The following is a 57,671-nucleotide window of genomic DNA, read 5'->3' on the forward strand; positions in this document are numbered from 1 at the left end:
CGCAAGAACAATCGCGTCAAAGACGAAGAAAATTTGCCCAATTGTAAAACGAGTTCGTTTACTTAATACAATTGTTAAAATATCGTCCCCGCCGGTTGCACCGCCAAATCGCAATATAAAACCGAGTCCAATACCAGCTAATGCACCGCCAACTACTGCAGCTATAAATAAATTGTTTGATAAATCGACCGTAAATGGAGAATAATTTTCCATAAGAGAATAAAATACTCCGAATGAAATCGAACCTAGGAATGAATAGCCAACCATTTTTCTACCTAAAAATGAAGCACATAGTAAAATAATTGGGATATCCATAATTACAGTTGAAATAGATGGTGAAATATCATAAAAATTTTGGATGAATAGTGCAATTCCTACAAAGCCACCTTCTGTTAAGTGGTTTTGGAAGTGAATGTGATATAGCGCTGCTGCTAAAATAAATGAACCGATTAAAACCATAAAAATTTCTTTAATAATTTGTCGACTTTGGATGTTCCTCATCGTTATTCCTTCTTTCCGTAGTTAGTAGTCCTGTTTGTGTTGTAAACTAACTACGAGCTCACATGTAGCTTTCAGTTAGTTTACGAAAAAACTAACTACGCTATATGTCGCTGAAGAAATAACGAATAATCCTCTCGTCCATCAATTCTCCCTACCTTCGTTTTAGTTTAAGTCTTAAAACGACTAAACAAAACGTGGAGTAGGACTCTTCATTTAGCAATCCTGCTCTTCTTTGTTTTGTTTAGCTAGTAACAATTAAGTCCTAAACAAAACGCTATGTGTAAGAAGAGTCTTTTTTTTGCCAAATTATCCTTCGGGCAATCATAATTTCCCCACTCTCGTATTTTTTTCGCTAGACTAAAGTATCTGAGCTGAAAAATACGCTACGTGTATGATTCGTCAATACGATGCCACATGCTCCTTCGAGCGATCATGATATCAAAATCCCTTCCTTCAAGATTTATATTATTATATCATACTTTCAAAAAATGTATGCGGATGGAAACCGACAATAAACGGAGGGAATCTACAAAAATTGTTATGTTTAAATATTTTTGTAGAAAAGCCTAAGTTATTTCGCTAAGTCGGACAGTTTTTTTAGTTTGTCCAATAAGTAAGAAAAAAAGAGTTTTTATTCAGTTGTATTCTTTTCATCACTTTTATCTTTAAAAAACGTATCCCAGCTAATCACACTTAAAAATGTTAAAGCGATAATAACGAAAGCGCGCATAAATTTTAGACCTCCTTTTGTACACAGTATATGAATCGTTTACTTTGGAATGTGTCATTTTTTTACAAGTCTTAACTATTATGAGAGTATATTAATATAGATAGATAAAGGGGAGAGTGGAGATATGCTAAAAGACATGTTCAAAAGAAAAGAATTAACATGCGTTTCATGTAAGAAAAAGATTCATTATGAAGAGGAGCTCGTTGCTTTTGTAAAGTTGCCGAAAGAAAAAAGTATATTAGTAGGTCCATTTGATGTATGTTTGGCAAAAACAGCAAAAGAAATATATTGTAAATCGTGTTACGACAAAAAAGCATGACCCAAAGTAATTGAGGGGCATGCTTTTTTCATTGGTGTGCCTTCCCCTCAGATACATTTTGAGTGAGTCGATACCAAAGCCAAAGGTCATTAATGATGGAAGCGAGATCGGCAATTTGTGAATTCAGTTTGCAAGAAATTTCGAAGTCTTCTTCGTTATTTAAATGATGCTGTTTCGCATTAATAGAGTGCTCGAGTTCTTTTATTCGATCAGGAATCTTTCCGCGAACTTGTTCCCATTTCAATAAAATAGCATGCTGCATTTTTTCGGGGATATCTTCCCAATCTTCTTGTAAATGAGGAATTTCAATTCCTAGATGATCATCGTATAAGAAATACTTTTCCATAAGTTCACCCCCGTTGTCCTGCTTATATTGTACATAAAAACAGAAGGAAGTTCGACGGAATTGTTTGAAAAAATTTGAAAATGACTCTTGATACATTTTGTAAAAAGTGTTAAAGTGTGAATTATTATAAAAGAAAATGAATATTTATTCTTTAGGGGGATGCAAAATGGAGAAGAAAAAAGTGGTATTAGCATATTCCGGAGGTCTTGATACTTCCGTTGCAATTAAATGGTTACAAGAGAAGAATTATGATATTATCGCGCTTTGTTTAGACTTAGGGGAAGGTAAAGACCTAGCATTTGTAAAAGAAAAGGCACTTTCAGTAGGTGCAATTAAATCATATATGATTGATGTTCAAGAAGAATTTGCAAATGAATATGCATTGATGGCAATGCAAGCGCACACGTTATACGAAGGGAAATACCCTCTCGTTTCAGCGTTATCACGTCCACTTATCGCGAAGAAATTAGTTGAAATTGCAGAACAAGAAGGAGCGACTGCAGTTGCACATGGATGTACAGGGAAAGGGAATGATCAAGTTCGTTTTGAAGTTTCTATTCAAGCATTAAATCCTTACTTAGAAGTGATTGCGCCTGTGCGTGAATGGAAATGGTCACGTGAAGAAGAAATTGCCTATGCAAAAGAAAACAATGTACCAATTCCGATTAATTTAGATAGCCCATTTTCAATCGATCAAAACTTATGGGGACGCAGTAACGAATGTGGTATTTTAGAAGATCCATGGGCAGCGCCGCCAGAAGATGCATATGAAATGACATTAGCTTTAGAAGATACACCGAATAAACCAGAATTTGTAGAAATCGGATTTGAAGCAGGCGTACCGACGACTTTAAATGGTACTGCATATTCACTTTCAGAATTAATTAAAACGTTAAATGCGCTTGCTGGAAAACATGGCGTTGGACGTATCGATCACGTAGAAAATCGCCTTGTTGGTATTAAATCGCGTGAAGTATACGAATGTCCAGCAGCAATGACGTTAATCACAGCACATAAAGAGCTGGAAGATTTAACGCACGTAAAAGAAGTAGCACATTTTAAACCGGTGATTGAGCAGAAAATAACAGAACTTATTTATAACGGTTTATGGTTCTCTCCTTTAAAACAAGCACTTCATGCATTCTTACAAGAAACGCAAAAGAATGTAACAGGTACAGTGCGTGTGAAATTATTTAAAGGTCATGCGATTGTAGAAGGACGTAAATCTGAGTACTCTTTATATGATGAAAAACTAGCAACGTATACTGCCCAGGACGAATTTAACCATGATGCAGCAGTTGGATTCATTTCATTATTCGGTTTACCGACGAAAGTATACAGCCAAGTGAATCAAAAGAAGGTGGAAGCGTGAGCAAACTTTGGGGCGGACGTTTTACAGAAGAAGCGGAAGCATGGGTTGAAGAGTTTGGAGCATCCATCTCCTTCGATCAACAATTAGTAAATCAAGATATTAACGGAAGTATTGCACACGTAACGATGCTAGCAAAGCAAGGCATTGTTACGGAAGAAGAAGCCGAAAAAATAAAGGTAGGTCTTCAATATTTATTAGAAGAAGCAAAACAAAATAAATTGCATTTTTCAGTTGAAGCGGAAGACATTCATTTAAATATTGAAAAGATGTTAATTGAACAAATTGGTGAAGTAGGAGGGAAACTTCATACTGGCCGAAGTCGAAACGATCAAGTAGCAACTGATATGCATTTATATTTAAAAGAAAAAGTAGAACATATTATAAAAGCTACAAAACAATTGCAAACTGTTCTTGTTCATCAAGCAGAAAATAATATTGAAACCATTATGCCTGGTTATACGCATTTGCAACGTGCCCAGCCAATTTCATTTGCGCATCATATTCTTGCTTACTTTTGGATGTTAGAGCGTGATGTGAATCGTTATGAAGATTCATTAAAGCGTATTAACATTTCGCCACTAGGAGCAGGAGCGTTAGCTGGGACAACATTCCCGATTGATCGAGAATATAGTGCAGAGCTTCTTGGATTTAATGGAATCTATGAAAATAGTTTAGATGCAGTGAGTGATCGTGATTTCATACTGGAGTTCTTAAGTAACTCATCTATGCTCATGATGCACTTATCACGCTTTTGCGAAGAACTTATTTTATGGAGTAGCCAAGAGTTTCAATTTATTGAAATGAGCGATCAATACGCAACTGGAAGCAGCATTATGCCGCAAAAGAAAAATCCGGATATGGCGGAACTTATTCGTGGTAAAACAGGCAGAGTGTACGGTAATTTATTTAGTTTGCTTACAGTCATGAAAGGATTACCGCTCGCTTACAATAAAGACTTGCAAGAAGATAAAGAAGGAATGTTTGATACAGTAAAAACAGTAGAAGGCTGCCTTCATATTATGGCAGGCATGCTAGAAACAATGACCGTCAAAAAAGAAAAAATGGGGCAAGCTGTGACCCAAGATTTCTCTAACGCAACAGAAATTGCTGACTACTTAGCAAGTAAAGGACTCCCATTCCGCCAAGCGCATGAAATTGTTGGGAAGCTAGTTCTACACTGCACACAAAAAGGAATTTATTTAGTAGATGTACCACTTGAAACGTATAAAGAAATGAGTTCGTTATTTGAAGAAGATTTGTATGAAGTTCTTTCACCATATGCAGCTGTGAAACGTCGTAACAGTGCTGGCGGGACAGGATTTGAGCAAATTGAAAAAGCTTTGGAGAAGGCGAAGGGGTTAGTTGGAGAGTTTGTAGGAAGTTGATTGGTAAGAAAGAAGGTACGCTAACCTTAGTAGAGGGAAGCGTACCTTTTTTGTGATTTTTATAGCTTAAAATCAATCATACTTATGTCGATCTTCCGTAATTCGAATATACTCAATATCCATCAAATCTCGTAGTAATGCACCATTACTTAGTTCCACACCATGTTTTTCTTTAAAATGTGTACGGATTGTATCTAACATTTCGAGCTCTTTCCCGTTCACATCTAAAATAATACGTTCAGAATCATCCATGTAGCATCCTCCTTTTTTAAACATCTATATTTTGTCCGGCTATTTCTAAAAAATGTATGTTAACCTAAAGTTAGGAAATAAGAAAGGAATGGAAAATGAGACGTATTTATTTTATAGGGATAATTTTGTACACATTAATTGTATTACACGCTGCATTCCCGAACATCTTTTCATTTAAGGATGTAGAAACAGTACACGTTGGGATATTTATCTTTATTCTATTTATAGTAGATTGCTGTATTTCAATATGACTTTCGAAAAGAAAACATGTACAAGATAAAAAAGAAATCGAACGGAAAAAGAGAAAACGTTCCTTTTGGATGATGACGTACTGTTTTTCTTTAGTGCTTACTGCCGTCTTTTTTAGTGAACATATTCCATTAGAAAGATTAAATATTGGATTTGGAGCGTTCGTATTTGCATACTATTTTTTCATGCACTTTCTTCCTTATATGAAAGAAAAGCGAGGAGAAGAGGAAGATCCGCTTGTAGAAGAAGCGAGAGAGCAAGAGCATAAGAGAATAGAAGAAGATATACAGAAGCTCGGAGAACAAAGATGGTATTTGAAATCTAAAATTATATATATTCTTTGCTTTATTACACCGCCAATCGGTTATTTGTATGTATTCTTCCTTCGTAAAAAGATGACAGAAGATGCAAAGCAATCTTATTTAACGGTGGCTACGATCATGATGGCACTGTGGTCCTTAAAATGTCTTCCGCCTTATGTATTAGCAATTACTGTTGTTATTGTGGCTTGTCTTGTATTTATAGTGAAATATGTAAAATAAAAAACACCAAGCCCATGTAGACTTGGTGTTTTATTTATAAATTAAAGATCACCTTGCTCCTCATCACCACGAACAACAAGGACATCGCATTTCGCATAGCGAATAATATGTTCAGAGACGCTACCAATTAGGAAACGTTCTACAGCATTTAAACCAGTTGCACCACACATAATTAAATCTACTTTATTGTTTGGAGCGATTTCTTTTGAAATTTTAGATTTAGGATTACCAAATTCTAATACAGTTTCAATTTTTTCAAGGCCAGCTTCAAGCGCAGTTTTTTTGTAGTCTTCTAATAAGTCTTCTGCAAATAGATTTGCACGTTCAGCAATTGCACGGCTATAAGCTTCTACTGCTGAGTATGCTTTTACATCAACGATATGAGCAATTGTTAATGTTGCATCGTTTCGTTTTGCGACTTGAATTGCTTTTTTAAAGGCTTTTTCTGCTTCTTTAGAACCATCCACCGCGATTAAAATATTTGTATATGTATTATTCATAGTAAATTCCTCCCAATCATTTTTATTACCGTTTACAACTTTATTATAAAACAAATTTTGGTAATGTGCTTGTCGGAAACGTTACAGAATTTTGAAAACTTTATTTCAATTCATTTTAGTTGTAATTAGTGCGAGAACTTGTTACATATGAAGTATAGCAATTTAAAAGGAGGCATGTTTGTGAGACACGCGCTCATTACAGCCGGCACGAAAGGTTTAGGAAAGCAAGTAACAGAAAAGTTATTAGCTAAAGGGTATTCAGTAACAGTAACATATCATAGCGATATAGCGGCTATGGAAACGATGAAAGAAACATATAAAAATATGGAAGAGCGTCTACAATTCGTGCAAGCGGATGTCACGAAAAAAGAAGATTTACATAAAATAGTAGAAGAAGCGATAAGCCGTTTTGGCAAAATTGACTTTTTAATTAATAATGCTGGTCCATATGTATTTGAACGAAAAAAGTTAGTCGATTATGAAGAAGACGAATGGAATGAGATGATTCAGGGTAATTTAACAGCGGTGTTTCATTTGTTGAAACTTGTCGTTCCTGTTATGAGAAAACAGAACTTTGGTCGTATTATTAATTACGGATTCCAAGGAGCAGATAGCGCACCGGGCTGGATTTATCGTTCAGCTTTCGCAGCAGCGAAAGTAGGACTTGTTTCATTAACGAAAACAGTTGCTTACGAAGAAGCAGAATATGGTATCACTGCAAACATGGTATGCCCTGGTGATATTATTGGTGAAATGAAAGAAGCGACAATTCAAGAAGCACGTCAGTTGAAAGAACAGAACACACCAATTGGTAGATCTGGAACAGGTGAAGATATCGCAAGAACGATTTCGTTTTTATGTGAGGACGATTCCGATATGATTACCGGTACAATTATTGAAGTAACTGGTGCAGTAGATGTTATTCATAGACATCGATAGAGTGAAATAAAGTGAAGTTTCGAATAATTGGACAGTTTATCCTGTACGCTGAGAGGTGCGGATAATACTGTCCTTTAATATAAAATTAAATCTATCGGAAAACTTGTATTGTTTTTTTGTCAAATATTGAGATATTATGTTAAAATATAAGAGCGTAGAAAGCGCTTTAAAAAATGATTCAGGGGTCATTTCATAACTCAAGGGGGAACTAATAATGCGTATCGGTATTCCAACAGAAATTAAAAACAACGAAAACCGCGTGGCAATGACGCCAGCGGGAGCGGTACATTTAGTACAAAATGGTCATGAAGTTTTTGTTCAAAAAGGAGCAGGTATAGGATCAGGCTTTACAGATGAAGAATACGTACAAGCTGGTGCGAAACTTGTTGAAAATGCTGAAGAAGCATGGAATCAAGATATGGTTATGAAGGTAAAAGAGCCAGTTGCAAGTGAATATGATTATTTCAACGAAGGTTTAATTTTATTCACATACTTACACTTAGCTCCAGAACCAGAATTAACGAAAGCATTAATTGATAACAAAGTTGTATCAATTGCATACGAAACAGTGCAATTAGACAATCGTTCTTTACCATTACTTGCACCTATGAGTGAAGTAGCTGGTCGTATGTCTGCACAAATCGGTGCACAATTCCTTGAGAAAAACAAAGGCGGTAAAGGTATTTTACTTGCAGGCGTTCCAGGGGTAAAACGCGGCAAAGTAACAATTATCGGTGGTGGTCAAGCTGGTACAAACGCAGCGAAGATTGCAGTAGGTTTAGGTGCAGATGTAACAATCATCGACTTAAGTGCAGAACGTCTTCGTCAACTAGATGACATTTTCGGTAACCAAGTAAAAACGTTAATGTCTAACCCATACAACATTGCAGAAGCTGTAAAAGAATCTGACCTTGTGATTGGTGCGGTATTAATTCCAGGTGCAAAAGCGCCAAAACTTGTAACAGAAGAAATGATTCAATCAATGGAACCAGGTTCTGTCGTTGTAGATATCGCGATTGACCAAGGTGGTATTTTCGAAACAACTGACCGTATTACAACTCACGACAACCCAACTTACGAAAAACATGGCGTTGTTCATTATGCAGTTGCTAATATGCCAGGTGCGGTTCCACGTACATCAACTCTTGCATTAACAAACGTAACAGTACCATATGCAGTGCAAATTGCGAACAAAGGCTACAAAGATGCTTGCTTAGGTAACACTGCATTACTAAAAGGTATTAACACATTAGACGGATATGTAACATTCGAAGCAGTTGCAGAAGCTCACGGCTTACAATACGCTGATGCGAAAGAGCTTCTTGAGAAAGCTCCTGCTTTATCATAATAGAAATATATGAAAGCCCCTCCTTATGTAAGGAGGGGCTTTTTGCTTGGATTAATTGTCTAGTTTCTTTACAATTTTCAATCCGAACATCATTGTAAAGAAAAGAATGCCGAATAAGTAATACAAGGCATACTCAACTCGTATCATCGAATTTTTGTCAGTGATATATAAAAAAAATAGTATCGCAGAACCGATTAAATGAGAGAGACCGAAAATTTGTGCCATAAGTTTTAAACTCATCTTCTCGATTCGTTCATCCATCTCAGGTAATGGATATTTTTCGGGATCTTTCTTTTTTTTATGAAAGAATATTTGTTTCACTACGAATAGTATCGAGTCTAAGAGTATAAATACGCCAGCGAATAGAAGGACGGAACTAATTTTTTCTTCATCATTACTAGTGAAATAAAGAAAAGTTGAACCTAACAATAAAAAGGTAAGATGCGAAATGAACTTTTGATTAAAAGGGTTTTTCATTCTTTTTCCTCCCCAGTTTTATCTAATTGAAATAAATCTTCTACTTTACAGTTAAAAAACTCACATAATTTCAATGCTAATTCTAAACTTGGGTTGTATTTATTCTTCTCGATAGCGATGAGGGATTGTCTAGTGATTTGAACAGAGGAAGCTAATTGTTCTTGGGTGATGTCTCTAACGACGCGGAATTGTTTCACCTTATTTTTAATCAAATATACAAAGTCTCCTTTTTGTAAATTTGTTACATTTATTATATCCATTTTTAGGGAATAAGTAAACAAAACTTTACAAAAAGTAAACAAAACTTTACGAAAAATATAGCTTGTTATGATGTTGTTTTTTGTGATAATTTGGAATTAAATGAAAAAAGAAATCAAAAGAGGAGATGCAATGGGGAGTAAAAAGAGGAAGATAAAGCAAGTTAAGAGACAAAAGTATATAAAGAAAAAACAGGAACAGAACATACCTCTTTCACAAAAAATAGTCATTATGATAGAGAAAACATTTCGTTATATTTGTATGGTTCTTTATGTAATTTTGTGTATGTATTCATTTGGAGTATTTTACAGTTTGGGGATAACTCCTAATATTATTGAGAGCATTCTAGAATTTACACTTGTCGTAATAGAATTAGCCTTATTCGTTATACTCTTTGCTACAGTATGGCCTAGCTATGAAAGTAAGAGAGATAGGAAAAGAAAAAAGAGAAAAAAATCTTCATCTGATTCAAGCTCATCAAGCGGATTAGGAGATTACAGTAGCGACGATTGTAGCAGCTCAAGTGATGGTGGAGGAGATTGCGGAGGTGGTGGAGACTAAGCTAGTTTTTCAGAAGAACGACTAATGAAAGGATGAGACGAAATATGGAGACTGTGAATTTATTAGAATTAACAAAGGACATTCAAGATCAACATAAAAACTTCGTCGTTTCAAATATAAATAATCATTGCTTACGAATTGCTGTATTTACTGGTGAATATGATTGGCACCATCATTCTAATTCGGATGAATTATTCATTGTGCTAGAGGGAGAATTACTTATTGATTTTGAAGATGGAGAAACAGCGGTTTTAAAGCCGAATGATTCTATCTTAATTCCGGCGTGCACGATTCATAGAACGAGAGCATTAAAGAGAACGGTAAATCTTTGTTTTGAAAATATAGAAGCTGATACGATTAAAGTGGAGCAATTATGAAGAAATTATCTGTAGCCGAGTATAGAAAAATCATTCCGGTTTTAGAAAGTAATACAAGAACGACGACGTTTGCTTATGCGGTATGTGACCAAATGATAGATGGTGAGATTTTTGCCAACGAGAAGTTAACAGCAGGATTAATTCGTACAGCTAACGGTATCTATTATTTATTTGGTGATACGGATGATCAAAATTATAACGAAAATTTATTTTCCTATTTAAAAATGGCTATTGAAAAAACAGAGAAGAGATTTACACTCTTCACTTCAATTGAAGAGTGGGAAATGATGATTGAAGGGCGTTTTAGTAATGCACTTCGGAATATGCCGCGAATGAAATTCCAAAAAGAAATTTCTGAAGAGAGAAAACGAGATGCAAACAAAAATACATATGAAGTGAAGCGTATTGATAAAAGTGATATAGAACGAAGCAATGAATTTACAGAGGAGTACTACAAAGAATATTGGGGATCAAAAGAAACGTTTTTGAACGGTGGTTTTGGATTTTGTATAGAACAAGATGGGATAATTGTAGCTGAATGTGTTTCGATATTTAACGGGAAAGGGTTTGCTGAAATTGATATTGCGACGCATAAAGCATATCAAGGGAAAGGATTAGCTCAAGCTGTTGCAACACGGTTCATTGAACATTGCATACAAAATGATATTACACCGTGCTGGGATTGTTATGTAGACAATATTCCGTCGCAACAATTAGCTAGTAAATTAAGTTTTCATAATCCAATAGAATATAGATTGTTTGTACGGAAGAAAACGGGGGAATAAAAATGAATGTGGAGTTAACGAGATTTAAAGTGAAGCAAGGTAAAAGTCATCGTGTAGATGAATGGATGCAGCTTCTTAATGACAATATGAGAGAAGTACTTTTGACACTAAACGACGAAAAGATGTACGTTGAGACAATTTTCCGGGAAATAAGAGATGGAGAAGAGTACTTATATTGGTATTCTGTGCAAGGAGAAGGCGGGGCTCTTGTCGAAAATTCTCATCATGAAATTGATAAAAAGCACTTATCTTTTTGGTACGAATGTATTGATGAAGAAGTACAGTCTGTTGATATGAAAACAGAAGTTGTTATGATTCAAGATGTTGTGAAGGAAGCGATGAAATAATAGAATAGTATGTTGGAGAGAAGCGCATCAAAATGGATGTGCTTTTTATTATGGAAATTTTTTTAGAAAAGCTGTATACATTTTACGCTCTCAAACGTTGAGTATGTAGAAAGGAGAGCTAGATGAGCCATGATACGTTTGAATCGTTATTAATAGAGAAGTCAAAAGCTGTGTTTGGATACTTAATTAAGATTGGAGCAGATAGAAAAGAAGCAGAAGATATTGTGCAAGATACGTTATATAAAGCTTTATTGCTTATGGAAGAAATACCGTTAGAGCATTTAACATCGTGGCTCTTTAGGGTTGCAATCAATCAGCACCGAGATTTACATCGAAAAGAAAAAAGACTAAATCCAATCGCAATTGAATCAGTTGTTCTTATTGGTCAAAAGTCATTGGATGAAGTGCTTATAAAATGAAAAGAAAAGTGATTCTTATGTAGGGTTAAAAGATCCTAAAAATGGCGCAATATTAAATGCCGAAATGGCTAGAAATGTTTTTGGATTTGAAGGAAGTTATGCAAAAGTAAAAGAAGATGTGGAAAACGATTTAACAATAAACTCAAAAGAGTTTCTATACCAAATGAAGTATTTAGCAAAAAATAGTGAAGGTATACCAAGTGATTATTTTGAACAATATTATAAAGAAATAAAAAACACCGAACCAAAAGACCTACCAATATACGGTGTAGTTGTAACAGGCAAAACAAAGGATTTACAAAGTTTACAAGGATCACCGTATATTAAGGCTGCTGTAAGAGGTGTAACAGTTGAGAAATATTGATTACAAGTAATTAATGTGAATAATCAGAAAATTTATGTTATAATATGGGAAAAGGAGGTTCATATGAGGCAAATACATGGAGCAATTTATATTTACATAACAATGTTTTTCGTGGCGATATCCTATGGATTAGGGCACGTGTATTCGCATCCTTTACTAACTTTTTTAAGCGGAGCATGTATGGCGTTTGCGCTTCTTGTCCACCTTTTCTCAGTTTGGATCGTGAAATTTCAATTAAATATTAGTGAAATAGAAGAAGGCACTTTTTAAGTGGCCTTCTTTTTTAATAATATTTTGGAAGCTCTTGTAATAATTTTTCAATTTCACATTCTGTTTCTTCACATATAGACAGTGTGCGTAGTCTGAAAAATAAGCTGCGTAAGAAAGATTTTATATTTCCGTATAAGTACTCATACGATTTAATATGTAATGTTTGTTTTTGGACGGGTAATTGAGCTACTAAATCATGAAGGGCTAATATGAGTGCTTCTTCTTTTAGACCATTTTGTAGCATTGAGACAATTGGATAAACGAGACGCTCGTCTTCTTCATATTTGTAATAGATGGAATGAACACAAACTTTGTTTAATAAAGTTTGTAGTATCTCTTCGTAATATAAAGTTTCCAGTTTAGGACTATTCACAAGCGCCTCAAATGTATCAGAAGCATGAGCGATACTATGTGCCCAGCCATGGTCTTGAACATATCCACGGAAATCATGTTCATTGTTCATATATAGAATTAAGTGATCTTTTACAGTTAAAATATCATTCTGCGATAAGAAATTATATTTTGTATCCGCATCAATAAGGAGCGCAATTAATAATGTCGTAAATGCACGGGTAAATACAGCATCTTCGTCATCTGAACGAATTTTATAAAATAAATAGTTTTCGCTGATGCTTTCTAATAATAATTTCTGCAATTGTGTGTGTGAAATGTAGTCCTTTTTGATGAGATGATAAAAAGTAGAGCAAATGAGTTTGTCTCTTAAATAGCTATCAGTAATACCGATATGTTTAAGCATATTTGAACTTAAAGAATCCATGTTAATTGTGTTATCCATTATGTAATTATTATTACGAATTTCTTCTAACTGTTGTTGTAACATATAAACCTCCTATTTTAGAAAATTCTGTATTTAAATAGTATAATAAGAGGAAGAAATAGACAATAAATAAATGCTTTTGAATGGAGGGGCATGATGAAGAGAGCATTAGTCTTTTTTATTAGTCTTTTTTATTAGTCTTTTCTTTTTAGGAAGTTGTTCGCTTTCGTATGTTACTTTTTCTAGCGAGAGCAAAAGCTGGACGGGACAATATAAAGGGCATATTAAGGATGACAGTGAAGATGGAATGTTTACGTTTCAGTATAAAGGCGGAGATGGAAATACAGAATTTAAAAATTTAGAGATTGCTATTCATGAAACCTTTCGTACAATGACACAAACTTCAGAAGTTCATAAAGGAGCAAAGGTTGAAATGAAGTCTTCTTGTGTAAGTTGTGCACCTCTATCTAAAGATGAACCGATTGAAATTGTGATTAAATGGGATGATAAGTATGAAGAGAAGATGGTTTTAAAACGGAAATAAGAAAAAAGGCAGCAATCACGCTGCCTTTTTTCTTATTTCACAAATTGTAATTCTTTCGGGAATTTCGTTAAAATTTCTGACCCGTCTTTTGTGATGTAAATATCATCTTCAATACGAACGCCACCTACGTTTGGTACGTAAATACCTGGTTCGATTGTGAAGACCATACCTTCTTTTAATGGAGACTCGTTACCAGCTTTTACATCTGGATATTCGTGTACGCTAATTCCAAGTCCGTGACCAAGGCGGTGCGGGAAGAAGTCGCCGTAACCTGCATCTGCGATCACAGAGCGAGCAGCGTTGTCGATTGCGCCAAGTGTAACACCTGGTTTACATGCTTCAACTGCTTGTAGTTGTCCAGCAAGTACAGTGTTATAAATGCGAGTTTGTTCTTCAGAAATATCACCGAATGCTACTGTACGTGTAATGTCAGAGCAATAACCTTCAATGATTACACCTAAATCAAATAGTACGAAATCGCCGCGTTTCATTTTGTTTGCACCTGGAATACCGTGTGGAAGAGCAGAGTTTGCACCTGCTAATACCATCGTATCAAATGACATTTTATGTATGCCTTTTGTTTTTAATTCGTGTTCAATAATTGCTAGTACTTCTAGCTCACTACGATCTTCTTTAATTGCATTTACACCAACTTCAACAGCGTAGTCCGCCATTTTAGCTGCTTCGCGTAAAATAGAAAGTTCTTTTTCATCTTTAATTAAACGAAGTTCACGAACTTTTTCTTCAGCTGATTTGAACGCTGCATTTGGGAATAGTTTTGTTAATTCTTCGTAACGTTCTACGTTTAAATGTTCTTTTTCAATCGCAATTGCGTTTGCATTGATACCGCGGTCTTTAATTGCTTTTGCAATCATATCCCATGGTCTGTCAGTATCAGTAAATCCGATAATTTCATGTGCCCAGCCAGCGTTACGCGCTTGACCTTCTTCCATTTTAGGACAAATTAAAATAGGTTCTTTTTCTTGGAATACAAACATACCAAGAAGTCTTTCGTGTGGTTCACAGTGGAAGTTTGTCATGTAGAAGACGTTCGGTGTAGAAGTTAAGAACGCAGCTTCTACGTTTTTTTCTTTTAGCCATTGCATTAAATTTTCTAATCTAGCATTCATCGATTGGCACCCCCGAGATATTTAATTACAAATATAACTTTACATCGGAGGAAAGCGTTATGACAAGTAAATAGATGTTAGAAAAGACAGGGAATTGAAAAATCATGTAGAATAAAAAGTGACAATGTGAATAGGGGAGGAATGTAATAATGAAAGTATCTTATCATGGACATTCAGTTGTAAAGATTGAAACGAATGGAAAAGTGATTTTAATTGACCCATTTTTAACTGGAAATCCGACAACGGATTTAAAGGCTGAAGATGTAAAAGTAGATGCGATTCTTTTATCGCATGGACATGGCGATCATGTTGGAGATACAGTAGAGCTTGCGAAGAAAAATAATGCGGTTGTTGTGGCACCATTTGAACTAGCGACCTTTTTAAGTTGGCAAGGTGTGAATACACATCCGATGCATATTGGTGGTTCGCATGAATTTGACTTCGGAAAAGTGAAGTTTACACAAGCATTCCACGGTTCTAGTTATATTGATGAAGAAAATAAGACGATTACATATACAGGTATGCCAGCAGGAATTTTATTTACAGCAGAAGAGAAAACTGTGTACCATGCAGGAGATACCGCTCTATTCTCTGATATGAAATTAATTGGGGAACTAAACAACATTGATATAGCATTTTTACCAATTGGTGATAATTTCACAATGGGACCAGAAGATGCTGTTTTAGCAGCAAAATGGGTTCAGGCGAAAACTGTTGTACCGATGCATTACAATACGTTCCCAGTAATTGAACAAGACCCATATCAATTTGTAGAAAAGCTACAAAATTGTACAGGGAAAGTATTAGAAGCTGGAGAAAGTATTACACTATAGAAAAGAAACCCTTCATTTGAAAAGACAAGTGAAGGGTTTTTTACGTGTGTAGGACAGCTTTTAAAGTTTGTACTTGTTTTGGTGATTCTTTTCTTTTTGGAAGTGGCTGTTCAGGTGTTTCATTCAATTCCATTGCAACTTTTTTTCCGTCTACGAAAGCTAAAAATACAGCACCTACAACTTCTAATAATTTTTTCATCATATATCCGCTCCTTTGTTTTATTTCTTGTCTTCATTGTATATTGAAGCGGCTGGACAAACTATCGAACGAGATGACAATACCATTACATTGTTGTAATAGAAGAAGTAGTATAATGTAAGGCGTATTTTGTTATAAAAAAAATAGTACAGACATATAAAGAGAGAGTGTAACAGTTTTGAAAATATAGTATACTGAAAATACAACACATGAAGAATTTAGGGAAAAGAAAGTATGGTGAAACCATTTGGCTACCAAGCATAACCAAATTTTAGAACATATTAATAGCCTGCCAGTAGGGCATAAAATTTCTGTAAGGCAAATTGCAAAAGATTTGAGTGTAAGTGAAGGGACAGCTTACCGTGCAATTAAAGATGCAGAAAATAAAGGATATGTTAGTACGATTGAACGTGTCGGAACAATTCGAATTGAACAAAAGAAGAAAGAGAATATTGAAAAGCTGACATATGCAGAAGTCGTTAACATTGTCGATGGTCAAGTACTTGGGGGCAGAGAAGGACTACATAAGACGTTAAATAAATTCGTAATTGGGGCAATGAAATTAGAAGCGATGATGCGCTATACAGAAGCTGGGAACTTACTTATTATCGGTAACCGTACGAACGCACATCAATTAGCGTTAGAAGCCGGAGCTGCGGTATTGATTACTGGTGGATTTGATACGGAAGATCATGTGAAGAAATTAGCAGATGAATTAAAGCTGCCGATTATTTCAAGTAGTTACGATACATTTACAGTTGCGACGTTAATTAATCGTGCAATTTACGATCAGCTTATTAAGAAAGAAATAGTACTCGTTGAAGATATTTTAACACCAATTGAAGAGACACTATATTTAAAACCAGGTGATACAGTACAGCAATGGCATGCGTATAACGAAGAGACGATGCACGGAAGATATCCAATTGTTGATGAAAATAAAAAGGTATTAGGTATTGTAACTTCAAAAGATATGATCGGTGTAGCGAAAGAAACACCAATTGATAAAGTGATGACAAAACATCCAATTACGGTAAATGGAAAAATGTCTGTCGCGGCTGCGGCACGTATGATGGTGTGGGAAGGTATTGAGTTACTTCCTGTTGTTGATGAAGGAAATAAACTGCAAGGTATTATTAGCCGTCAAGATGTACTTCAGGCGTTGCAAATGATTCAGCGTCAACCACAAGTTGGGGAAACAATCGATGATATTGTAACGAATCAATTCATGACACCGAAAGAAGCAAAAAATGAACATCTATATCAATTTTCAGTGACGCCGCAAATGACCAATTCAATCGGAACGTTATCTTACGGTGTATTCACAACGATTGTGACGGAAGCAACGAATCGTGTGATTCGTGCGCAGAAGAAAAGTGATTTAATTGTTGAGAACTTAACAATTTATTTCGTAAAACCAGTTCAAATTGACAATGTTGTATCGGTTCATCCGAAAGTATTAGAAATTGGACGTAAATTTGGTAAGGTGGATGTAGAAGTACATCATGAAGGTAATGTTGTCGGGAAAGCATTACTTATGGTGCAGTTGATCGATAAATAAAAAGATGGAGCAAGCCGCTTTGGTTTGTTCCATTTTTTTTAGAACGCTACAATAGGGAGTTTTTAAATTTAGTTAGCAACTGAATCTATCACCTTCTGCCTCATATTTATAAGTAGAAGCACGCAATTACTTGAAGATGCTTGAATAATAATTGTGGAGGTGTCGAATGGGAGTAATAGTTCTCTTTTTAGGGGTAGTATTTGCAATAACTTTTCATAGGTTAACGCATAGAAGAATGGATTCAAATAAAAAGAAATTGTATGTAGTGAGTTTGGTTTTCGCTATTATTTGTTCCTTTATCCCTATAACTGGAGAAAATAAGAGCGATTTTCTTTACTTTGTTATACCAGCAGAAAATTTCATTTATTATGGCGGATGGGAAATTTCGTTTAATCCATTAGTTTTTTTCTTTAACTTTATTTTGTTTTATTGGGTTTTGAAGTGAATACTTAAGCTATGTAAGTGTTCGGGTAGAGAAGTGAAAAAATAGAAGGATATGTATCAATGTAGATAGAAAATTGGTTGTTAGTCGATTACGCTACTAATCGTTAAGAGATAATAATCGTGTAATTGGATAGGGAAACGATGCTTCACTATAGGAACTAGGGGGAGAAGAATGGATTTTCACATTAAAGAGCAGTTAGGTAAGCAATATAATTTAAATAGTCTTACGGAAGTTGTATTGTTGCATGGGGGAGAGAATCAAACATATATATTCGAATCGGACAAAAATAAATTTGTAGTGAGGCAGTATAGAGAAGGACGTTATATAGCTGAGCAAATAGAGGCTGAAATACATTGGTTAATAGCGATGCAAAAACAAATGTTAGTACCAGAAGTAGTTGCAAATAAAAACGGTAATTGGATCACATCTGTTATGAAAGATGAGAGAAGTATTCAGTATTTTGTTGTCTTTAGGTTTATAAACGGAAGTGAAATTTTAGAACCAAGGGATAGGGACTATGAAAAACTTGGGTCACTAATGCGAATGTTTCATGAAAAAACAAATGAAGTGCTCAAAAGAGTGCCGCAAACTTGGAGAGGTTACGAAAGGCCTATATATAGTGAGCAAAAGATAATCCACGAGCCTTTACAGCGATTACTAAAGGCTTCATTTCTATCGCATGCGGATAAGCATAAATGCATGAAAATTGCAGAAAGAATACAAGAACTCACAAATTCAACTCAACTAGGAGAAAAACAATTTGTTCATGGGGATATGCATTTTGGTAATGTTCTTGTAGACAAAGAGGATTGGTATTTACTTGATTTTGATGAATGTGGATTTGGGTATAAAGAGTTTGATATTGGTGTTCCGAGATTACATTTAATTTCTTCGGGACAGTTAGAAGATGTATGGGGGAATTTCATGATGGGATATGGGGAAAATATTTCGGAAGCAGCCATTCGGCTTGGAACCGCTTCGAGAATTTTTTACATGGCGGGAAAGATTCCGTTAAGGCTTGATATCGAGCCTATTAGAAAAGACCCCGGTGCTTTTATTCGACGATATGTTCAGTACGCTGAAGAGGAATTATGTGGTGAAACAATTGTATGACTAAAAAACAGAATATTAATTCAATTGAAGTTTATAATATGTTATAATCGGATTGTAAGAAAATGGATTACAGAAAGGCGGTATGCATTATGTCATCAGAAGTACTCTTTTTTGGTGGAATCGCACTATTTTACTTTCTTGTGATGATACCGTTTCAATATTTATATTTACAAGGTTTACATGAAAAAAAGAAACGAACAGGCTTATCTCAGCGAGAACTATATGAAAAAATGTCTTTTGAGGAAGAACAATTACATTTTCACGTACAAGGAAATCTTTTTAATATACCATCTGCGTTTGTCGCATATATGATTTTAAAAGTTAGGGGACGTAAAAAAGCATCACAATATTGATGCTTTTTTTTACGTTGCTTCAGACAGATTCAGCTTCTTCAACGGCTAATGGTAAGAAATGTTTGTATTGGCGAAATCCATTAAATACACTTGCACTACCAAATAGAACAAATAAAACACCAACGATAATACGAGCGGTTGAAAGTTCTAAAAAGAATTGGTTTATCCCGAAGAATAAGACGAATGAACCGAGTGCCATTGCGGATTTTCCTGCGAGCCAACCTTTCTCCATTGGGCGGTTTGTACGAAAGTATTTTGTTTTGTAAAAGAGGTACAACATAATTGAGACGATAATACAGAAGACTAATACTGGCATAATGCACACTCCCATCGCTTTGTAAAAAATAATAGTGGAGAAAAAAGAAATATCTAAACTTTCTAACTTTTATTATAAAGCAATTGTTCGCATGTATGAAATACTTTCCGTTATAATGGAAGATAAAGTGAAGAAGTTGAGTAAAAAGGAGATTATACATATGCATGAGCAAATTTTAGGAGCAATTAAAGAGTTTGATACAATTATTATTCATCGCCATGTGCGTCCAGATCCAGATGCGTTAGGTTCACAGGGCGGTCTTGGTACTATTCTACAAGAATCGTTTCCAGAGAAAAATATTTATACGGTTGGGTACAATGAACCGTCACTAGAATATTTACGAGTAATGGATGATATTGAAGATAGTCTATATGAAAATGCGCTTGTTATCGTATGTGATACTGCGAACCAAGAACGTGTTGACGATCAACGCTACGCAAAAGGGAAGATGTTAATTAAAATTGACCATCATCCAAATGAAGATCCGTACGGAGATATTACGTGGGTAGATACGACAGCAAGTTCTACAAGTGAAATGATTTATGAGTTTTACAGTTATGGAAAAGATAAAGGATTACAGATAACAAAAGAAGCAGCTCGTCTTATTTTAGCGGGTATTGTTGGGGATACAGGTCGTTTCTTATTCCCGAATACAACAGCGAAAACACTTCGTTATGTAAGTGAGCTTGTTGATATGGATGTGAAATTCACAGATTTATACAATGAAATGTATAAGACGAAAGAAAAGATTGCTCGTTTGAACGGCTATATTTTACAAAACTTTACGATGGTAGAAGAAGGAGTAGCTTACATTAAATTAACGAGAGAAGTATTAGAAAAGTTTGATGTACTTCCTTCTGAGGCATCTGGCGTTGTTGGAGCACTTGGTAATATTGATGGATTAAAGTCGTGGGTTCTATTTTTAGAGGAAGACGATGTGATTCGTGTTCGTCTTCGTTCAAAAGGACCAGTGATAAATAAATTAGCAATGAAATATAATGGCGGAGGGCATCCGATGGCTTCTGGTGCAAAAGCATCTTCTTGGGAAGAAGCCGATCGTCTTTTTGCTGATTTACGTGAGTTGTGTAGATAAGAGATTATATAGTAGGACAAAAAGAAGGAGCGGCGCTAAAGCCCTCCTTCTTTATTTATTTTTCTTTCTCTATAGTAATGCTAATTTCAAGCACTGTATCAAAAGATATTGTATCGACTTTAAAACGGTATAGCCGATCGTAATGTTTGTACGTTTTGTTTTCGATTACCTTTTTGAGTAGGTCTTTATTTTTTGCGATACTTTGTATGTTTTTCGTTAAAAGATGTTGGAGGTCATTATGAATAGAAGTGGTCATATTTTCGAGTGTAAGGTTGTCTAAATCGTATTTTTCTCGATTTATAAGTTTTATTTTAATCTCTTGAATAGTTAAGAGCCGTTTGTTTTCTGTATTCAATTTTTCTTGATCTTCGAGAAGGACGTGGAGCTTTGCTTCTTGTTTTTCTATAATTTCTCGTTGCTCTGCGATTTTACTAGCTTGTTCTTCTTGAAAAACACCGTATATGTACAAAAAAATAAACCAGCTCAATACGCCTCCAACAGCAGCACCAGCTAAAACTAAATACCATTTTTTTGCTGTATTGGCACTTGGTACTCTCATACATGTTCCTGCGTTAGCCATTTAATAATAGTAAGACCTGTTTGCATACCACCCGTTGCGAAAAAAATAAGGAGAATTTGTTTTACGATATCTTTCATATCTCCGCCAAAGAAACTTCTTTCAAAGCTATAAAAAGTATCAAATGTTCCGCCAATTGCTGCAACGAGTGCCCAAATCCTTAAATTTTGGGCGAATTGATTAATGTAAGTTAGAGCTGGTTTTCCGATAAGAAATGCACCAAAGCCGCCAATTAATGAACCACCGAGTATAACCCCAAAGGCAATAAAGTAACTAATAATGAGCAGAGAGAAAAAAGTGTGTTCTCTTACATCCATCGTCATTCCCCTTTCTTCTTCATATATATGGACAAAGTATAAGAAGTATGTTTTGATTTCCGCTTTCCTCATCACCTATAATAAAAGTAGTCAAATTGGTAAAGAGAGGGTACAACAGTGAAGTTTGTGCATTTACAATGTCAAACCGTTTTTAGTTTATTAAAAAGTGCTTGTAAAATTGATGAGCTTGTAGTCAGGGCGAAAGAACTTGGTTTTTCATCACTCGCTATTACGGATGAAAATGTTATGTATGGTGTCATTCCATTTTATAAAGCATGTAAGAAACATGGTATACAGCCTATTATCGGCTTAACAGCTTCTATTTTTAGTGAAGAAGATGAAAAATCTTATCCGCTTGTTTTACTTGCTGAAAATGAAATAGGATATCAAAATTTATTAAAGATTTCTAGTAGCATTATGACGAAGTCCAAAGAGGGTATTCCGAAAAAGTGGCTTGCCCATTATGCGAAAGGATTAATTGCTATTTCACCAGGTAAAGATGGGGAAATCGAACAATTATTATTAGAAGACAAAGAGAGTGAAGCTGAAGAAGTAGCTCGCATGTATCAAAGTATGTTCGGCAATTTTTATATGAGTTTGCAGCATCATGCGATTCAAGATGAACTGCTTCTGCAAGAGAAATTACCTGCATTTATGAGTAGGATAAATGTTCCAGTCGTTGCAACAAACGATGTACGCTACATCAATCAAAGTGACGCACTTGTTCATGAGTGCTTATTATCTGTTGAAAGTGGAACGAAAATGACGGATCCAGATAGACCGAGGTTGAAAACGGATCAATATTATTTAAAATCATCAGATGAAATGGAAGCACTATTTTCTCACGTAGAAGAAGCGATTTATAACACAGTAGAAATTGCAGAACGTTGCAGAGTAGAAATACCGTTTCATATAAATCAATTACCGAAATTTCCTGTTCCAGCTAACGAGACGAATGATATGTATTTACGCCGAGTTTGTGAAGAAGGGTTGCAGAAACGTTATGGTACGCCGAAAGAAGTACATATAAAGCGTTTGAATCATGAATTAAACGTGATTTCTAGTATGGGGTTTAGTGATTATTTCCTCATCGTATGGGATTTTATGAAGTATGCGCATGAAAATCATATTTTAACAGGGCCAGGACGTGGATCGGCAGCTGGCTCACTTGTTTCTTACGTATTAGAAATTACAGATATTGATCCGATTGAATATGAGCTATTATTTGAAAGATTTTTAAACCCCGAGCGTGTGACACTTCCAGATATTGATATCGACTTTCCGGATATAAGACGTGATGAGATGATTCGATATGTGAAAGATAAATATGGTCAGCTTCGTGTTGCACAAATCGTAACGTTTGGGACGCTTGCAGCAAAAGCGGCAATTAGAGATATTGCACGTGTAATGGGGCTTCCGCCGCGAGATATTGACATATTCTCAAAACTTATCCCATCAAAGCTTGGTATAACGTTAAAAGATGCATATGAGGAATCGCAATCACTCCGTGAGTTCATACAAGGGAATCTGTTACATGAGCGTGTGTTTGAAATTGCAAAACGTGTAGAAGGCTTACCACGTCATACGTCTATTCATGCAGCTGGCGTTATTATGAGCCAAGAGCCGTTAACAGGAAGTGTTGCAATTCAAGAAGGGCATAACGATGTGTATGTGACGCAATATCCAGCTGATGCATTAGAAGAACTTGGTTTGTTAAAGATGGACTTTTTAGGATTACGTAATTTAACGTTACTTGAAAATATTATAAAGTTTATCGTGAAAAAAACGGGGACACAAATTGATATAAGAAATTTACCACTGCAAGATGAAAAGACGTTCCAATTGTTAGGTAGAGGGGATACAACAGGTGTGTTCCAGCTTGAATCAGGTGGTATGCGAAATGTACTTCGCGGGTTAAAACCGAATGAATTTGAAGATATTGTCGCTGTTAACTCGTTATATAGACCAGGACCAATGGAACAAATTCCGACCTTTATTGAATCAAAGCATGGAAAAAGAAAAATTGAATATTTACATCCGGACTTAAAGCCGATTTTAGAAAGAACGTACGGTGTAATTGTATACCAAGAACAAATTATGCAAATTGCGTCGAAATTAGCAGGATTCTCGCTTGGAGAAGCAGATTTATTACGCCGTGCAGTGAGTAAAAAAAATCGTAATATTTTAGATCAGGAGCGTAAGCATTTTGTGCAAGGTTGTTTACAAAATGGTTATGATGAGACATCTGCAGAGAAAATTTACGACTTAATTGTAAGATTTGCGAATTATGGTTTTAACCGAAGTCACGCGGTAGCCTACAGTATGATTGGATATCAGCTTGCTTACTTAAAAGCGAATTATACGCTGGAATTTATGACAGCATTATTATCAAGTGCAATTGGAAATGAAGATAAGATTGTGCAGTATATACGAGAAACGAAGCGGAAAGGTTTTCACGTTTTGCCGCCGTCTCTTCAGAGAAGTGGTTACAATTTCCAAATAGAAGGTAATGCGATACGTTACAGCTTACTTTCCATTCGAAACATCGGTATGGCTACAGTGACAGCATTACTCGAAGAACGAGAGAAAAAAATGTTTGAAGATTTATTTGAATTTTGTCTTCGCATGCCATCAAAGTTTGTAACAGAGCGAAATTTAGAGGCGTTCGTCTGGTCTGGATGTTTTGATGATTTTGGTGTTTCGAGAACGAATTTATGGAAAAGTCTTAAAGGAGCATTAGAGTACGCAAATCTTGCACGTGATTTAGGTGATGCTGTTCCAAAATCAAAATACGTACAAGGAGAAGAGCTCTCTTTTATTGAACAGTTAAATAAAGAAAAGGAAGCATTAGGCTTTTATTTATCAAGCTATCCGACAGCGCAGTATGTAAAGTTAGCGAAAGAATTAGAAATTCCATCTCTCGCTCAGGCGATGCGGCATAAGAAAAAAGTACAAAGAGCGATCGTGTATATAACAAGCGTGAGAGTCATTCGTACGAAAAAGTTGCAAAAGATGGCGTTTATTACATTTTGTGATCAAAATGATGAAATGGAAGCAGTTCTTTTCCCTGAAACGTATATACATTTCTCAGATAAGTTACAAGAAGGCGAAATTGTATTAGTTGACGGCATGATTGAGCTTAGAAATCATAAGTTGCAATGGATTGTAAATGGGCTATATCCGTTAGAAGAAATGGATATGTATGAAGAAAAAAAAGACGCAACTGTTTACGTGAAATTGCCGTCTCAGTATGAGAAAAAGCTGTTAAATCAGGTTACTAAAATATTGTTTGACTATTCGGGTTTTGCGAAAGTACTAATTTATTATGAAAAGGAACATAAAATGGTACAATTATCTCGAAGTTTATCGATTCATCCAAGTGAAGAATGTTTAGGAGCACTTCGTGAAATTGTCGGGGAAGAAAATGTGGTTGTGAAAATATAATGGACAATTTCCCTACACTTCGATTATTATAGTAGTAGTGTTCGTGGTCAGACCACTTGGAGAAATTGATATCAGCTAGAATAATTTGAGGAGAGTGGATAGTTTGTCAACACTTCGTGAAGAAGCACTTCACATGCATAAAGTGCATCAAGGAAAATTAGAAACTGTATCAAAAGTAAAAGTAGAAAATGCAAAAGATTTAAGTCTTGCATATTCTCCAGGGGTTGCAGAGCCTTGTAAAGAAATTTATGACGATAAAAGTAAGGTATATGAATATACGATGAAGGGAAATATGGTAGCAGTTGTGACTGATGGAACGGCTGTACTTGGTCTTGGTAACATTGGACCTGAAGCATCTCTTCCAGTAATGGAAGGTAAAGCTGTATTATTCAAGAGCTTTGCTGGTGTAGATGCATTCCCAATTGCCTTAAATACAAACGATGTAGATAAAATTGTTGAAACTGTAAAATTAATGGAGCCAACTTTTGGCGGCGTTAACTTAGAGGATATCGCAGCACCAAACTGCTTCATTATTGAAGAACGTTTGAAAAAAGAAACAAATATTCCTATCTTCCATGATGATCAACACGGAACAGCTATCGTAACAGTAGCAGGTCTTGTGAACGCGCTAAAACTAGTTGGAAAGAAAATGTCTGACATTAAAGTTGTCGCAAATGGCGCAGGTGCAGCAGGTATTGCAATTATTAAACTTTTATATCGCTATGGTGTACGCGACATTATTATGTGTGACCGTAAAGGCGCAATCTATGATGGTCGTCCTACAGGTATGAATCCGGTGAAGGATGAAGTTGCAAAATATACAAATAAGAATCGTATCGAAGGTTCTTTAGCTGACGTTGTACAAGGTGCGGACGTATTCATTGGTGTATCTGCAGAAGGTGCATTAACAGAAGAGATGGTTCGTACAATGAATGACGATGCAATTATTTTTGCAATGGCGAATCCAGTTCCAGAAATTATGCCAGAATTGGCAAAAGCAGCGGGCGCAGCTGTTGTTGGAACGGGTCGTTCTGACTTCGCGAACCAAGTAAATAATGTACTAGCGTTCCCTGGTATTTTCCGTGGTGCACTTGACGTACATGCGACACAAATTAACGAAGAAATGAAGATGGCAGCTGTACAGGCTATTGCTGAGCTTGTAGCAGAAGATGAGTTGAATGCAGACTATATCATTCCAGCACCGTTTGACGCGCGTGTAGCGCCTCAAGTGGCAGCTTACGTTGCGAAAGCTGCAATGGAGACAGGAGTAGCTCGCCGTCAAGTAGACCCAAATGAGATTGCTGAGAAAACAAAACAATTAGCGCTGATTGGTAAAGAATAAGCGAGGAATTTCCATTGACATCATCAAATACAAAAGTATATCTCGAAATTGTAAAAAAAATCCGTTCCATTATGGAAGAAGATGGATTGGTGGCGGGGGATCGTTTGCCGTCTGAGCGTGAGTTAAGTTCACGTTTAAACGTAGGGCGTTCCTCTGTAAGAGAAGCATTGCGTGCTTTAGAACTGGTAGGATTGATTGAAACGAGACGTGGTGAAGGGACGTTTATTCGAAACTTTTACGATAACGGTCTTGTACAATTGATTGCGCCGTTCTTGCTGCAAGATGAGAAAACAATTCGTGATTTATTACAAACAAAAGGATTGCTTGAGAAAGATATGATTCGAATTGTATGTAATTTACCGAAAGAGACGTTTTCTAAAGTGCTAAGTAAATTACACAAAGTGCTTGAAGAAAATGAAAACTCAATTCCAATGCTTCATCAAACGTTTTTTAAAACACTTATTGAACAAGTCGATAATTATTTACTTTATCGCATTTGGATGATCGTAAATGATTATGTATCAACTCTTTCTTGTAAAGTTTCAGGAGATTCTATCGATATGTATAGAAAGCTTTATGCTACTTTGGAAGAAAAACAAGAAAGTGATGCACTAAAAATTTACGATGAATTAGTAGAGAATATACAGTTTCACTCGTAATGTATAAAATTTGTCGAAATGACCATGACACGTTATGACAAACATTCTATCGCGTAGCGGTTAAAGTTAAACGTAAAGAGTGAGGTTATTAGACAGATTGAGAAGATAAGGCTAACATCAAACTTTGGTGTTAGCCCAATTTTCTTCTTGCGCTAACCTTAGCTCTCAACGAAGGGGGTCAAATTGTGCTAAGAGATTTATTCGTGAAAAAGAAAAAGTACGCTGCAATACCTTCAGAACAAGTACGAAAAGATGTACCAGATGGCGTTATGACAAAATGTCCGAAATGTAAAAAAATCATGTATACGAAAGAGGTTCTAAAAAATTTAAAAGTATGTGTGAATTGTGGATATCATCATCCTATGAATGCATGGGAACGTCTTGATAGTATATTGGACGAAGGGTCATTCCGTGAGTATGACAAAGAAATGGTTTCATTAAATCCACTCGAGTTTCCAGGGTACGAAGAGAAACTAGAGAGCGATCGTAAGAAGACTGAATTGAACGAAGCGGTTGTAACTGGTGAAGGAACAATTGATGACATGCTTGTTGTTGTTGCAGTAATGGATTCTCGTTTTCGAATGGGCAGCATGGGCTCTGTTGTAGGAGAGAAAATTGCCCGTGCAGTTGAAAAAGCATACGACTTACAAGTTCCATTTATTATCTTTACTGCGTCGGGTGGTGCCCGTATGCAGGAAGGGATATTAAGTTTAATGCAAATGGCAAAAACAAGCGTAGCTTTGAAAAAGCATAGTAATGCAGGAGGGTTATTTATTTCTGTTATGACTCACCCAACGACGGGCGGGGTTTCAGCAAGTTTCGCTTCACTTGGTGATTACAATCTTGCAGAGCCAGGTGCACTTATCGGATTTGCTGGTAGACGTGTAATTGAACAAACAGTGCGTGAGAAACTACCGGAAGATTTCCAAACGGCAGAATTTTTATTAGAGCACGGTCAATTAGATGCGGTGGTGCATCGTGATGATATGAGAGAATCGCTCCGTAAGATTTTAGAAGTTCATCAAGGAGGGGAAATGGCTGTATGGCAGAGCTAGAATTTGAGAAACCAGTTGTTGAGCTAAGAAATAAGATTCGTGAACTGAAAGACTATACGAAAAACAGCCAGATGGACTTCAGTGAGGAGATTCGTATTTTGGAAGACAAGTTAGAAAAATTAGAGGAAGATATATACGGCAATATGAAAGTATGGGACCGTGTTCAAATTGCTCGTCATGCAGAACGACCAACAACGCTCGATTATATTGAGCACTTATTTACTAATTTTTTTGAATGTCATGGAGATCGCGTATTTGGCGACGATGCAGCGATTGTCGGCGGCATTGCGAAATATAAGGGGATGCCAGTAACTGTAATTGGGCATCAACGCGGAAAAGATACGAAAGAAAATATTCGTCGTAATTTTGGGATGCCTCATCCAGAAGGATATCGAAAAGCACTGCGTCTAATGAAACAAGCGGAAAAGTTTAATCGTCCTATTATTTGTTTCATTGATACGAAGGGAGCTTATCCTGGTAAAGCAGCTGAAGAACGTGGACAAAGTGAAGCGATCGCCCGTAATTTATTTGAAATGGCGGGTTTAACTGTACCTGTTATTTGTATTGTTATCGGTGAAGGTGGTAGTGGTGGTGCGTTAGGTCTTGGAGTAGGAGATTACATTCATATGCTGGAAAATTCCACGTATTCTGTTATTACACCAGAGGGTGCGGCGGCAATTCTTTGGAAAGACGCTGGTAAAGCAAAAGAAGCTGCAGAAGCGATGAAAATTACAGCATTAGATTTGAAAGAATTAGGTGTAATTGACGAAATTATTCCAGAGGCAAAAGGCGGAGCACATCGTAATATTTTAAAACAATCAGAAAATATAGATTTAATGCTTAAGAAAACTTTTGAACAATTAAGCGAAATTTCGAAAGATGAATTAATCGAAAAACGTTATGAAAAATATATGAAAATTGGGCAAGTTTCGTTTTCAAACGCTTCCATTGGGATAAAATAATAAAAGCGTGCGTTCCTCTTCGCGAATGCACGTTTTTATTATGAAAAGACACATCTTCTCCATTGTGTTTTTATATTTTTTCGTGTTATTTTATTATAAGGCAAATAATCTTTATGAGGTGAGTACAAATGAAACGTATTGGTGTATTAACAAGTGGTGGAGATTCACCTGGTATGAATGCTGCCATTCGTGCAGTTGTTCGTAAAGCGATTTTCCATGATATTGAAGTATATGGTATTTACCATGGATACGCTGGATTAATTTCTGGTCATATTGAAAAATTAGAACTTGGTTCTGTTGGCGATATTATCCACCGCGGTGGTACAAAATTATATACAGCAAGATGTCCTGAGTTTAAAGACCCAGAAGTACGACTAAAAGGTATCGAGCAATTAAAGAAACACGGTATCGAAGGACTTGTTGTTATTGGTGGAGATGGTTCTTACCAAGGCGCTAAAAAATTAACTGAACAAGGATTCCCATGTGTTGGTGTACCAGGTACAATCGACAATGATATCCCTGGAACAGACTTCACAATTGGTTTCGATACAGCTTTAAACACTGTTATTGATGCAATTGATAAAATTCGTGACACAGCTACATCTCATGAACGTACATATGTTATCGAAGTAATGGGACGTCATGCTGGAGATATCGCATTATGGGCTGGTTTAGCTGATGGTGCTGAAACAATTTTAATTCCAGAAGAAGAGTATGACATGGAAGATGTTATTGCTCGTCTGAAGCGTGGTAGTGAACGTGGTAAAAAACACAGTATTATCATTGTGGCTGAAGGTGTTGGAAGTGCAATTGACATCGGTAAGCATATTGAAGAAGCAACAAACTTTGATACTCGTGTAACTGTGTTAGGTCACGTACAACGTGGTGGATCACCAAGTGCACAAGACCGTGTATTAGCAAGTCGTCTTGGCGCAAGAGCAGTTGAATTATTAATTGCTGGTAAAGGTGGACGTTGTGTAGGTATTCAAGATAATAAACTTGTTGATCATGACATTATCGAAGCGTTAGCTCAAAAGCATACAATCGATAAAGATATGTATCAATTATCTAAAGAATTATCCATCTAATCGGCTTAATGTCGGATATTTGGGAACGGTTTCATAATTTTCGGAGGTGCAATATGCGTAAAACTAAAATTGTATGTACTATAGGTCCTGCTAGTGAAAGTATTGAAAAATTAGAACAATTAATCGAAGCGGGTATGAACGTTGCTCGTTTAAACTTCTCTCATGGTAGCCATGAAGAGCACGGCGCTCGTATTAAAAACATTCGTGAAGCTTCAAAGAAAACTGGTAAAACAGTTGGTATCTTACTTGATACAAAAGGTCCAGAAATCCGTACTCACGACTTCGTAGACGGACAAGCTGAGCTTGTAACAGGTGCAGAAGTAGTTCTTTCTACTGAGCAAGTATTAGGTACTGCAGAGAAGTTCTCTGTATCTTATGCTGGTCTTTATGACGATGTAGACCCAGGTTCTCGTATTCTAATCGATGACGGTCTTATCGAACTAGAAGTAATCGAAAAAGCTGACGGAAACATCCGTACAAAAGTTCTTAACAGCGGAACTGTAAAAAATAAAAAAGGTGTTAACGTACCAAACGTAAGCATTAAGCTTCCTGGTATCACTGAAAAAGACGTAAAAGATATCATTTTCGGTATCGAGCAAAAAGTTGATTTCATCGCAGCTTCATTCGTACGTAAAGCATCTGACGTATTAGAAATCCGTGAATTATTAGAAGAGAATAAAGCTCAATACATCCAAATCGTACCAAAAATCGAAAACCAAGAGGGTATCGATAACATCGATTCAATCTTAGAAGTTTCTGACGGTTTAATGGTAGCTCGTGGTGATATGGGTGTAGAAATTCCACCAGAAGAAGTACCATTAGTACAAAAACGTCTAATCAAAAAATGTAACGTGTTAGGTAAACCAGTTATTACTGCGACACAAATGTTAGATTCTATGCAACGTAACCCACGTCCAACTCGTGCGGAAGCAAGTGACGTAGCTAATGCAATCTTCGATGGTACAGATGCAATCATGCTTTCAGGTGAAACAGCTGCTGGTCAATACCCGGTAGAAGCAGTAACAATGATGGCTAACATTGCAGTACGTGTTGAAAAATCATTACAGTATGAAGATATGTTCAAAAAACGTATTAAAGAGTTCACTCCAACAATTACAGATGCAATTAGCCAATCTGTTGCGCATACAGCACTTGCTCTTGATGTAGCTGCAATCGTAGCTCCAACAGAAAGTGGATATACTGCGAAAATGATCTCTAAATACCGTCCGAAATCTCCAATCGTAGCTGTAACATCTGACGAGCAAGTAGGACGTCGTCTTGCACTTGTTTGGGGTGTACAAGCATTTATGGCTGGAAAACGTGCAGCGTCTACTGACGAAATGTTAGATACTGCAATTCAAACAGGTATGGATGCAGGTCTAATCGGACTTGGAGACACTGTAGTAATCACTGCTGGTGTACCAGTTGCTGAAACGGGTACAACAAACTTAATGAAAATCCACGTTGTTGGTGAAGAAGTTGCGAAAGGACAAGGAATCGGTCGTAAAGCTGCAAAAGGTAAAGTAGTTGTAGCGAAAACAGCTGCTGAAGCTGTAGCGAACGTAAACAAAGGTGATATCCTTGTTACAACAAGCACTGATAAAGATATGATTCCTGCAATCGAAAAAGCTGCTGCTCTAGTTGTAGAAGAAGGCGGTCTAACAAGCCACGCGGCTGTTGTAGGTGTATCAATCGGTATTCCTGTTATCGTTGGTGTAAACGGCGTAACAGCAACTTTAAAAAATGGCCAAGAAGTAACAGTTGATGCAGCACGCGGAATTGTTTATAATGGACATGCGGAAGTGCTATAAGTAATACGGAGAGAAGGATCGGAGTCCTTCTCTTTTTTTTACACAAAAATGAGGTATAACTAGCTTAAGACGTCTGAAATTGCTTTTAAAAGCTATTTATTATGAGGTTTGATATGAAATGTATTTGGCTTTTGTGTGGTGTATATGAGCGTTGTGAGGGCGTTTAAAGTGATGGTATGTGAGAGGAGTGTAGAACTATGAAGTGGTTACTATTCTTGTTTATTTTAATACCAGCGATTGAGATTACAGTCTTAATTGGATCGAGTCATGTAATAGGTTTATGGTCTACGTTCGCTATGATTGTATTTACGGGTGTTGTAGGTGTCTATTTGGCGAAAAGGCAAGGATTTAAAGTACTTGGAGAGATTCAATCTAAGTTGAATAGAGGAGAAATGCCAGGGGCGGCAGTACTCGATGGTATTTTTATCTTTGTAGGAGGTATTCTTTTGGTACTTCCTGGATATGTAACGGATATAATAGGTTTGATCTTTGTTATCCCTGTGACGAGGGCTTTATTGAAGCCATTTGTTATGAAATGGATGGAATGGAAGTTTAGAAAGAACTCTACTATTATTGTTCAGAAATAGTGCTTAGATTATAGCGATCTAAGCACTATTTTTTTGCGCGTAAAAGGATGAGGGGGGGGATTAAAGCTAAGTTAATTAAAGATGCACTTTATCCTACCTTAACATCTGGTGAGTGTGAAGAAGGAGTTAAGTGGAAATCGGACTGCCCATTAAAGTCCGATTGGTGAGGGCTAATAATCAGTGGGGGATGAAGAAAACCCCCACTGATTAAAGTTTCACTTTATTGTATTCGCTGTGTGTTTTTTGATTGGATATGTGATTTGGGGAGTTGGTAGCTCTTAATGAGTCTGCTGCACGAAAATTTTTGTGAACTCAAACTTGTTTTTGTATATAAAAAGAATTAATTGGCATGGAAAAGTTAGATAAGAACAGGAAAGTTATTAGTTTAAGTCTCATTCTAAGCTGTTTTGTATATTTATTCATTTACATAAAAAGTAATAAATGTAAGTAATAATTATAAAAATAATAGAATAAATATGTAAAAAGACCTCGAAATATACGTTTTTTATACAAAAAAACAAGAGAATGATCCTTTTTGGGGGCAATTCTCTTGTTGATGTAATAAGTATGAAAAATAAGTACAAGGAATAATCAGTACAAGGAATAATCAGTGGGAATTTCCCACTGATTACATGTAAGTTTTTGTTGTATATGAATTAGAAACTATTATTTTGAAGGTGAGCCTTTAATATATTTCCACAAATCATGGAATACACGAGCTTTGTGCAATGTATTAAGTAGTACTAAGGTGACTGGACCGATGATTAATCCTAAAAAGCCAAAGAGTTTAAAGCCGACAAATAGAGCAATCAGTGTTGCTAATGGATCGAGGCCGATATTAGATGAAAGTACTTTAGGCTCCATAATTTGTCTTTGGACAATCACGACGATGTATAAGATGAGAAGACCGATGGCGAAAGCAGTGTCGCCAGTGAAAAATACGTATATAACCCAAGGAACGAAGACGGCGCCTGTTCCTAGATAAGGGAGTAAATCTACAACCCCTGTAATAATCGCGATAGTAATGGCGTATGGTACGCGTAATATTAACAGTCCGATTAGTACAATAACAGTTGTCATAGATACGAGTGTAAGTTGTGCTTTAACAAAACCAAATAAAGCTTTTCTTAAATCGACAAAAATAGTTTTTCCATAGCCATGAACACGATTGGGCAAAAACTTTCTTGCTTTCTGAGCAAGACGGTGCCAATCGTAACTAATGAAGAAAGTGGCTAATAAAACGAATACAAGAACAGTTAAAGTTGTTGGTAATGCACTAATGAAATTTGTTAACCCGCTTATAATAGCAGTTAAAAGTTCTTTCATTTGTGTCGTTGCTTCGGTTCCTAAGTTTTGAATGTTTTGTGTAATCGTATAGCGCTGTGGTTCCCCAAGATGATTAAATTTAGAAATTAAATCATCATAGAGAGGCATAATATGATTAAGTGCAAATTGTTGTGCGAATGCAACGATATCTGGAAACTTTACTGTAACAAGTTGTAGTAAGTATGTTGTGGCAGATATTGCTTCTGTTACAAGATATGTAACGAGTCCGACGATAGCTCCGAATACGAGAATTAAGCTAACGAGTACTGCTAGTGCGCGAGGGAATTGTAGTTTTTGATTAAGGAAATTGACGACAGGATTAATCAAATAAGCAAATGCGAAAGCGATAATAAAAGGGTAGATAAGTCCTGATATATATAGTAATGCATAGAACCCGGCTACCGCTGCTACAATGACAAATATGAGTCGCAATATCATATATAGTAAGTTTCGGTTCAAAGATGTATACCTCCCATTCCAATTTGGATTAACCTAATTCGTTCAACTTATAACGAGTGTGTCGCCACTGATTAAAGTTTCACTTTATGCTATAGTGGAATGATGGATTTTTCCTGCTTTTTCAGTATATGAGTGACCGGAAAGGCATGGTGTTGATGCTTCTACTATATGGTAAAAACTTCATTTTCTCTTCTTTTTATTTTACCTGTTTCTTATTAGAAAAGAAAGGAGAGACGACCGTTTTTAAAAATGTATACATGCTTAAATTTTTGATGGTTAGCGTTTCAATTTGTCATTTTAAAATATGTAAAAAATGAAGTGGTTATTGTTGCATATACATCGATATAGCATGTATAACGATAGGTTTAAAGGTATTTTTGTTTGGAAATGAGTTCATTATTTTCAGAAAGGAAGTGCAAACATGATTAGTCAGTCAACGTTATTTTTATTCATACTACTTATTATAGGACTTATTGCGAAAAACCAATCGCTTACTGTGGCTATTGGTGTGTTATTTTTATTGAAATTTACGTTTTTAGGAGATAAGGTCTTTCCTTATCTACAAACGAAAGGCATTAACCTAGGTGTAACGGTTATTACAATAGCAGTACTCGTGCCGATTGCGACGGGGGAAATAGGTTTTAAACAACTTGGAGAAGCAGCGAAATCGTATTATGCATGGATTGCTTTAGCTTCAGGGGTTGCGGTTGCTTTGTTAGCGAAAGGCGGCGTACAATTATTGACGACGGACCCTCATATTACAACTGCGCTCGTTTTCGGGACAATTATAGCGGTTGCTTTATTTAATGGAGTTGCTGTAGGTCCATTAATTGGGGCTGGAATTGCCTATGCAGTTATGAGTATTATACAGATGTTTAAATAAGGAATTTTATAGTAATATAAAAATTTTGAATTCTTTCTGTTCACAAAAGTCAGATAATTGTTTATAATAGGATTAGAAACTTTGAAAAGTTACATAACAGCAGAGACTTTACACCAGATAAAATAAAAACAACATAAAACAATTTTATAATGATATTGTTTTATGTTGTTTTTATCATAAAACTCTTCGGAATTAATTTTCCTCACTAACTTGTTGTTTTGAGCGTGAGGATTCGGGGAGACATTCACGCTCATGCTTTCCATGTAAACAATGGACATAAGAGGGGAACATCGCAACAAATTTGCATGATCGTGCATTTTGCTTGCCTAAAGAGTGAACGGGCGTTCATAATTCAAAAGGGGAGCAAATAGATATAAGGAGCAAGGTTGGGAGAATTTTCAGGAAAAGGAGAGAATGTCATGACTGTTATTCGAGGTTTAGAAGGGGTAGTAGCAACAACATCATCTGTGAGCTCTATTATTGATGATACATTAACATATGTTGGGTATAATATTGATGATTTAGCTGAGAATGCTACGTTTGAAGAAGTAGTGTACTTATTATGGCATCGCAAGCTTCCTAATGAACAAGAACTAGCGAAATTTAAAGAGACTGTATCGGAATACTATAAAGTTCCAGGTGAGATTTTAACATATTTGAAACAAGTAGATTTGAAAATCGCACATCCGATGTCTGTTTTACGAACTGCAATTTCCATGCTATCATTATACGATGAGAGCGCTGAAATTATGGATGAAAACTCCAATTATTTGAAAGCGGTTAAATTGCAGGCTCAAGTGGGAACTTTAGTTGCTGCTTATGCAAGAATTCGTAAAGGTTTAGATGTTGTTGAGCCTAGAAACGATTTATCATTAGCTGCAAACTTCTTGTATATGTTAAATGATCGCGAGCCAAATGAAGTTGAAATTGAAGCTTTTGATAAGGCGCTTGTACTTCATGCAGATCATGAGTTAAACGCTTCTACATTTACTGCACGTGTTTGTGTCGCTACACTTTCAGATGTATATTCTGGTATTACGGCAGCAATCGGTGCGTTAAAAGGTCCTCTTCACGGTGGGGCAAATGAAAATGTAATGAAGATGTTAACTGAAATTGGCGAAGAAGAAAATGTAGAATCATATATTCATAATGCTCTTCAAAATAAAGTGAAAATCATGGGCTTTGGCCACCGTGTATATGAGCAGGGTGATCCGCGTGCGAAACATTTACGCGAAATGTCCAAGAGATTATGCGTGCTTTTAGGAGAAGACAAATGGTATAATATGTCTATCAAAATTGAAGACATTGTAACAAAAGAAAAAGGTCTTCCACCAAATGTTGATTTCTATTCAGCTTCTGTATACCATTGTTTAGGAATTGACCATGACTTATTTACACCTATTTTTGCAATTAGCCGTATGTCAGGCTGGTTAGCTCATATTCTAGAACAATATGAAAACAACCGTTTAATCCGTCCACGTGCTGATTATAATGGACCAACACATCAAGTGTATGTTCCAATTGCACAACGATAAGCGAAAAACACTATTTTGATAGTGAAAATACGCTTTCAAAAGTCTGATTTTTTCGGAAAGACGTAATGATTAGAATATTTTAATTTAAATAACGGTTTGAACTGAGGGGTTATTCCCTCAGTTTCATACATATGAAATTTCAAACATGGGGGTTATCACATTGACGACAGGTGAAAAAATTACTGTAACTAATGGTGTTATGAATGTACCAAACAATCCGATTATTCCATTTATCGAAGGAGATGGAATTGGTCCTGATATTTGGGCAGCTGCATCTCGTGTACTAGAAGCAGCAGTTGAAAAAGCTTATGATGGTGAGAAGAAAATCGTTTGGAAAGAAGTGCTTGCAGGGGAAAAAGCATTCAACCAAACAGGCGAGTGGTTACCAGAAGAAACTTTAAATTTAATCCGTGAATATTTAATCGCGATTAAAGGTCCACTTACAACTCCAGTTGGCGGTGGTATTCGTTCTCTAAACGTAGCACTTCGTCAAGAATTAGATTTATATGTATGTCTACGTCCAGTTCGTTATTTTGAAGGTGTTCCTTCACCTGTAAAACGTCCGGAAGATACTGATATGGTTATTTTCCGTGAGAATACAGAAGATATTTATGCTGGAATTGAATATGCACAAGGATCTCCAGAAGCAGAAAAAGTTCTTGCTTTCTTAAAAGAAGCAATGGGTGTTAATAAAATCCGCTTCCCAGAAACATCTGGTATTGGTATTAAACCAATCTCAGAAGAAGGGACAAAGCGTCTTGTTCGTGCTGCAATTCAATATGCAATTAACGAAAAACGTTCTTCTGTTACATTAGTTCATAAAGGAAACATTATGAAATTTACAGAAGGTGCTTTCAAAAACTGGGGTTACGAAGTAGCGGAACAAGAATTCGGCGACAAAGTATTTACTTGGGCTGAATATGACCGTATCGTTGAGAAAGATGGTAAAGATGCAGCGAATAAAGCGATGGCAGATGCTGAAGTGGCTGGAAAAATCATCGTAAAAGATTCTATTGCAGACATCTTCTTACAACAAATTTTAACTCGTCCACGTGAGTTCGATGTTGTTGCAACAATGAACTTAAACGGAGACTATATCTCTGATGCACTTGCTGCACAAGTAGGTGGAATCGGTATTGCACCTGGTGCAAACATTAACTATGTGACTGGACATGCTATCTTTGAAGCTACACACGGTACAGCTCCAAAGTATGCAGGTTTAGACAAAGTAAACCCATCTTCAGTTCTTCTTTCTGGTGTATTATTATTAGAGCACTTAGGATGGAACGAAGCTGCGAAATTAGTAACTGCTTCTGTTGAGAACACAATTGCTTCAAAAGTAGTAACTTATGATTTCGCACGCTTAATGGAAGGTGCAACAGAAGTGAAATGTTCTGAGTTCGCTAATGAACTTATTAAAAATATGGATGTAGCGATAATCAAAAACGCATAATTAAAGCGGGGGGTAAATTATGACAATCAAACGCAAGAAAGTTTCAGTCATCGGTGCAGGATTTACAGGAGCAACAACAGCATTCTTATTAGCACAAAAAGAACTTGCAGATGTTGTATTAGTGGACATTCCACAACTGGAAAATCCAACAAAAGGGAAAGCGTTGGATATGTTAGAAGCGAGCCCAGTACAAGGTTTTGATGCTAACATTATTGGAACATCTGATTACGCAGATACTGCTGATTCTGACGTTGTCGTTATTACAGCAGGTATTGCACGTAAGCCTGGTATGAGCCGTGATGACTTAGTAGCAACAAACTCTAAAATTATGAAAAGTATTACGCGCGACATTGCAAAACATTCACCAAATGCCATTATTGTTGTATTAACAAATCCAGTTGATGCAATGACATATTCTGTATTTAAAGAAGCAGGATTCCCGAAAGAGCGTGTTATCGGTCAATCGGGCGTATTAGATACAGCTCGTTTCCGTACATTTATTGCACAAGAATTAAATCTTTCTGTGAAAGACATTACAGGATTTGTTCTTGGTGGCCACGGTGACGATATGGTACCTCTTGTACGTTATTCTTATGCAGGTGGCATTCCGTTAGAAACGTTAATTCCGAAAGAGCGTTTAGAAGCAATCGTAGAACGTACCCGTAAAGGTGGCGGCGAGATTGTAGGCTTATTAGGAAACGGTAGTGCATATTACGCACCAGCTGCTTCTTTAGTTGAAATGACAGAAGCAATTTTAAAAGATCAACGCCGTGTATTACCGGCTATTGCGTACCTTGAAGGTGAATATGGTTATAGCGACCTTTACTTAGGGGTACCAGTAATTCTAGGTGGTAACGGAATTGAAAAAATTATTGAATTAGAACTTCTTGCAGATGAAAGAGAAGCGTTAGATCGCTCTGTAGAATCTGTACGTAATGTTATGAAGGTTCTTGTTTAATAATTAAATATAAGCGGAAAAAGATTCGGGGTCCCGAATCTTTTTCTACTATTTATTCAAATGTTTTTTTGAAATAATATGAAAACGCTATCATTTGGTGTATCCTATAATGAAACTATAGATTTATACTATACATTGCCCTCATCATAGTAAATTTCGGATTAGGTATCGGTTTTAGTAGGATAATAAGGTGAAAAAATCGGAGGGGGTTGTAACATGTTAAAGAAAAAAGTTCAAATTGGTCGTAGAATGGATGAAATTACAGTAGGAGAGAAATTATCTATCACTGAAAAAATTGAGGATAAAGATTTGTTATTGTACTTAGGGTTAACAAATGATGCCAATCCATTATATATTCAGCATGATTACGCATCCCAAACTCCGTATGAGAAGCCGATTGTACCAAGCATTATGCTAACGGGAATGATTACAACGGCAGTTACGAAATATTTACCAGGTCCAGGTAGTCATATTACAAGGAAGGACCTTACGTTCGTGAAGCATGTTCACCATTATGAAACGTTACAAATCCACTTTGAAGTTGTGGCTGTTTCCGAGGAGGAACATACAATTGATATGCTTGTATCTGCCCATGATGAAAAAGGAGAAACGGTTGTAAAAGGTTCTTTAACAGTAACGCCGCCTTTTAAATCAGTTTCTATTATGGAAAAAGCATTAGATAATTTTTAAAACATGAAAATATGAATAGCGCTAGCATACCTTACTATAAGGGGCTAGCGCTATTTTTAGTTGAAGAATCCTTGTGTGAATCCTTCGGCGAAATCGGAACAACCTGTTTTAATCGTGTCCCAGCTTGGGGCGTTGAATGTAAGAATGCACGTTACTATTAAAGATAGAATAGGTAGCACTAGTCGCATAATAGAGTCTCCTTATCTTTTATATTAGGATTTTTAGATTAACAATATTTACTATATCTTGATTTGATAATTGAAGTCAATTGAAAGAGTGGTTTTTTAAGATGAGATGGAAAAAAGAAGACGTTATTTTTGAAACGATAAGAGAAGCTGAAGTGTGGGCAGATGGGGTCGCAAATGAAATGTATGGAAGAGTATTTGATGGATATGAAACACTAGACTATAAAATAGCGTATGCTCTTGCTTTTTTGTTAGCGCAAAATCGAGGATTTAATATTTATACGAATGTGGAGTTTAATAACGATATAGAAGTGTATAAAGTATGGATAACAACACGTTAATTGGAGTGCCTGAGTAATTACAATAGAATAATCTGAATCCATGAATAGACAATTATATTGAGAGGGACCTTGTTTTCTAGTATGATGAGAATAACGGGGAAAATACTAGGATGAAGAAGGTTTCAAGTCTATAACTTGGAGGAAAAGAATGAACAATCGTATTTTAGTAGTTGATGATGAGGAGTTTATCTTAACTTTAATTGAATTTAATCTACAACAAGCTGGGTTTGAAGTGATAACAGCGATGGATGGAGAAATGGCGCTTCAAAAAGCGACAACAGAACGCCCAGATTTAATTATATTAGATTTAATGCTTCCAAAAATGGATGGTATGGAAGTGTGTAAAGAATTACGATTGCAGCGCGTTATGACGCCGATTTTAATGTTAACAGCAAAAGATGATGAATTTGATAAGGTGCTAGGTCTTGAACTTGGGGCAGATGATTATATGACGAAGCCGTTTAGCCCGAGGGAAGTTGTTGCGCGTGTGAAGGCAATTTTGCGCCGCACGAAATTGCAACAAGAAGAACAAGTTAAAGAAACATCAGATGAAGAGAGCATCACAATTGCTGAACTTAAAATTTTGCCGGAATTTTATGAGGCTTATTTCCAAGGAAGAAAGCTTGAATTAACACCAAAAGAATTTGAACTACTTGTTTATCTTGCAAAAAATAAAAGTCGTGTGTTGACACGTGATCAATTATTAAGTGCTGTATGGAACTATGATTTTGCTGGTGATACACGAATTGTTGACGTTCATATTAGCCATTTGCGCGATAAAATTGAACAAAATACGAAAAAACCGGCGTATATTAAAACGATACGTGGTTTAGGATATAAATTAGAGGAGCCAAAAGGGGATGAATAAATTTCGTTCCAGGCTTCTTTTTACATTTGTTTCTCTTATTGTTTTTATTTTAGTTGGACTAGGTTTATTGCTGGAAACTGTGTTTGAAAACTATTATATAGAACATGCCAAAGAGAGAATGGTAAAAGAGACAGAATATGTTGCAGTATTAGCAGAAGAACAAGGTTTTGATGATGTTTTAAAAAATCCATATGTATTTGAAAAGTTAGAAGAAAAAATACAGGCTTCTATTGCGTTTGTAGATGAAAAAAAGAAAGTGCAATATAGCGGCGGAGAACAGTCTACGTTTAGCCAAGGGATAATGAAAGAACTTACTTCTGAAACAACGAAACAAAAAAACAAAGTCATTACGAAAGAAACAGATCAGAATAATGAATTTTACCATGCGGTGTTCGTTCAAGATGTAGCAGGGAAACAAGGGTACATTTTGGTGAAAAGTACAATTGAGCCTTTGAAATCTGTTCATCAAAAAACGTGGGGATTATTAATTATCGGGTTTGTTATCGCTTGTCTCGTAGTCGTATTTTTAGGTATGAAAATTACAGGGCAATATATTAGGCCGATTGAATCGGTTACGAAAGTTGCTATCGAATTAGCGAAGGGCAATTATAAAGCACGCGCTTATGAAAGTCATTCCGATGAAACGGGAATGCTGAGTAAAGCGATTAATATTTTAGCCCGTAATTTACAAGAGATGACACTTGAGCAAGAAATGCAACAAGATCGTCTGCATACGTTAATCGAAAATATGGGAAGCGGAATGATTTTAATTGATAGCCGCGGTTATATAAACCTTGTAAACCGTTCGTATAAGGAGACTTTCCACGTAACAGATGAAGAATATTTAGATCGTTTATATTATGAGTCGTTTCATCATACAGAAATTATAGAGCTCGTGGAAGAAATCTTTATGACAGAAGTGAAAGTGCGTAAACAAATGTTATTGCCGCTTGAAATTGAGCGAAAGCATTTCGAAGTATATGGAGCACCGATTATCGGGACGAACCATGAATGGAAAGGGATTGTCCTTGTATTCCATGACATTACGGAGCTAAAGAAATTAGAACAAATGAGAAAAGACTTTTTAGCGAATGTTTCTCATGAACTAAAGACACCGATTACTTCTATTAAAGGTTTTTCAGAAACGCTCTTGGACGGAGCTATGGATAATAAAAAATTCTGCGAACATTTCTTGCACATTATTTTAAAAGAAAGTGAACGCATGCAAGGGTTAATTGAAGATTTATTAGATTTATCAAAGATTGAGCAACAAGGATTTAAATTGAGTATGGGGACCGTTGATATGAAGGGACTTCTTGAAGATATTCATATGGTGCTTGATAACAAAGCAGGAGAAAAAGAAATTTCTTTACAAGTAAATGCGCTAAAAGGAGTCTCGGTCATTGGAGATCCAAGTCGTTTGAAGCAAATCTTTATTAATTTAATGAATAACGCAATCGTATATACGCCGGCTGGAGGCGTTGTTTCTGTAGAATTAGCAGAAGATAAATATAATGCTTATATAAAAGTATCGGATACGGGAATTGGTATTAGTAAAGATGAAATTCCGCGTATTTTTGAACGCTTTTACCGAGTGGATAAAGCGAGAAGTAGAAATACTGGTGGTACAGGCCTTGGATTATCGATTGTAAAGCATTTAGTGGAGGCACATCACGGTACGATTACAGTGGATAGTGAAGTTGGAGAAGGGACAACATTTACAGTTGTTTTACCAAAATCAGCAACCTAAAAATAGGATGAAGGATGTTTACAATATATTAACAATGGCTTAATTAAATATTAATACAACTCTGTTAATATAATACATGAAAACCCCTTCATCCAAGGAGTAATTTTGGACGAGAATAGTTATGCTGTTCTCGTCACTTCCCTTTTATATTAGTAAACGTTTGTATATATAATAGAAAATAGCCGTTATTTTTCTTCTCTCTATTAGTCATGTTAATATAGAGAGAGGAAAGGAACGGTTTTTTTCTGTGAAAAAAGTCATTTCAAATTTGTATGGGGAGGTTTCTGTTTTGGAAAAAAAGGTCGTATTAGTAGATGGTAATAATATCGCGTATCGTGCTTTCTTTGCACTACCGCTTTTAAATAACGACAAAGGTATACATACGAACGCAATTTACGGTTTTACAATGATGTTAATGAGAATATTAGAGGAAGAAAAACCGACGCATATGTTAGTAGCGTTTGATGCAGGTAAAACAACGTTCCGTCATAAAACGTATAGTGATTATAAAGGAGGACGTCAAAAGACTCCACCTGAATTGTCAGAGCAATTCCCGTTTATTCGTGAGATGCTTGATGCATTCAACGTACCGCGTTATGAATTAGAAAATTATGAAGCGGATGACATTATGGGAACGCTAGCGAAAGAAGCAAGTGAACAAGGAGCAAATGTAAAAGTTATTTCAGGAGATAAAGATTTACTTCAGCTTGTTTCTGATAACACGCTTGTATGCATTCCTCGAAAAGGGATTACAGAAGTAGATGAATATACGAAAGAAGCTTTATTTGAGAAGTACAGTTTATCACCAAAGCAAATTATCGATATGAAAGGTTTAATGGGAGACCAATCAGATAATATTCCAGGGGTACCAGGAGTTGGTGAAAAAACTGCGATTAAATTGTTAACACAGTTTGGAACGGTTGAAGAAGTGTATGAAAATATAGAGCAAGTAAGCGGAAAGAAATTAAAAGAAAAACTGGAAGCAAATAAAGACCAAGCTCTTATGAGTAAAGATCTTGCAACTATTATTACAGATGCGCCGATTACAGTGCATGTGGATGATATGGAGTATAAAGGGTATGAAGCAAGTGATGTCATTCCAATGTTCGAGAATTTAGGATTTACATCTCTTTTAAATAAATTAGGTGTCACGCCAGAAGAAACAGCTCCAGCTGAATTAGATGATATTATATTTGATATTGTGGAAGAAGTTACAGAAGAAATGCTTCAGCAAGATAGTGCGCTTATTGTTGAAGTACAAGAAGATAACTATCATAAAGCGGACACTCAAGGTTTTGGTATTCAAAATGAAAATGGTTGTTACTTTATTCAGACAGACATTGCTCTTAAGTCAGATGCTTTTAAAGAGTGGCTTGCAGATGGAGAAATGAGAAAGCATACATTTGATGCGAAGCGTGCGATCGTGGCACTTAAATGGAACGGGATAGATATGCAAGGGATTGACTTTGATCTATTAATCGCTGCTTATTTACTTGACCCGGCTGATACGGATAAAGATTTCCGTACTGTAGCGAAAATGAAAGAAACGCATGCTGTGAAATCCGATGAAGAAGTTTACGGAAAAGGTGCAAAGCGTGCTGTTCCAGAGCTAGAAGTAGTAGCGGAGCATGTAGCTCGTAAAGTGCACGTATTATATGATGTAAAGCAAACATTCGTAGAAGAGTTACAAAAGAATGAGCAATATGAACTGTTTACAGAGTTAGAATTACCACTTGCGCGTGTATTAGCTGATATGGAAGTAAAAGGTGTAAAAGTTGATACGGAGCGTCTTCGTAATATGGGAGAAGAACTTGCAGGTAGACTAAAGGAAATGGAACAGGAAATTTATAAGCTTGCGGGAACAGAATTTAATATTAATTCACCGAAGCAGCTTGGTGTTATTCTGTTTGAGAACTTAAACTTACCGGTTATTAAAAAGACGAAAACAGGTTATTCTACGTCAGCTGATGTACTAGAAAAGCTTATGGATCGCCATGAAATCATTCCAAATATTTTACATTATCGTCAATTAGGGAAACTAAATTCAACTTATATTGAAGGTTTATTAAAAGTTGTACATGAAGATTCATCTAAAATCCATACTCGTTTCAATCAAGTATTAACGCAAACAGGTCGATTAAGTTCAACGGATCCGAACTTGCAAAATATCCCGATTCGATTAGAAGAAGGAAGGAAGATTCGTCAGGCATTCGTTCCATCAGAAGAAGGATGGATTATGTATGCGGCAGATTATTCACAAATTGAACTTCGTGTATTAGCTCATATTGCAAATGATAGAGGGCTAGTTGACGCGTTCCAACATGACATGGATATTCATACGAAAACAGCTATGGATGTATTTGGCGTTGAAAAAGATGAAGTAACTTCAAATATGAGACGACAAGCGAAAGCTGTTAACTTCGGAATTGTGTATGGTATTAGTGATTATGGTCTTTCACAAAACTTAGGAATTACAAGAAAAGCAGCAGCAGAATTTATTGAAAAGTATTTAGAAAGCTTCCCTGGTGTACAAGAATACATGGACGACATCGTAAAAGATGCGAAACAAAAAGGATATGTGGCTACATTATTAAATCGCCGCCGTTATATTCCGGAAATTACGAGTCGGAATTTCAATTTACGTAGTTTTGCTGAGCGTACAGCTATGAATACACCAATTCAAGGTACTGCAGCAGATATTATTAAAAAAGCGATGATTATTATGGCAGATCGTTTAGAAGAAGAAGGATTACAAGCTCGTCTTCTTCTGCAAGTACACGATGAATTGATATTTGAAGCACCACAAGAAGAACTTGAAAAATTAGAGAAGCTTGTACCAGAAGTAATGGAGCATGCAATTGAACTCGCAGTTCCGCTGAAAGTTGATTATTCTTACGGTCCAACTTGGTACGACGCAAAATAAGGAAGTGATGAGATGCCTGAATTACCAGAGGTTGAAAACGTCAGACGGACACTTGAAAATCTTGTAACAGGAAAAACGATTGAAGATGTCATTGTTACGTATCCGAAAATAGTAAAACGACCGGATGATGCAGAAATTTTTAAAGAAATGCTAAGAGGCGAGAAGATTGAAAGTATAAAGCGAAGAGGAAAGTTTTTGCTTTTATATGTAACGAATTATGTTATTGTTTCACACTTGCGTATGGAAGGTAAGTTTTTACTGCATCAAGAGGGTGAACCGATTGATAAGCATACGCACGTCCGTTTCTTATTTACAGATGGAACTGAATTACATTATAAAGATGTGAGAAAGTTTGGTACGATGCATCTCTTTAAGAAAGGTGAAGAGTTGAATCAAATGCCTCTTGCTGACTTAGGTCCGGAGCCGTTTGATGCTGAATTGACACCGCAGTATTTACAAGAAAGATTGCAAAAGACCAATCGTAAAATAAAAGTCGTATTATTAGACCAGCGACTTTTAGTAGGGCTTGGAAATATATATGTAGATGAAGTTTTATTCCGTTCTCAAATTCATCCGGAACGAGAAGCTTCGTCTTTAACAACAGAAGAAATTGAACGAATTTACGAGGCGACTGTTACAACGTTAGGTGAAGCAGTGAAGCGAGGCGGAAGTACAATTCGAACGTATATCAACTCGCAAGGGCAAATTGGTTCGTTCCAAGAACTTCTAAATGTATATGGAAAAAAGGGAGAACCGTGTGTAACTTGCGGTACGATATTAGAAAAAACAGTTGTAGGCGGAAGAGGAACGCATTACTGTCCAATTTGTCAGCCGAGAATATAGAAAAGAGATAACATCGGATAGGCATTTGTCATATACATACAGCAGGGCTATGTATAAGGGAGGAGCTTACCGATGTACCTTTATTTATCTCTTATTTTATTAGCTTTTACATTAAGCTTAGATAGCTGTAGTGTAGGGCTAACATATGGTTTAAGAAGCGTAAGAATTCCACTAAGATCAATTATAATTATCGGAATGTGTTCAGCGGCTGTTATGCTTGTTTCAATGGGAATTGGACATATGATCGCGAAAATATTTTCACCTGTTATCGCAACGCGTATCGGTGGGCTTGTTCTTATTGGAATTGGAATTTGGGTGTTATACCAATTTTTTCGAAGTGAAAAAAAAGAAGAACCGAAGCAAGAGGAGAAGGTTTGGAAATTAGAAATTGCTTCACTCGGGCTAGTGATTCAAATTTTACGGAAACCGACTGTTGCAGATTTTGATAAATCAGGTACCATTTCTGCAGGAGAAGCGTTACTTCTTGGTATCGCTCTTTCTATAGATTCGTTCGGTGCTGGAATTGGTGCATCTTTATTAGGGTATGCACCTGCTATGATGGCGATATTAGTTGCAGTGATGAGTTCTTTGTTTTTATTTATTGGAATGAAACTTGGAACGGTTTTATCAAATATGAAATGGTTACAAAAATTTACATTCCTGCCTGGGGTATTACTCATTATTATTGGAATTTGGAAAATGTAAGTATGGGCGTGGAACATTAGTTTCGCGCCTTTTATTATGAGGAGGGGAGGACGGTAAGTATTGGTATTTATCTGTCAGTACCGAACAGGAGTTTACAAATGAGAAGTTAACGGCTGTTTCGTTAGGAATAGATATTGGAATCAAAGAATTAGCATATTGTTCTGATGGTCAGAAAAAGAAAAATATCAACAAAACAAAGGTGGTAAGAAAGGCAGAGAAACGCCTTCGTAGGTTGCAACGTCAAGTTTCTCGTAAATATGAAATGAACAGGGAGGGAAACCGTTTTGCCAAAACAAGCAACATTATAAAAATCGAACAAGAGATACGACAACTACATAGAAGGTTATCAAATATCAGAAAGAATCATCTTCATCAGTCAACGAGCGAAATTGTGAAAACCAAGCCATTTTGTATTGTGATGGAGACGTTGCATATGAAAGGTCTGATGAAGAATAGACACCTAGCTAAAGCGATTGCGAAGCAGTGTTTATATGAGTTCAAAAGACAAATTCAATACAAGTGTGAAAAATATGGTATTGAATTTGTAGAAGCTGATACATGGTATCCTTCTTCAAAAATGTGTTCCAATTGTGGAAGCATCAACAAAGAACTAAAACTTTCTGACCGTGTATACAAATGCACTTGTGGTCACGAAATGGATAGGGATTTAAATGCGGCTATCAATTTGTCACGGTATGAATTAGCCAGTTAACATCTAAAAAGGTTACGGCTAATATGTGGGATTCGTTGTATCCGAATTTACGCCCTCGGAGTGTTAGATCAAACGAAAGTAGCTTTCTGCAAAATCGGACACGTAGAACAGGGAAATAAACAAAATTTATAGATTTTTATAAGTTTATGGCAACGGATTATGATGACAGTAGTAATTGGATTAACGGGAGGCATTGCAAGCGGGAAAAGTACGGTATCAGAAATGTTCCGTGAACTGAGTATACCAGTTATTGATGCGGATATTATTGCGAGAGAAGTTGTAGAGCGAGGAAAACCAGCATATAACAAAATAGTAGAAGTGTTTGGAACGGAAGTATTACAAGAAGATGGAGAACTGGATCGGCCGAAATTAGGAAGTGTCGTTTTCTATAATGAAGAAAAACGATTGCAGTTAAATAAAATTGTTCATCCTGCAGTGCGTGAGGAAATGAATACGCAAAAGGAAATGTACATAAAGGAAGGTATGCAAGCGGTTGTGTTAGATATTCCTCTTCTGTTTGAAGGGAAATTAACAAGTCTTGTTGATCGTGTTTTAGTTGTAGCTGTTAAGCCACATACGCAATTAGAACGTTTAATGAAACGAAATAATTTTTCAGAAGAAGAAGCAACGGCTCGTATTCAGTCTCAAATGCCGTTAGAAGAAAAAGTGAAGAATGCAGATGAAGTGATAAATAATGATGGCACAATTATGGGAACGAAAACACAATTACAGGTGATTTTAAAGAATTGGAACATTATTGACTAAAAAATTGTGAAATTAATGAAAATGCTTAGTGACATATCCCCTTTTTGTGTTATACTATTATTGGGATTGGAGATAAATAGTATAACGCATTCAAGGGGGATAACATATTATGACTCGTGTGGCAATTAATGGATTTGGACGTATTGGGAGAATGGTATTTCGTCAGGCAATAAAAGAAAGCGCATTCGAAATTGTAGCAATCAATGCAAGCTATCCATCTGAAACGTTAGCACATTTAATTAAATATGATACAGTTCACGGCAAGTTTGACGGAACAGTAGAAGCATTTGAAGATCACTTATTAGTTGATGGGAAAATGATTCGCCTTTTAAACAACCGCGATCCAAAGGAATTGCCTTGGACAGATCTAGGTGTTGAAGTTGTAATTGAAGCAACTGGTAAATTTAATTCAAAAGAAAAAGCAATTCTTCATGTTGAAGCTGGAGCGAAAAAAGTTATTTTAACAGCGCCTGGTAAAAATGAAGATGTAACAATTGTAGTTGGTGTGAACGAAGACCAATTAGATATTACAAAACATACTGTTATTTCAAATGCATCTTGCACAACAAACTGTTTAGCGCCTGTTGTTAAGGTGTTAGATGAGCAGTTTGGAATTGAAAACGGTTTAATGACAACTGTTCACGCTTATACAAATGACCAAAAAAATATTGATAACCCACATAAAGATTTAAGAAGAGCGCGTGCTTGCGGACAATCGATCATTCCGACAACGACAGGTGCCGCGAAAGCGCTTGCAAAAGTTCTTCCGCACTTAAACGGAAAACTTCATGGTATGGCACTTCGTGTACCAACACCAAACGTGTCTCTTGTTGACTTAGTAGTAGATGTAAAACGTGATGTGACAGTTGAAGCTATTAATGAAGCATTCAAAACTGTTGCAAACGGTGCATTAAAAGGTATTGTAGAATTCAGCGAAGAGCCTTTAGTATCTATTGACTTTAATACAAATACACACTCAGCTATTATTGATGGTTTATCTACAATGGTAATGGGTGATCGTAAAGTGAAAGTACTTGCTTGGTATGATAACGAGTGGGGCTACTCTCGTCGTGTTGTGGATCTTGTAACGTTAGTTGTTGACGAATTAGCGAAGCAAGAAAATGTGCAACATATTTAAGTGAATAAGGGAGAGGGCAAGTGAATATTTGCCCTCTTTTTTTTATATTTTTTCTGAAAAGGAAAAAATTATAGGAGTATATTTTTGAAAGTGGACATACCACGAAACGTTGTGATTACTGTATTTGTGAATCATTTATTTTTTTTAGGGAAAAGTAAAGAGGAAAATATGACAGAAAATCGAAAAAACTGTTGTTGCAAAATGAAAATAAACAAAGTATACTAACACTCGTAAACTTAAGAGCTGAGGTACGTAGTCACTACTTAAAGGGTTAGGACCTCTCTGGACTAACTTTCCCCCGTGGTAGTGGAGCAAGCCAAATTGCAAATTAGTTTTCAATTCGAACAGTTAGAATAAATTTACAAGGGGGAACTGTAGAATGGATACTATGGATACGATGGGTCGTCACGTGATCGCTGAACTTTGGGATTGCGATTTCGACAAGCTTAATGACATGCCGTATATTGAACAATTATTTGTGGATGCAGCACTGAGAGCTGGTGCTGAAGTACGTGAGGTGGCTTTCCATAAATTTGCACCACAAGGTGTAAGTGGAGTAGTAATTATCTCGGAATCACATTTAACAATTCATAGCTTTCCGGAGCACGGTTACGCAAGTATCGATGTTTATACTTGTGGGGATCGTATTGATCCAAATGTTGCTGCAGAATATATTGCAGAAGGTTTAAACGCGAAAACGCGTGAGAGCATCGAGCTTCCTCGAGGCACTGGTAGCTTCGAAATTAAGCAGAGAGAAACAAAAGCTCTTTAAAAAAGAACATAATTGATTTAAAATGTAAAGAGGTGTATAATGCACCTCTTTTTTAGTTTATAAAAAAGGAAAAATATAACGTACTTGTTAGTTAGATAAATTGAGCTCTTATGAATAAGTTAACGCCACGTCTCCCATCTTATTTTTGAAAACGAGATGATAAAATTATGAGCATAAACTTAAAGTGGTAAGAGAGTTAGAATGAGTTATATAATATTGTATATATATTGTCAGATGAAGTAAGTAGAGGAAAAATAAAGAGTATAGTGTAAAGGAGTGAATATATTGCGTTGTCCATCCTGTTCTCATAATGGTACAAGAGTGTTAGATTCGCGTCCGGTAGACGAGGGGCGCTCTATTCGAAGAAGGAGAGAGTGTGAAAGTTGTTTAAGTCGCTTTACGACATTTGAAAGAGTAGAAGAGTCACCTCTTATCGTTGTAAAAAAAGAAGGCACACGAGAAGAGTTTAATAAAGAAAAGATTTTGCGCGGCTTAATTAAAGCTTGCGAAAAAAGACCAGTATCTTTAAGACAATTAGAAGAAGTAACTCAAAGTGTGGAACGTGAACTTCGTAATTTAGGTATATCAGAAGTGAAAAGTGATATGATTGGTGAAATTGTTATGGAAGAACTACGTGATATTGATGATGTTGCTTACGTGCGTTTTGCTTCTGTATATCGCCAATTTAAAGATTTAAATGTATTTATTGAAGAATTAAAAGATATACTGCAAAAAGAAAGAGAGTAGAAGTTATATTTTATTCTCTTTACATACCGTAAGGAATGAGATAAGAGAGCTAGAAGCGAAAGCTAATAGCTCTTTTTCGCTAAGAAATTATATAATGAAGATAGAACAAATGAAGTAGAGGATAGATTGGATGAGAGAAAGGAAAAGCAAGAATGGAAAAACAGTCATGGATGGAGCTATTGCCAATTGATCGTTATAAAGTAAGTGCGAAAGGGTTATTGCATAATTACGACCGAAAAGTGTTAACGATGTTGTATCAGCCGTTAATAGGTAGTAGGGCTTTTAGCTTGTATATGACGCTATGGGGAGAGTTAGAGCAAGATCGAGTGTTTGGAAAAGAGAATACACATCATTCCCTTATGGTGACCATGCAAATGCAGCTTCCCGAAATATATGAGGACCGCGTAAAGTTAGAGGCAATTGGGCTTTTGAAGGTATATATTAAGAAAGAAAAAGATATTCGAATGTTTATATACGAATTGCAACCGCCTTTATCTCCGAAACAGTTTTTTGATGATATTGTGTTAAGCATCTTTTTATACAATCGATTGAGTCGGACAAAATATAATCAAGTAAAGCAATATTTCTTAGAAGAAGAATTTGATTTTGCTTCTTATGAAAATGTTACGCGTTCTTTCAATGATGTGTTTGGTTCGTTTAACCCAGGACAGCTTGAGCATGCGCAAGAAGATCTTCGTATTCCAAAAACGACAGCTATGCCAAGTAACGAGAAGGGAGACGCTCCAAAAGTTTGGAATGATTTCTTTGATTTCTCCTTATTTGTAGATGGCTTGTCCGCTCTTGTTCCTAAAAAGGCGATTACAGATCAAGTGCGAGAATGTGTCATTACACTTGCTTACGTGTACGATGTAGATGTGTTATCGATGCAAAATATCGTTCTTGGTACGGTGACAGAGATGCAGACAATTGATATCGAAAGGCTTAGAAAAGGAGCGCGTGATTGGTATCAGTTCGAAAACGGTCAAGCGTTACCTGTATTAAGTGAAAGAGTACAACCTCACGCTGCACGTATGATGGAAGGGAAAGAGCCTTCTACGCAAGAAGAGATGTTAATAAAACAATTAGAGGAAATCTCACCAAAACAACTATTGAAAGAAATCTCTGGTGGTGCAGAGGCGACAAAGGCTGACTTGCAGATCGTTGAAGATGTAATGATCAATCAAAAATTAACGCCAGGTGTTGTGAATGTACTTATTTATTACGTTATGCTACGCTCAGATATGAAACTTGCGAAAACGTATGTGGAGAAAATTGCTGGGCATTGGGCACGTAAAAAGGTCGGTACAGTAGCTGAGGCAATGGCGTTAGCGAAAGAAGAAAATCGTCAATATCAAGAATGGGCTGAGACGAAGAAAAAAGGCCGTACGTCGAAGAAAACGATAAGAAAAGAAATGGTACCAGATTGGCTGAAAGAAGAGCCGAAAGAACAAGAGAAAGAAACAGTGAAGAAAGATGTAAGTAAGAAAAAAGATGCAAGTACGTTAGATGATGAACGAAAACGACTAGAAGAAGTGTTAAAAAAATATAAGCGTGATTAATAGAAGAGAATGAACGCTCTTTGAGGTGAGAAAATGGAGCATATTCAAAATTCATTTGCAAAGTTAATGGAAAATAAAAATTTTAAAAATAGATATGAAGTATTAAAGGCGGAAGTAATGGCACATCCGCGTGTGAAAGAATTTATAGACGAACATCAAGGTGAAGTAACAACATCTATGATTGAGCGCAGTCTTGTGAAGTTATACGAATATATCGGACAAAGTGTAGGTTGCGCAGATTGTCCGGATCTAGGTTCGTGTAAAAACATGCTGCAAGGATATGAGCCAAAGCTCGTTATCCAAGGGAAGATGATTGATATTCAATACGATCGTTGCGTTAGAAAAGTAGCATATGACGAGAGAAAGAAATATGAAAAACTCGTTCAAAGTGTATATATGCCAACTGACATTTTACAGGCAACGATGGAAAACTTAGATCCTTCAGATTTAGATGCGCGTATTGATGCAATTGGTGCAGCCAATGAATTTTTAAGTACATATGAACCTGGTAAAAAAGTACAAGGTTTATATTTGTACGGTAAATTTGGTGTAGGGAAAACGTATTTGTTAGGAGCAATGGCGAATGAGCTTGCTCAAAAGAAAATAAGTTCGATGCTCGTATACTTCCCTGAATTTTTACGTGAAATTAAAAGTTCGATTCAAGATAATTCGATTGGGGAAAAGATTGATGCAGTGAAACGCGTACAAGTTTTAATGCTAGATGATATCGGAGCAGAAGCGATGTCAAGCTTTGTACGTGACGATGTGCTTGGTGCAATTTTGCAATTCCGTATGTTAGAAAACTTACCGACGTTCTTTACGTCTAACTTTGATTTCAAGGAATTGGAACATCATTTAACGTATACACAGCGTGGTGAAGCAGAACAAATGAAAGCAGCACGTATTATGGAACGAATTAAATATTTAGCGAAGCCAATTCCAATTGGCGGGAAAAACCGACGTCATAAGTAAAGAGTAAGCTGAAAAGCTTGCTCTTTTTTTCGTTTTGAACACTTTTTAGACTAGGTGAATTGTAAAACGAAAAGTTCTTATGGAAAATTCATTGTAGCTTGTATCATTTTTTTCTCCCTCCCTTAATATATATAAAATTAGCAAGCCATATCGAGTGGATCTTCTAACGATAGGAAATGTAATTCTACTAAGAGTGAACTTCACGCGGGACGGACTCTTATAGGATTTGTAACGTATAGATACAATCCTTTAGAGCAGGGATAAAAGGGGGGACAAAAGTGATTGAAATTTGCTTCGAAGAAAAAAATGATGCTATGCATGTATATAGACAACTATTGAAAAGAGCTGAACTGTTATATAAGGAAACGAGTGTGTATTTACAGGAACAAAAAGTGGTGATTCACATACCAGTATGTGAATCGAATTATATTGAAAAGATTTTATTGCCAGTCATGGTATATTTCATTGTGAATGTAAAGCAAAATGAGTGGATTTATACAATCTTAAAAGAGAAGTTTTTTTATGAAGAAGAGGAAGAGTGTCATCAAATATTGCATATGGCACAAGAGATTTTAAAGGGAAGAAGAAAAGGGATTGCTCATGAATTAACACGTCACACATTTGAATCATATATTAAATCTTCTTTAAATAACTGGCTTTGTGATCCGCTTTCGTTCTCGTTTTCATCATATGTTCGTTTTCGCCTTCGTACATATAGGGAAATGGTAGCTAAGCTTGCTGAATTGTCGATTGATGAGTATAAGTTGGAACAAGAATATCAAATGTTTATTGAGACGCTAAGGCAACAAGTGCGCAGCCGAAAATCACGTTTGTCCTGTGTGCATCTTATTTTTGATGAAAGTTTTATTTTCTATGATGATAAAGGTAGACGTTTAAAACAGGAGAAATTGGTCCAATATATAGACGAGGAATTATTAAAGCAAAAGGATGTATATATTGATACGAAAGTAATTGCACCACTTCTTTCTATTTCGCCGAAAAAAATTTATTTATATACGAAAGAACAAGACCATAATATGATTATTACTTTGCGAAATGTATTTCAAGAACGGGTCCAATTACATGGATTACATGAGTTTGAGCGCAATGTGAAAAATTTAAAAAATAAAGGTAACGCCCTTGATTTTCTAAGTTTTTGAGCATATAATTACCTACATAAATGAAATATATTGAAATGTCATGATGAGGACATGAGTAGTTTTCTACGATTTTCAGAGAGGGAAGCCTTAGGGTGTGAGCTTCCTAGTACGGGATTATTACTTACCACCTCTAAACTTTAGCAGTGAACGGTTTTCTAGTAATTGCTAACGGACAACACCGTTATGTTGAACTTGAGCAATTAACAATAAGGTTAATTGGAACAAGGGTGGAACCACGAATTCAACACTCGTCCCTTTTTACGGGATGAGTGTTTTTTATTTTGAAAAAAAGAGGAGTGACCAGTGATGGCAGATGTAGTTAAAATTACTTTCCCTGATGGAGCTGTGAAGGAGTTTCCAAAAGGCGTAACAACTGAAGAAATCGCAGCTTCTATTAGCCCAGGCTTAAAGAAAAAAGCTGTGGCTGGAAAATTAAACGATGAGATGATCGATCTTGTTACACCAATCGAAGAAGATGGTGCAGTTTCTATTATTACATTAGATTCTGAAGATGGCTTATACATTTTACGCCATTCAACAGCCCACCTTTTAGCACAAGCGTTAAAACGTTTATATAAAGATGCTAAGCTTGAGCTTGGTATTGGTCCAGTAATCGAAAATGGCTTCTACTACGATATTGATATGGAAGAAGCAATTACAGTTGAAGACTTCAAGAAAATTGAAAAAGAAATGCAAAAAATTGTGAACGAGAACTTAGAAATCGTTCGTCATGAAGTACCACGTGCAGAAGCACTTCGTCGCTTTGAAGAAATCGGCGATGAGTTAAAATTAGATTTAATTAACGACCTTCCAGAAGATGCGGTTATTTCAATCTATGAGCAAGGCGAATTCTTCGACCTTTGCCGTGGTGTTCACCTTCCATCTACAGGGAAAATTAAAGTATTTAAATTATTAAGCGTTGCAGGTGCTTACTGGCGCGGCGACAGCAATAATAAAATGCTACAACGTATTTACGGTACTGCATTCGTTAAGAAAGCAGAATTAGATGAGCACTTACGTATGCTTGAAGAAGCGAAAGAGCGCGATCACCGTAAATTAGGTAAAGAATTAAAACTATTTACTAATAGCCAAAAAGTAGGACAAGGTTTACCACTTTGGTTACCAAAAGGTGCAACTATCCGCCGCATTATCGAGCGTTACATCGTTGATAAAGAAGCAAGCTTAGGCTATGATCACGTATACACTCCAGTACTAGGAAGCAGAGAGCTTTATGAAACTTCTGGTCACTGGAATCACTACCGTGATGGTATGTTCCCATCAATGGAAATGGATAATGAAGAGTTAGTTCTTCGTCCAATGAACTGCCCTCACCACATGATGGTTTATAAAAACGATATTCACAGCTACCGTGAATTACCAATCCGTATTGCGGAACTTGGAACAATGCACCGCTATGAAATGTCAGGTGCGTTATCTGGATTACAACGTGTACGCGGAATGACTTTAAACGATGCGCACATTTTCGTTCGCCCAGATCAAATTAAAGAAGAGTTAAAACGAGTTGTAAACTTAACTCTGGAAGTGTACAAAGATTTCGGTTTAGAGAACTATTCATTCCGCCTATCTTATCGTGATCCAGCTGATACTAAAAAGTACTATGCTGATGACGAGATGTGGGAAAAAGCACAAGGTATGTTAAAAGAAGCTATGGATGAAATGGGTCTTGATTACTATGAAGCTGAAGGTGAAGCGGCATTCTACGGTCCAAAACTTGACGTTCAAGTTCGTACTGCTCTTGGAAAAGACGAAACACTTTCAACTGTACAATTAGACTTCTTACTTCCAGAACGCTTTGAATTAGCTTACGTTGGTGAAGACGGTAAACAACATCGTCCAGTTGTAATTCACCGTGGTGTAGTATCAACTATGGAACGTTTCGTAGCCTTCTTAATTGAAGAATACAAAGGTGCATTCCCAACTTGGTTAGCTCCAGTTCAAGCACAAGTAATTCCAGTTTCTCCGCAAGTACATTTAGACTATGCGAAGAAAGTGCAAGATGAACTACGCCGTGCTGGTATCCGTGTTGAATTAGATACTCGTGAAGAGAAGATTGGTTACAAAATCCGTGAAGCGCAAATGCAAAAAATTCCGTACATGCTTGTAGTAGGTGACAATGAAGTAACTGAAAACGGCGTAAACGTACGTAAATACGGTGAACAAAAATCAGAAACAATCGCATTAGATGCTTTTGTTGATATGATTAAAGTAGAAGGAAAACGATAAGACAGAGCCGCGGTATACCGCGGCTTTCGTATGTATTATAAAAAAGAAAAACTAGAAAAAATAACCAAACAATACTTATCATAAAAAAGTATTGCAAGTATGTTAGTTGTTTGTTACAATATTTCTTGTTGTTAG

Annotated in this window: 58 protein-coding genes, 4 pseudogenes and 1 other annotated feature (1 of these 63 cut by a window edge); of the genes and pseudogenes, 48 read left to right on the forward strand and 14 right to left on the reverse strand. The window is 36.2% G+C overall.

Annotated elements, in window-relative coordinates; all coding sequences use genetic code 11:
- Positions 1–501: the 5' portion of a YitT family protein gene (locus ACXVYO_RS19250; RefSeq protein WP_458468232.1), read on the reverse strand. The gene continues 162 nt to the left of window position 1, outside the view; the window shows 501 of its 663 coding nt (coding positions 1–501); its start codon is at positions 499–501; the stop codon falls past the left edge of the window.
- 854 nt (positions 502–1,355) lie between these two features.
- Between ACXVYO_RS19250 and ACXVYO_RS19255 the strand changes: the two genes are divergently transcribed.
- Positions 1,356–1,550 (forward strand): hypothetical protein, encoded by a 195-nt coding sequence (locus tag ACXVYO_RS19255; protein WP_458468233.1) that lies wholly within the window; start codon positions 1,356–1,358, stop codon positions 1,548–1,550.
- A 28-nt stretch (positions 1,551–1,578) separates the two neighbouring features.
- Here the strand turns inward: ACXVYO_RS19255 and ACXVYO_RS19260 are convergent, their stop codons facing one another.
- Entirely contained in the window at positions 1,579–1,896 is a 318-nt protein-coding gene (locus ACXVYO_RS19260) for a radical SAM protein (protein ID WP_458468234.1), read from the reverse strand.
- Between the two features lie 166 nt (positions 1,897–2,062).
- Between ACXVYO_RS19260 and ACXVYO_RS19265 the strand changes: the two genes are divergently transcribed.
- Together ACXVYO_RS19265 and argH are read left to right on the forward strand one after the other, a co-directional pair.
- Positions 2,063–3,268 (forward strand): argininosuccinate synthase, encoded by a 1,206-nt coding sequence (locus tag ACXVYO_RS19265; protein WP_061679881.1) that lies wholly within the window; start codon positions 2,063–2,065, stop codon positions 3,266–3,268.
- Complete coding sequence (gene argH, locus ACXVYO_RS19270; RefSeq protein ID WP_458468235.1) at positions 3,265–4,653, forward strand: argininosuccinate lyase; 1,389 nt, start codon at positions 3,265–3,267, stop codon at positions 4,651–4,653. The genes ACXVYO_RS19265 and argH overlap by 4 nt, the downstream gene beginning before the upstream one ends.
- Positions 4,654–4,725: 72 nt before the next feature.
- On the opposite strand, the gene ACXVYO_RS19275 is transcribed toward argH, so the two are convergent.
- On the reverse strand, positions 4,726–4,905 hold the full coding sequence (locus ACXVYO_RS19275; protein ID WP_000342765.1) for a hypothetical protein: 180 nt from the start codon (positions 4,903–4,905) through the stop codon (positions 4,726–4,728).
- Positions 4,906–5,000: 95 nt separating this feature from the next.
- Here ACXVYO_RS19275 and ACXVYO_RS19280 point away from each other — a divergent pair.
- A pseudogene (locus ACXVYO_RS19280) lies at positions 5,001–5,696 on the forward strand (hypothetical protein).
- 41 nt (positions 5,697–5,737) lie between these two features.
- On the opposite strand, the gene ACXVYO_RS19285 reads toward ACXVYO_RS19280, so the two are convergent.
- Positions 5,738–6,196: a universal stress protein gene (locus ACXVYO_RS19285; RefSeq protein ID WP_098884051.1), complete on the reverse strand. Its 459-nt coding sequence runs from the start codon at positions 6,194–6,196 to the stop codon at positions 5,738–5,740.
- A 147-nt stretch (positions 6,197–6,343) separates the two neighbouring features.
- Between ACXVYO_RS19285 and ACXVYO_RS19290 the strand changes: the two genes are divergently transcribed.
- On the forward strand, positions 6,344–7,135 hold the full coding sequence (locus tag ACXVYO_RS19290; protein ID WP_458468236.1) for an SDR family oxidoreductase: 792 nt from the start codon (positions 6,344–6,346) through the stop codon (positions 7,133–7,135).
- A gap of 214 nt (positions 7,136–7,349) precedes the next feature.
- A complete protein-coding gene (ald, locus tag ACXVYO_RS19295; protein ID WP_458468237.1) occupies positions 7,350–8,483 on the forward strand; it encodes an alanine dehydrogenase in 1,134 nt (377 codons plus the stop codon).
- Positions 8,484–8,534: 51 nt separating this feature from the next.
- Here the strand turns inward: ald and ACXVYO_RS19300 are convergent, their stop codons facing one another.
- Both ACXVYO_RS19300 and ACXVYO_RS19305 read right to left on the reverse strand, forming a co-directional pair.
- On the reverse strand, positions 8,535–8,960 hold the full coding sequence (locus tag ACXVYO_RS19300) for a hypothetical protein (RefSeq protein ID WP_098586014.1): 426 nt from the start codon (positions 8,958–8,960) through the stop codon (positions 8,535–8,537).
- Complete coding sequence (locus ACXVYO_RS19305) at positions 8,957–9,172, reverse strand: helix-turn-helix transcriptional regulator (RefSeq protein WP_000594567.1); 216 nt, start codon at positions 9,170–9,172, stop codon at positions 8,957–8,959. Before ACXVYO_RS19305 ends, ACXVYO_RS19300 begins: the two co-directional genes overlap by 4 nt.
- Positions 9,173–9,350: 178 nt before the next feature.
- Here ACXVYO_RS19305 and ACXVYO_RS19310 point away from each other — a divergent pair, with 178 nt between their 5' ends.
- The 7 genes and pseudogenes from ACXVYO_RS19310 to ACXVYO_RS19340 all read left to right on the forward strand — a co-directional run bounded on the left by ACXVYO_RS19310 (position 9,351) and on the right by ACXVYO_RS19340 (position 12,341).
- Positions 9,351–9,779 (forward strand): hypothetical protein, encoded by a 429-nt coding sequence (locus tag ACXVYO_RS19310; protein ID WP_458468238.1) that lies wholly within the window; start codon positions 9,351–9,353, stop codon positions 9,777–9,779.
- 44 nt (positions 9,780–9,823) lie between these two features.
- Positions 9,824–10,156 carry a cupin domain-containing protein gene (locus ACXVYO_RS19315; protein ID WP_458468239.1) on the forward strand — a complete coding sequence of 111 codons (333 nt, stop codon included), beginning with the start codon at positions 9,824–9,826 and terminating at the stop codon, positions 10,154–10,156.
- Positions 10,153–10,941: a GNAT family N-acetyltransferase gene (locus tag ACXVYO_RS19320; protein WP_458468240.1), complete on the forward strand. Its 789-nt coding sequence runs from the start codon at positions 10,153–10,155 to the stop codon at positions 10,939–10,941. Before ACXVYO_RS19315 ends, ACXVYO_RS19320 begins: the two co-directional genes overlap by 4 nt.
- A 2-nt stretch (positions 10,942–10,943) precedes the next feature.
- Positions 10,944–11,288 (forward strand): DUF6176 family protein, encoded by a 345-nt coding sequence (locus ACXVYO_RS19325; RefSeq protein WP_458468241.1) that lies wholly within the window; start codon positions 10,944–10,946, stop codon positions 11,286–11,288.
- A gap of 122 nt (positions 11,289–11,410) precedes the next feature.
- Positions 11,411–11,701, forward strand: a pseudogene (locus ACXVYO_RS19330) (RNA polymerase sigma factor); the annotation flags it as partial.
- A 1-nt stretch (position 11,702) separates the two neighbouring features.
- Positions 11,703–12,071, forward strand: a pseudogene (locus ACXVYO_RS19335) (anti sigma factor C-terminal domain-containing protein); the annotation flags it as partial.
- A 63-nt stretch (positions 12,072–12,134) separates the two neighbouring features.
- Entirely contained in the window at positions 12,135–12,341 is a 207-nt protein-coding gene (locus ACXVYO_RS19340) for a hypothetical protein (RefSeq protein ID WP_458468242.1), read from the forward strand.
- Positions 12,342–12,354: 13 nt separating this feature from the next.
- On the opposite strand, the gene ACXVYO_RS19345 is transcribed toward ACXVYO_RS19340, so the two are convergent.
- Positions 12,355–13,182: a DUF2785 domain-containing protein gene (locus ACXVYO_RS19345; RefSeq protein WP_458468243.1), complete on the reverse strand. Its 828-nt coding sequence runs from the start codon at positions 13,180–13,182 to the stop codon at positions 12,355–12,357.
- Positions 13,183–13,312: 130 nt separating this feature from the next.
- Between ACXVYO_RS19345 and ACXVYO_RS19350 the strand changes: the two genes are divergently transcribed.
- Positions 13,313–13,663, forward strand: coding sequence for a hypothetical protein (locus ACXVYO_RS19350; protein ID WP_458468626.1), 351 nt, complete (start codon positions 13,313–13,315; stop codon positions 13,661–13,663).
- 32 nt (positions 13,664–13,695) lie between these two features.
- On the opposite strand, the gene pepQ is transcribed toward ACXVYO_RS19350, so the two are convergent.
- On the reverse strand, positions 13,696–14,793 hold the full coding sequence (gene pepQ, locus ACXVYO_RS19355) for a Xaa-Pro dipeptidase (RefSeq protein ID WP_458468244.1): 1,098 nt from the start codon (positions 14,791–14,793) through the stop codon (positions 13,696–13,698).
- A gap of 149 nt (positions 14,794–14,942) precedes the next feature.
- Between pepQ and ACXVYO_RS19360 the strand changes: the two genes are divergently transcribed.
- Positions 14,943–15,626, forward strand: coding sequence for a metal-dependent hydrolase (locus ACXVYO_RS19360; protein WP_073516700.1), 684 nt, complete (start codon positions 14,943–14,945; stop codon positions 15,624–15,626).
- Positions 15,627–15,666: 40 nt separating this feature from the next.
- Here ACXVYO_RS19360 and ACXVYO_RS19365 read toward each other — a convergent pair whose 3' ends face one another.
- On the reverse strand, positions 15,667–15,828 hold the full coding sequence (locus tag ACXVYO_RS19365; protein WP_000976299.1) for a hypothetical protein: 162 nt from the start codon (positions 15,826–15,828) through the stop codon (positions 15,667–15,669).
- A gap of 244 nt (positions 15,829–16,072) precedes the next feature.
- Here ACXVYO_RS19365 and ACXVYO_RS19370 point away from each other — a divergent pair, with 244 nt between their 5' ends.
- The 4 genes from ACXVYO_RS19370 to ACXVYO_RS19385 all read left to right on the forward strand — a co-directional run bounded on the left by ACXVYO_RS19370 (position 16,073) and on the right by ACXVYO_RS19385 (position 19,297).
- The gene (locus ACXVYO_RS19370; RefSeq protein ID WP_061677030.1) at positions 16,073–17,386 is read left to right on the forward strand and encodes a CBS domain-containing protein; all 1,314 of its coding nucleotides are present in this window, start codon (positions 16,073–16,075) and stop codon (positions 17,384–17,386) included.
- Positions 17,387–17,552: 166 nt separating this feature from the next.
- Complete coding sequence (locus ACXVYO_RS19375) at positions 17,553–17,831, forward strand: hypothetical protein (RefSeq protein WP_458468245.1); 279 nt, start codon at positions 17,553–17,555, stop codon at positions 17,829–17,831.
- 171 nt (positions 17,832–18,002) lie between these two features.
- Positions 18,003–18,944, forward strand: coding sequence for a phosphotransferase enzyme family protein (locus tag ACXVYO_RS19380; protein WP_458468246.1), 942 nt, complete (start codon positions 18,003–18,005; stop codon positions 18,942–18,944).
- 89 nt (positions 18,945–19,033) lie between these two features.
- Positions 19,034–19,297, forward strand: a complete 264-nt coding sequence (locus ACXVYO_RS19385) for a DUF3949 domain-containing protein (protein WP_073516697.1) — start codon at positions 19,034–19,036, stop codon at positions 19,295–19,297.
- Between the two features lie 19 nt (positions 19,298–19,316).
- On the opposite strand, the gene ACXVYO_RS19390 is transcribed toward ACXVYO_RS19385, so the two are convergent.
- Positions 19,317–19,613: a YtpI family protein gene (locus ACXVYO_RS19390; protein WP_458468247.1), complete on the reverse strand. Its 297-nt coding sequence runs from the start codon at positions 19,611–19,613 to the stop codon at positions 19,317–19,319.
- A 160-nt stretch (positions 19,614–19,773) separates the two neighbouring features.
- On the opposite strand from ACXVYO_RS19390, the gene ACXVYO_RS19395 reads away from it, so the two are divergent.
- The gene (locus ACXVYO_RS19395) at positions 19,774–20,706 is read left to right on the forward strand and encodes a DHH family phosphoesterase (RefSeq protein ID WP_458468248.1); all 933 of its coding nucleotides are present in this window, start codon (positions 19,774–19,776) and stop codon (positions 20,704–20,706) included.
- A gap of 55 nt (positions 20,707–20,761) precedes the next feature.
- Here ACXVYO_RS19395 and ytrI read toward each other — a convergent pair whose 3' ends face one another.
- Together ytrI and ACXVYO_RS19405 are read right to left on the reverse strand one after the other, a co-directional pair.
- Positions 20,762–21,265 (reverse strand): sporulation membrane protein YtrI, encoded by a 504-nt coding sequence (gene ytrI / locus ACXVYO_RS19400; RefSeq protein ID WP_001265726.1) that lies wholly within the window; start codon positions 21,263–21,265, stop codon positions 20,762–20,764.
- A complete protein-coding gene (locus tag ACXVYO_RS19405; protein WP_141544801.1) occupies positions 21,262–21,675 on the reverse strand; it encodes a YtrH family sporulation protein in 414 nt (137 codons plus the stop codon). The genes ytrI and ACXVYO_RS19405 overlap by 4 nt, the downstream gene beginning before the upstream one ends.
- 42 nt (positions 21,676–21,717) lie before the next feature.
- Here ACXVYO_RS19405 and dnaE point away from each other — a divergent pair, with 42 nt between their 5' ends.
- The 8 genes from dnaE (at position 21,718) to ACXVYO_RS19445 (ending at position 32,548) form a co-directional block, all read left to right on the forward strand.
- Positions 21,718–25,044 (forward strand): DNA polymerase III subunit alpha, encoded by a 3,327-nt coding sequence (gene dnaE / locus ACXVYO_RS19410; RefSeq protein WP_458468249.1) that lies wholly within the window; start codon positions 21,718–21,720, stop codon positions 25,042–25,044.
- Between the two features lie 133 nt (positions 25,045–25,177).
- Entirely contained in the window at positions 25,178–26,386 is a 1,209-nt protein-coding gene (locus ACXVYO_RS19415) for an NAD(P)-dependent malic enzyme (RefSeq protein WP_161796084.1), read from the forward strand.
- A gap of 14 nt (positions 26,387–26,400) precedes the next feature.
- On the forward strand, positions 26,401–27,045 hold the full coding sequence (locus ACXVYO_RS19420; RefSeq protein WP_458468250.1) for a FadR/GntR family transcriptional regulator: 645 nt from the start codon (positions 26,401–26,403) through the stop codon (positions 27,043–27,045).
- Positions 27,046–27,230: 185 nt separating this feature from the next.
- Positions 27,231–28,100 (forward strand): acetyl-CoA carboxylase, carboxyltransferase subunit beta, encoded by an 870-nt coding sequence (gene accD, locus ACXVYO_RS19425; protein ID WP_000942872.1) that lies wholly within the window; start codon positions 27,231–27,233, stop codon positions 28,098–28,100.
- A complete protein-coding gene (gene accA, locus ACXVYO_RS19430; protein WP_458468251.1) occupies positions 28,088–29,062 on the forward strand; it encodes an acetyl-CoA carboxylase carboxyl transferase subunit alpha in 975 nt (324 codons plus the stop codon). The genes accD and accA overlap by 13 nt, the downstream gene beginning before the upstream one ends.
- A 128-nt stretch (positions 29,063–29,190) precedes the next feature.
- Positions 29,191–30,150 carry a 6-phosphofructokinase gene (gene pfkA, locus ACXVYO_RS19435; protein ID WP_000821161.1) on the forward strand — a complete coding sequence of 320 codons (960 nt, stop codon included), beginning with the start codon at positions 29,191–29,193 and terminating at the stop codon, positions 30,148–30,150.
- Between the two features lie 53 nt (positions 30,151–30,203).
- Positions 30,204–31,961 carry a pyruvate kinase gene (gene pyk, locus ACXVYO_RS19440; RefSeq protein WP_458468252.1) on the forward strand — a complete coding sequence of 586 codons (1,758 nt, stop codon included), beginning with the start codon at positions 30,204–30,206 and terminating at the stop codon, positions 31,959–31,961.
- A 197-nt stretch (positions 31,962–32,158) separates the two neighbouring features.
- Positions 32,159–32,548: an FxsA family protein gene (locus ACXVYO_RS19445; RefSeq protein WP_097818355.1), complete on the forward strand. Its 390-nt coding sequence runs from the start codon at positions 32,159–32,161 to the stop codon at positions 32,546–32,548.
- Between the two features lie 666 nt (positions 32,549–33,214).
- Here ACXVYO_RS19445 and ytvI read toward each other — a convergent pair.
- On the reverse strand, positions 33,215–34,333 hold the full coding sequence (ytvI, locus tag ACXVYO_RS19450) for a sporulation integral membrane protein YtvI (RefSeq protein WP_458468253.1): 1,119 nt from the start codon (positions 34,331–34,333) through the stop codon (positions 33,215–33,217).
- 421 nt (positions 34,334–34,754) lie between these two features.
- Between ytvI and ACXVYO_RS19455 the strand changes: the two genes are divergently transcribed.
- From ACXVYO_RS19455 to ACXVYO_RS19475, 5 genes are all read left to right on the forward strand, one after another.
- The gene (locus ACXVYO_RS19455) at positions 34,755–35,216 is read left to right on the forward strand and encodes a DUF441 domain-containing protein (RefSeq protein ID WP_000625507.1); all 462 of its coding nucleotides are present in this window, start codon (positions 34,755–34,757) and stop codon (positions 35,214–35,216) included.
- Positions 35,217–35,602: 386 nt separating this feature from the next.
- Positions 35,603–36,751 (forward strand): citrate synthase, encoded by a 1,149-nt coding sequence (gene citZ / locus ACXVYO_RS19460; protein WP_170956880.1) that lies wholly within the window; start codon positions 35,603–35,605, stop codon positions 36,749–36,751.
- Positions 36,752–36,911: 160 nt separating this feature from the next.
- Positions 36,912–38,204 (forward strand): NADP-dependent isocitrate dehydrogenase, encoded by a 1,293-nt coding sequence (gene icd, locus ACXVYO_RS19465; protein ID WP_000206899.1) that lies wholly within the window; start codon positions 36,912–36,914, stop codon positions 38,202–38,204.
- Positions 38,205–38,223: 19 nt separating this feature from the next.
- Entirely contained in the window at positions 38,224–39,162 is a 939-nt protein-coding gene (gene mdh / locus ACXVYO_RS19470) for a malate dehydrogenase (RefSeq protein WP_000153234.1), read from the forward strand.
- A gap of 216 nt (positions 39,163–39,378) precedes the next feature.
- Complete coding sequence (locus ACXVYO_RS19475; RefSeq protein WP_000914190.1) at positions 39,379–39,852, forward strand: MaoC family dehydratase; 474 nt, start codon at positions 39,379–39,381, stop codon at positions 39,850–39,852.
- A gap of 56 nt (positions 39,853–39,908) precedes the next feature.
- On the opposite strand, the gene ACXVYO_RS19480 is transcribed toward ACXVYO_RS19475, so the two are convergent.
- On the reverse strand, positions 39,909–40,040 hold the full coding sequence (locus ACXVYO_RS19480) for a hypothetical protein (RefSeq protein WP_001241581.1): 132 nt from the start codon (positions 40,038–40,040) through the stop codon (positions 39,909–39,911).
- Between the two features lie 101 nt (positions 40,041–40,141).
- Between ACXVYO_RS19480 and ACXVYO_RS19485 the strand changes: the two genes are divergently transcribed.
- The 15 genes and pseudogenes from ACXVYO_RS19485 to thrS all read left to right on the forward strand — a co-directional run bounded on the left by ACXVYO_RS19485 (position 40,142) and on the right by thrS (position 57,536).
- A complete protein-coding gene (locus tag ACXVYO_RS19485) occupies positions 40,142–40,378 on the forward strand; it encodes a hypothetical protein (RefSeq protein WP_458468254.1) in 237 nt (78 codons plus the stop codon).
- A gap of 148 nt (positions 40,379–40,526) precedes the next feature.
- Complete coding sequence (phoP, locus tag ACXVYO_RS19490; protein ID WP_458468255.1) at positions 40,527–41,246, forward strand: two-component system response regulator PhoP; 720 nt, start codon at positions 40,527–40,529, stop codon at positions 41,244–41,246.
- Positions 41,239–42,996, forward strand: a complete 1,758-nt coding sequence (gene phoR, locus ACXVYO_RS19495) for a sensory box histidine kinase PhoR (RefSeq protein WP_458468256.1) — start codon at positions 41,239–41,241, stop codon at positions 42,994–42,996. Before phoP ends, phoR begins: the two co-directional genes overlap by 8 nt.
- A 289-nt stretch (positions 42,997–43,285) precedes the next feature.
- Positions 43,286–45,919 (forward strand): DNA polymerase I, encoded by a 2,634-nt coding sequence (polA, locus tag ACXVYO_RS19500; protein ID WP_458468257.1) that lies wholly within the window; start codon positions 43,286–43,288, stop codon positions 45,917–45,919.
- A gap of 12 nt (positions 45,920–45,931) precedes the next feature.
- Positions 45,932–46,762 carry a DNA-formamidopyrimidine glycosylase gene (mutM, locus tag ACXVYO_RS19505; protein ID WP_458468258.1) on the forward strand — a complete coding sequence of 277 codons (831 nt, stop codon included), beginning with the start codon at positions 45,932–45,934 and terminating at the stop codon, positions 46,760–46,762.
- Between the two features lie 72 nt (positions 46,763–46,834).
- The gene (gene ytaF, locus ACXVYO_RS19510; protein ID WP_000281739.1) at positions 46,835–47,467 is read left to right on the forward strand and encodes a sporulation membrane protein YtaF; all 633 of its coding nucleotides are present in this window, start codon (positions 46,835–46,837) and stop codon (positions 47,465–47,467) included.
- Positions 47,468–47,516: 49 nt separating this feature from the next.
- Positions 47,517–48,179: pseudogene (locus ACXVYO_RS19515) on the forward strand (RNA-guided endonuclease InsQ/TnpB family protein); the annotation flags it as partial.
- Between the two features lie 162 nt (positions 48,180–48,341).
- Positions 48,342–48,944, forward strand: a complete 603-nt coding sequence (gene coaE / locus ACXVYO_RS19520) for a dephospho-CoA kinase (RefSeq protein ID WP_458468627.1) — start codon at positions 48,342–48,344, stop codon at positions 48,942–48,944.
- Positions 48,945–49,053: 109 nt separating this feature from the next.
- A complete protein-coding gene (locus ACXVYO_RS19525; RefSeq protein WP_061677050.1) occupies positions 49,054–50,082 on the forward strand; it encodes a glyceraldehyde-3-phosphate dehydrogenase in 1,029 nt (342 codons plus the stop codon).
- A 388-nt stretch (positions 50,083–50,470) separates the two neighbouring features.
- Positions 50,471–50,854: an adenosylmethionine decarboxylase gene (gene speD, locus ACXVYO_RS19530; RefSeq protein ID WP_002003660.1), complete on the forward strand. Its 384-nt coding sequence runs from the start codon at positions 50,471–50,473 to the stop codon at positions 50,852–50,854.
- 285 nt (positions 50,855–51,139) lie between these two features.
- Complete coding sequence (gene nrdR / locus ACXVYO_RS19535; protein ID WP_001203687.1) at positions 51,140–51,601, forward strand: transcriptional regulator NrdR; 462 nt, start codon at positions 51,140–51,142, stop codon at positions 51,599–51,601.
- Positions 51,602–51,753: 152 nt separating this feature from the next.
- A complete protein-coding gene (locus tag ACXVYO_RS19540; RefSeq protein WP_458468259.1) occupies positions 51,754–53,160 on the forward strand; it encodes a replication initiation and membrane attachment family protein in 1,407 nt (468 codons plus the stop codon).
- Positions 53,161–53,193: 33 nt separating this feature from the next.
- Positions 53,194–54,132 carry a primosomal protein DnaI gene (gene dnaI, locus ACXVYO_RS19545; RefSeq protein WP_000400114.1) on the forward strand — a complete coding sequence of 313 codons (939 nt, stop codon included), beginning with the start codon at positions 53,194–53,196 and terminating at the stop codon, positions 54,130–54,132.
- Between the two features lie 278 nt (positions 54,133–54,410).
- Entirely contained in the window at positions 54,411–55,292 is an 882-nt protein-coding gene (gene ytxC / locus ACXVYO_RS19550) for a putative sporulation protein YtxC (protein WP_137051200.1), read from the forward strand.
- A gap of 31 nt (positions 55,293–55,323) precedes the next feature.
- Positions 55,324–55,551, forward strand: a binding site (T-box leader).
- Between the two features lie 47 nt (positions 55,552–55,598).
- Complete coding sequence (thrS, locus tag ACXVYO_RS19555) at positions 55,599–57,536, forward strand: threonine--tRNA ligase (protein ID WP_000786073.1); 1,938 nt, start codon at positions 55,599–55,601, stop codon at positions 57,534–57,536.
- Positions 57,537–57,671 lie beyond the last annotated feature (135 nt).

It is taken from the genome of Bacillus sp. BC08, from assembly GCF_054326875.1.

Coding starts and splice junctions, on each gene's coding strand:
- ACXVYO_RS19480 (WP_001241581.1), bottom strand. CDS start 40,040: ATGCGACTAGTGCTACCTATTCTATCTTTAATAGTAACGTGCATTCTT.
- ytrI (WP_001265726.1), bottom strand. CDS start 21,265: ATGAGAGTACCAAGTGCCAATACAGCAAAAAAATGGTATTTAGTTTTA.
- ACXVYO_RS19300 (WP_098586014.1), bottom strand. CDS start 8,960: ATGAAAAACCCTTTTAATCAAAAGTTCATTTCGCATCTTACCTTTTTA.
- ACXVYO_RS19540 (WP_458468259.1), top strand. CDS start 51,754: ATGGAAAAACAGTCATGGATGGAGCTATTGCCAATTGATCGTTATAAA.
- ACXVYO_RS19375 (WP_458468245.1), top strand. CDS start 17,553: ATGGGAGTAATAGTTCTCTTTTTAGGGGTAGTATTTGCAATAACTTTT.
- ACXVYO_RS19340 (WP_458468242.1), top strand. CDS start 12,135: ATGAGGCAAATACATGGAGCAATTTATATTTACATAACAATGTTTTTC.
- pyk (WP_458468252.1), top strand. CDS start 30,204: ATGCGTAAAACTAAAATTGTATGTACTATAGGTCCTGCTAGTGAAAGT.
- pfkA (WP_000821161.1), top strand. CDS start 29,191: ATGAAACGTATTGGTGTATTAACAAGTGGTGGAGATTCACCTGGTATG.
- ACXVYO_RS19415 (WP_161796084.1), top strand. CDS start 25,178: ATGCATAAAGTGCATCAAGGAAAATTAGAAACTGTATCAAAAGTAAAA.
- ACXVYO_RS19320 (WP_458468240.1), top strand. CDS start 10,153: ATGAAGAAATTATCTGTAGCCGAGTATAGAAAAATCATTCCGGTTTTA.
- ACXVYO_RS19385 (WP_073516697.1), top strand. CDS start 19,034: ATGTCATCAGAAGTACTCTTTTTTGGTGGAATCGCACTATTTTACTTT.
- ACXVYO_RS19390 (WP_458468247.1), bottom strand. CDS start 19,613: ATGCCAGTATTAGTCTTCTGTATTATCGTCTCAATTATGTTGTACCTC.
- accA (WP_458468251.1), top strand. CDS start 28,088: ATGGCAGAGCTAGAATTTGAGAAACCAGTTGTTGAGCTAAGAAATAAG.
- ACXVYO_RS19260 (WP_458468234.1), bottom strand. CDS start 1,896: ATGGAAAAGTATTTCTTATACGATGATCATCTAGGAATTGAAATTCCT.
- ACXVYO_RS19525 (WP_061677050.1), top strand. CDS start 49,054: ATGACTCGTGTGGCAATTAATGGATTTGGACGTATTGGGAGAATGGTA.
- ACXVYO_RS19265 (WP_061679881.1), top strand. CDS start 2,063: ATGGAGAAGAAAAAAGTGGTATTAGCATATTCCGGAGGTCTTGATACT.
- ACXVYO_RS19345 (WP_458468243.1), bottom strand. CDS start 13,182: ATGTTACAACAACAGTTAGAAGAAATTCGTAATAATAATTACATAATG.
- thrS (WP_000786073.1), top strand. CDS start 55,599: ATGGCAGATGTAGTTAAAATTACTTTCCCTGATGGAGCTGTGAAGGAG.
- phoP (WP_458468255.1), top strand. CDS start 40,527: ATGAACAATCGTATTTTAGTAGTTGATGATGAGGAGTTTATCTTAACT.
- speD (WP_002003660.1), top strand. CDS start 50,471: ATGGATACGATGGGTCGTCACGTGATCGCTGAACTTTGGGATTGCGAT.
- ACXVYO_RS19395 (WP_458468248.1), top strand. CDS start 19,774: ATGCATGAGCAAATTTTAGGAGCAATTAAAGAGTTTGATACAATTATT.
- ACXVYO_RS19255 (WP_458468233.1), top strand. CDS start 1,356: ATGCTAAAAGACATGTTCAAAAGAAAAGAATTAACATGCGTTTCATGT.
- phoR (WP_458468256.1), top strand. CDS start 41,239: ATGAATAAATTTCGTTCCAGGCTTCTTTTTACATTTGTTTCTCTTATT.
- ACXVYO_RS19315 (WP_458468239.1), top strand. CDS start 9,824: ATGGAGACTGTGAATTTATTAGAATTAACAAAGGACATTCAAGATCAA.
- ACXVYO_RS19455 (WP_000625507.1), top strand. CDS start 34,755: ATGATTAGTCAGTCAACGTTATTTTTATTCATACTACTTATTATAGGA.
- ytaF (WP_000281739.1), top strand. CDS start 46,835: ATGTACCTTTATTTATCTCTTATTTTATTAGCTTTTACATTAAGCTTA.
- ACXVYO_RS19275 (WP_000342765.1), bottom strand. CDS start 4,905: ATGGATGATTCTGAACGTATTATTTTAGATGTGAACGGGAAAGAGCTC.
- ACXVYO_RS19290 (WP_458468236.1), top strand. CDS start 6,344: ATGAAGTATAGCAATTTAAAAGGAGGCATGTTTGTGAGACACGCGCTC.
- ACXVYO_RS19310 (WP_458468238.1), top strand. CDS start 9,351: ATGGGGAGTAAAAAGAGGAAGATAAAGCAAGTTAAGAGACAAAAGTAT.
- ald (WP_458468237.1), top strand. CDS start 7,350: ATGCGTATCGGTATTCCAACAGAAATTAAAAACAACGAAAACCGCGTG.
- coaE (WP_458468627.1), top strand. CDS start 48,342: ATGACAGTAGTAATTGGATTAACGGGAGGCATTGCAAGCGGGAAAAGT.
- dnaI (WP_000400114.1), top strand. CDS start 53,194: ATGGAGCATATTCAAAATTCATTTGCAAAGTTAATGGAAAATAAAAAT.
- ACXVYO_RS19325 (WP_458468241.1), top strand. CDS start 10,944: ATGAATGTGGAGTTAACGAGATTTAAAGTGAAGCAAGGTAAAAGTCAT.
- ACXVYO_RS19445 (WP_097818355.1), top strand. CDS start 32,159: ATGAAGTGGTTACTATTCTTGTTTATTTTAATACCAGCGATTGAGATT.
- ACXVYO_RS19475 (WP_000914190.1), top strand. CDS start 39,379: ATGTTAAAGAAAAAAGTTCAAATTGGTCGTAGAATGGATGAAATTACA.
- ACXVYO_RS19365 (WP_000976299.1), bottom strand. CDS start 15,828: ATGATGAAAAAATTATTAGAAGTTGTAGGTGCTGTATTTTTAGCTTTC.
- ACXVYO_RS19285 (WP_098884051.1), bottom strand. CDS start 6,196: ATGAATAATACATATACAAATATTTTAATCGCGGTGGATGGTTCTAAA.
- mdh (WP_000153234.1), top strand. CDS start 38,224: ATGACAATCAAACGCAAGAAAGTTTCAGTCATCGGTGCAGGATTTACA.
- ACXVYO_RS19360 (WP_073516700.1), top strand. CDS start 14,943: ATGAAAGTATCTTATCATGGACATTCAGTTGTAAAGATTGAAACGAAT.
- ACXVYO_RS19485 (WP_458468254.1), top strand. CDS start 40,142: ATGAGATGGAAAAAAGAAGACGTTATTTTTGAAACGATAAGAGAAGCT.
- ACXVYO_RS19380 (WP_458468246.1), top strand. CDS start 18,003: ATGGATTTTCACATTAAAGAGCAGTTAGGTAAGCAATATAATTTAAAT.
- mutM (WP_458468258.1), top strand. CDS start 45,932: ATGCCTGAATTACCAGAGGTTGAAAACGTCAGACGGACACTTGAAAAT.
- pepQ (WP_458468244.1), bottom strand. CDS start 14,793: ATGAATGCTAGATTAGAAAATTTAATGCAATGGCTAAAAGAAAAAAAC.